The organism is Glutamicibacter sp. V16R2B1, assembly GCF_005774635.1.
Lineage (GTDB): Bacteria > Actinomycetota > Actinomycetes > Actinomycetales > Micrococcaceae > Glutamicibacter > Glutamicibacter creatinolyticus.
On the sequence record NZ_VATX01000017.1, the window covers coordinates 1 to 55855 of the forward strand.

Sequence of the window (55855 nt, forward strand, 5' to 3'; positions counted from 1 at the left end):
GCCAAGCTGAGCTACACCCCGATCAGTAGGCTTTGAGTTCCACCCAAGGCAGAACATAAAGACACTAATCACATGGTCATTTCGAACTGTGCCGCGAAGGCTGTCCGGGATTGGCCACAAGAGACAAATTTACACTGCGCGAAACTGAAAACAAAATCTGCGGCGGATTGTGATTGAGCGTGTTCATTGCCCCAATTACCGGCGAAATTCCGCGGAATCAGGGGAAATTATCCCTACCACTCCTGGCCCTTGCAGGCCTGCCGCGACTCCGGCGCTGACCGAGTGGCTGTGATAACCACGACACGCAGCGTGAAGAGACCGTGATTTGCGGGGAAACAGAAACAGGACCCCGAGTGAACGGGATCCTGTCGGTGGAGGGGATGACGGGAATCGAACCCGCGTCATTAGTTTGGAAGACTAAGGCTTTACCATTAAGCTACATCCCCAGATTCCGCAGCGGCGGTGCCGCGAACAGGAATCAGTCTAGAACACTTTTCTTGACTAGCGCAAATCCGGGGTTATCCAGTTCCGACTAGGGCTCTCATTTCCCACTGCAGGGCACGCGCGAGCCGCTGACCGCGCAGATCACCGACCAGTGGCTGGGCCGGCTGGACGCTTGCGCGGCGGTCGCTGGCAGCGAGTGCACCAATACAGTTTGCGGCCCGCGACCTCCTCGAGCCGGATGGCGGTGCCGCAGCGCCGGCAGGCCTGCCCCTGACGCTGGTAGACGTAGTAGGCGTTATCGGGCCACAGAGGTCCCGGCTCGTTGCGGTCCTCCTGCCAGGTGGTGATGATTTTCCCGTCACGCACCCCGTCCTGCATGATCTGCACAATGTCCCACCACAGCTTCTTGGCCGCCCGGGCGGAGAGCTCATTGGCCGGCAGCTGCGGGCTGATCCGGCAGCGGTAGAGCGACTCAGCGCGGTAGATGTTCCCGACGCCGGAGATCAGCGCCTGGTTCATCAGCACCAGGCCGATGGGCGTGCGGGTGGCCGACAGGTTGTGCCGGAACTGGCGGTACCCGGCCTCCAGTGCGGCCTGCGGGTCGGCGTCCAGGTCCCTGCCCTTGGACTGGTTGAACCGGATCGCGGCTCCAGCCAGGGGGTCCGGCCCGAGCTTGTCCAGTTGCACCTGGACCTGTTCCCACTCCAGCACCTCGCAGGCGCTGGGGCCGCGCAGATCCGCCCAGCCGTGCCCGCTGACGATCCGGGCGCGCACCTGGCCCACCGGCTCGGGCGGGCCCAGGTATTCCCCGTTGGCCTCGGTGGCAACTTCCCGTTCGCCAATGCGCCGGGGCGCACCGATGGAGGAGGCGCCGCGGAAGAACTCGTCCCCGCCAAAGTCGAAGGCTCCGTAGAGCCCAAGATGGATTCGCAGATACAGGTCGTTGGAGAACTGGCAGAACAGTTGCTTGCCCTTGGCCCACGCACGTTCCAGCTGCTGGCCGCTGATGCGTTCGGCGTCGGCGGCGAACCGTCCCTGCGGGGATGAAACCTGAACCGCCTGGCCGGCGAAGACGTCGTCGAATTGGCGGGCCAGGCGGTGCAGTGAATGTCCTTCCGGCACGGCTAGTCGATGACCTCGCCGGTGGTTTCATAGGTGGCGATCTTGCCGATGCGCCGGCTGTGGCGCTCGGCACCGCTGAACGGTTCGGCCAGGAAGGCCTCGATGATGGCGGTCGCTTCCTGCGTCGAGTGCTGGCGGCCGCCTACGGCGACCACGTTGGCGTCATTGTGCTGGCGCGCCAATTGAGCAGTGTCCAGGTTCCAGGCCAGGGCCGCGCGCACCCCTTCGACCTTGTTCGCGGCGATCTGCTCGCCGTTGCCCGAACCACCCAGCACGATTCCCAGCGCCTCAACCCCGGCCCGCTGGTCATTGATCACCGCGCGGGCCGCGTTGATGCAAAAGGCAGGGTAGTCATCTTCCGGGTCGTAGGAGCTCGGTCCATGGTTGACCATCTCGTAGCCCTTGGCGGTCAGGTGCTTGACCAGATGGTCGCTCAGTTCCAGGCCGGCGTGGTCGGTGGCGATGTGCACGCGCATAGGTTGTCCCTCTTCGTGTTTTTGCTTTGATGACATTTTGCCCCGGGGGCGGAGGTCTTCTGTGGCCGCTGCCGTCATTGGCGGCGGGCACCACTCCAGCTTATCCACCGGCGCTGGGGTTCGCGCATTGTGTAGCGTCTTCGCGCAGACTCCCCCGTCGGCAGCGCCTTCCCCGATCGATCGGGGCGGGGCCGGCGGAAGCGGAAATATCCGCCAAATGACTTGCGCCACCCCCTTGCCGCAGTGGCAGAATAGGGACTAGTTGTTCAATAGATATTTCAGATTTCCCTAATGCGGCGCACGAGCCGCATGGATGCGGAGCGAATGCATATGCCCGGAATGAACCTGACCCGTGACGAGGCCATCGAACGCGCCAACACGCTGCGTGTTGAAAGCTACGAGGTGGAGCTGGACCTGACCAAGGGTGAGCGGGTCTTCGGCTCACGCACCACAGTGCGCTTCACCGCTACCGCAGGCGCTTCAAGCTTCATCGACGCGGTCACCGACACCGTCCGCTCGGTCACCCTGAACGGTACCGAACTGGATCCCTCCGAGGTCAGCGACGGCGTACGCATCCAGCTGCCGCACCTGGCGGCGGAAAACACCCTGGTGATCGACGCTGATGCGCTGTACATGAACACCGGTGAGGGCCTGCACCGTTTCGTGGATCCGGTGGATGACGAGGTTTACCTGTACACCCAGTTCGAGGTGGCCGACTCACGGCGCATGTTCGCCGTCTTCGAGCAGCCGGATTTGAAGGCCAGTTTCCAGTTTTCCGTCACCGCCCCGAAGCACTGGAACGTGGTCTCCAACTCCCCCACCCCGCATCCGCAAATGCTGCAGGAGGGCAAGGCCCGGTGGGACTTCTCCCCCACCCAGCGCATTTCCTGCTACATCACCGCGCTGATCGCCGGACCGTACCAGGTGCAGCGCGATTCGCTGGTTTCCCGCGATGGGCGCACCATTGAATTGGGCGTGTTCGCCCGCTCCTCGATGATGGAATACCTGGATTTCGAGAACATCATCACCGTCACCAAGCAGGGCTTTGAGTTCTTCGAGAAGAACTTCGCCGTGCCCTACCCGTTCGTGAAATACGACCAGCTCTTCGTCCCGGAGTTCAATGCCGGAGCCATGGAAAACGCCGGGGCGGTCACGTTCCTGGAAGACTACGTCTTCCGCTCACGTCCCACCCACGCCATGGTCGAACGCCGGGCCATCACCATCCTGCACGAGCTGGCGCACATGTGGTTCGGCGACCTGGTCACCATGAAGTGGTGGAACGACTTGTGGCTGAACGAGTCCTTCGCGGAGTTCATGTCCACCCTGGCTGCGGCGGAAAACACGGAATTCACCAGCTCCTGGACCACCTTCAACATGTTGGAGAAGAACTGGGCCTACCGCCAGGATCAGCTGCCCTCCACCCACCCGGTGGTCGCCGAGATGCGGGACCTGGCCGACGTGGAGGTCAACTTCGATGGCATCACCTACGCCAAGGGCGCCTCCGTGCTGCGCCAGCTGGTCGCCTTCGTGGGCCAGGAGGAGTTCATGGCCGGGGTGCGCAGCTACTTCGCCAAGCACGCCTGGCAGAACACCGAACTGCCGGACCTGCTGCGGGAACTGGAGACAGCCTCCGGCCGCGACCTGAGCAACTGGTCCGGCCAGTGGCTGGAAACCGCCGGGGTCAACACGCTCACCGCCGCCATCGAGGCCAATGAGAACGGAACCATCACCGACTTCAGCATCCGGCAGAGCGCGGTCACCGACTACCCCACGATCCGCGACCACCGTCTGGCCGTGGGCTTCTACAGCCTGAATGACTCCGGCCAGCTGGTGCGCACCCACCGCGAGGAACTGGATGTCACCGGCGAAAGCACCCCGGTGCCCGCACTGGTGGGACTGCAGCGTCCAGACCTCGTGCTGCTCAACGACGACGACCTGACCTACGCGAAGATCCGTCTCGACGAGCGTTCCCTGGCCACCGCCACGAAGCATCTGAAGGACTTCACGGAGTCCCTGCCGCGCACCCTGGTCTGGAGTGCCGCCTGGGATGCGGTGCGCGATGCCGAGGCCCCGGCCAGCACCTATGTGCAGCTGCTGCTGAACAACATCGGCCACGAGGTGGACTCCTCGGTGATCATGGTGCTGCTGCGCCAGCTGAACACCGCATTGGACTTCTACGTGAACGAACAGGCACGCGAACAGTCGGGCATCGACGCCGCAGACCGACTGTGGGAGCTGGCCGGCAACGCCGAGCTGGGCTCCGACGCGCAACTGCAGTTCACCCTGGCCTACGCCAAGCGCGCCCGCACCGAAGCCCAGCTGGATGCCGTGGCCGCGCTGCTGGAGGGTTCAGCGAGCCTGCCGGGGCTGGAGGTGGACACCGACCTGCGCTGGTCGCTGATCAGCGCCCTGTCCGCCGGTGGACGCCAGAGCCCGCAGCAGCTGCAGGCCGCCCTGGGCAGCGACTCAACCGCCAAGGGCAAGTCCAGCTGGTACACCGCCCAGGCGGCCCGGCCCACCGCCGAGGCGAAGGCGGAGGCGTTCGAGCAGATTCTGTCCGGAACGCTGTCCAACGACAACCACGGCGCGGTGATTGCCGGCTTCAACATGGTTCATGACCCGCAGCTGATTTCCGGCTACACCGAGCGCTACTTCGCCTCGATCCTAAAGAAGTGGACCGGCCTGTCCCATGAGATGGCCAAGCAGATCGTGGTGGGGCTCTACCCGTCGCAGGAGGTCTCACAGGCCACCATCGAGCGCACCGACCAGTTCCTGCAGGAGCTGGGCGAACAGCACCCGGCCCTGCGCCGCCTGCTGCTGGAAAGCCGCGCCGACATCGTCCGCGCCCTGCAGGCCCGGCAGGCCGACCAGGCCTGATCCCCCGGGTGACGCCCATGGCGTGGTCCACGGCCGCCGGCTGTGGACCACGCCATACCCGTTTGTGGGCGAACCATGGGAGAATCGGGCCATGGACCTCTCGCGACACAACTACCAGATTTCCATGCGCTGGACTGGTAACCGCGGCGAAGGCACCACCGGGTACCGCAGCTACGGTCGCGAGCACATCATCAGCGCCGCCGGGCTGCCCGATATCGCCGGCACCGCGGATCCCACCTTCCACGGGGACGCGCAGCGCTGGAACCCGGAGCAGCTGCTGCTGGCGGCCCTGAGCCAGTGCCACATGCTCTCCTACCTGCACATGGCGGTCAAGCATTCGCTGGTGGTCACCAGCTACGCGGACCATGCCAGCGGCACCCTGAAACTGAACTACGACGGCAGCGGGCAGTTCACGGAAGTCACCCTGCGCCCCGCGGTGGGGCTGCAGGATGAATCACAGCGCGAACTGGCCGATGCCCTGCACGCGCAGGCCAACAAGGTCTGCTTCATCGCCCGCTCGGTGAACTTCACCGTGCACCACGAACCAGTCATCCCCTCATCAGGAAAGTAGACATGAGCGAAGCCAACCCGTTGACGCCCCGCGTAGTGAACAACCCGTTCAACAACCCGGTGGTGACCGGCCCGTCGTCCCAGGAGTTCCTGGACCTGGCCACCGAGCCGGTCGACGCCGCCGAATACGGTGGAACCTTCTACGAGGAGGTCGGGGGCCGCCCGGTCTTCGCCGAGCTCACCCGGCTGTTCTACGCCTCGGTGGCAGAGGACGCGGACTTCCGGCGCATGTACCCCGAACAGGACCTGTACCCGGCGCAGATCCGCCTGCAGCTGTTCCTGGAACAGTACTGGGGCGGGCCCAAGACCTATTCGGAGCACCGCGGGCACCCGCGGCTGCGGATGCGCCACGTGCCATTCCACATCGACTCGCACTACCGCGACGTGTGGCTCGAGCACATGAACAAGGCCATCGACCAGTTGGAACTGCCGATGCTGCACGCCGAAACGCTGCGCGACTACTTCGAGCGCGCCGCACATTCGCTGGTGAACCAGCCCGACTGAGTCGCCACGGTCCGGCATCAACGGCACCAAACCCAAGGCCTGCAGCGAAGTGATCGCCGCAGGCCTTTGGCCTGCTCAGGCATTGCGGCTGGGAGCCTGAGCCCCTAGAGCAGGGAGTTGCTGCGCCGCACCAGCACGTGGCCGCGCGGACCGCTGACCCGCAGCCAGCTGCCGCTGCGGTAGACCGCACTGGTGCCCGCCTCGGTGATGAAACCCAGCGAATGCATCGCAAACCCCGCCCCGAGGGGAAGCTGGAGGCCGCCGGGCAGGTTCGTCTCGGGCAACGGCGAGGACCAGATGCGCTGGCGCACCTGGGTGATGACCGGGGCTCCGGGGTTCTCCGGCAGCGCCTCGGTTACTGCGTTGATCCCGCTGCGCGCCGCTTCGGCCAGGTGCGCGTCGCTGATCTGGCCCACCGGTTCCCAGCCCGCGACCGGCACCTGGATGCCGGCCCACGCCGGGTTCTCCTCCACCGGGGGCAGGGTGAATGTCGTGGAGGTTTCACCCATGCGGGCCAGGCGGTCCTGGATGGAGGCCAGCGAGTAGCAGGCATTAAGCTGTCGCGGCGCGGCCAGGCGGTGCACCCGCATGCCCAGCACCGTAAAGTCCCCGCCGTCGACCGACCCCTTGGCCAGCACCGGAACATAGACCGCCAGGGCGGTGCCCCGGGCGACGAACTGTGCCGCGTCATCCTCGATGCTCTTGGCCCGGCTCACAAAGCTGGCCAGGTCCTTCACGGCGGAAATGTCACCCAAAATCAACGCTTCACTTGACATGTTTTCATGCTCTCACGTTTCTGCGGACCCGAGCCCGGCGATGTGATGATTTAGGCATTTGGCGCGGAATCGGGCAATATCTACTCATAAACCGACTTGTGCCGACACACTGGAAGTTACTATTTCGTAAGGATACTCTTTTCCACAGATAGCCTCTGATTCGCACGCGCACCACACCGAGGAGTACACATCGTGGCTGATGACAGTCAGAACACCCAGACCCTGCTGAAGCTGTTGGATCTGAACGGGATGGAGGCGCGCACCGACGAGGACATCTTCGTCGGCCATACCCCGCACCAGTCCCGTCCAAGGGTGTTCGGCGGACAGGTCTTGGGCCAATCGGTGATCGCCGCCACGCGCACCGTGCCGGAAGACCGGCAGATCCACTCCATGCACGGATACTTCCTGCGCCCGGGAGATACCCATGTGCCGATCACCTTCGGGGTCGAGCGGATGCGTGACGGGCGCTCCTTCTCGGCTCGCCGTGTGCACGCCTACCAGAACGGCAAACCAATCCTGTCCATGATCGCCTCCTTCCAGGAACCGGCCGAGGGCCTGGAACACCACGACCCGATGCCGCAGGGAGTCCCGGACCCCGAGACCCTGCCGACCACGGCGGACCTGCTGGGCAAGATCAATCACCCGGTCGCCCGCGAGTGGGCCTTCGAGCGCCCCTTCGACATCCGCCACGTCACCGAGCCGATCTACTTCGGCCCCACCAGCGAACGGACCGCGGAGAGCGCGGTATGGCTGCGGACCACCGGGCCGATGCCCGATGACCCGGCACTGCACCGCGCCGCCCTGGCCTACGTCAGCGACTACACACTGCTCGAACCTGTGCTGCGCCGCCACGGGATCGGCTGGACCCGGGAGGACATGAGCGTGGCGAGCCTCGATCACGCCATGTGGTGGCACCGGGACTTCCGGGTCGATGACTGGCTGCTGTACGTGCAGCGCTCCCCGTCCGCTTCCTCGGCCCGCGGGTTGGGCACCGGCAGCATCTATGACCGTTCGGGCCTGCTGGTCGCCACCGTCGCCCAGGAGGGCATGGTGCGACTGCCCGAGGGCGAACTGGACTGAACCCGCGCCCCCACGGGAGGATCGGCGCGCACGAGCGCCGGCGTCCCCGCGTGGGTCACACTAATGGGCCCGGTGTTGACCGGGCCCATTTGCCGTTGGCGCCTACTTGCGCTGTCCCTGCTCCAGGTGCAGCGCGGTGGACAGCCCCAGATAGCGGCGGTCCTGGTACAGCAGGTGTTGATCCGTCGGTCCGTGGAAGATGTCCAGGATCTCGGCCGCGATCAGCCGCGAACCGCCCACCTGCAGGGAGCTGTGCATGCGGGCGCGCATCGCGACCGGCGCCTGGTCGAAGTACGGTTCACCGTTCTCCAGGTACTGCCACTGCTGTTCGGAACTGAAACGCTCCCCATCCGGGCGGGCGAACGCGTCGGCGACGCTGCTGTGCTGCTCGCCAAGCAGGTGAATCATGAAGGTCGGCGACTGCAGAAGTGCCCCGGCCGAGCCCGAGGAACGGGTGAGGGAAAAGGACACGGCAACGGGGTCGATCGACAACGAGGCCAGGCTGGAAATAGTCAGCCCCACGGGCCGTCCATGCGGGTTCGCGGTTACCAGGGCCACTCCCGCTGGATGGGAACGGAACGCCGCACGGAAATCGTCAGCCAGGCTGCTCATGGATCGCTGCTCTCAATTCTTTGAAACCTCATCTTGTCGGCCATCCTAGACCACGGGAATGGGATGGCCGCCTGTCATGAACGATCCTAGAACCTCAAGTAGACTTGAGGTCAACGCGAAAGGTTCGGAGGTGCCCAATGTCACACTCGTCACGCCAGGAGGCCACGGCCGCCGATGAGCTGCTGACCATCGGGCAGGTGAGCGAGCGCACCGGCGTCGCCCGTTCGGCGCTTCACTACTATGAGCAGCTCGGCCTGGTTGGTTCCCTGCGCACCGCCGGGAACCAACGGCGTTATCCCCGGCATATGATTCGGCGCATTACCCTGATCTCCGTCGGAAGGAACCTGGGGATCGCGCTGGAGGACATTGCCAGTGCCCTGGAGCCGGTCCCCCTGGATCGCCGCCCGAGCGAAGCCGATTGGCAGCGCGCCTCCCAGGCCTGGATCAAAATCCTGGAACAGCGCCGCCGCGCCATCGAAGAACTGGAAACAAGGCTGACCGGCTGCATCGGCTGCGGCTGTTTGTCCATGCAGGCCTGCCAGTTGCTGAATCCACAAGACGAGCTGGCCACCGAGGGCGTGGGGCCACGTCGGCTGGCCGCCCAGGAGCCCGGCGCCTGCGATTAACGCGATCCGCCCGCCACCCTTTGACAGGGCGGCGGGCGGTACAACCAATCGGAGAAGATCAGTCGCGGGTCAGGCGGCGGTGGGTGACGCGGTGCGGCTTCGCGGCATCCGGACCCAGGCGGTCGACCTTGTTCTTCTCGTAGGAATCGAAGTTGCCCTCGAACCAGTACCAGTTTGCGGGATCCTCTTCGGTGCCCTCGTAGGCCAGGATGTGGGTGGCCACGCGGTCCAGGAACCAACGGTCGTGGGAGACGACCACGGCACAACCGGGGAAGTCCAGCAACGCGTTTTCCAGGGAGGACAGGGTCTCAACGTCCAGGTCGTTGGTCGGCTCGTCAAGCAGCAACAGGTTTCCGCCCTGCTTGAGGGTCAGCGCCAGGTTCAGGCGGTTACGCTCACCACCGGAGAGCACCCCGGCCTTCTTCTGCTGGTCCGGGCCCTTGAAGCCGAATGCCGAGACGTAGGCACGCGAGGGCATTTCGACCTGACCGACCTGGATGTAGTCCAGGCCATCCGAAACCACTTCCCACAGCGACTTTTCGGGGTCGATGTTCTCACGGTTCTGGTCCACGTAGGAGATCTTGACGCTGTCGCCAATCTTCAGCGTTCCGCCGTCCAGCTCCTCCAGACCAACAATGGTCTTGAACAGGGTCGACTTGCCAACGCCGTTGGGGCCGATCACGCCAACGATGCCGTTTCGGGGCAGGTTGAAGGACAGCCCGTCGATCAGCACGCGGTCGCCGAAGCCCTTCTTCAGGTCCTGGGCCTCGATCACCAGCTGGCCCAGACGGGGGCCCGGTGGGATCTGGATTTCTTCGAAGTCAAGCTTGCGGGTGCGCTCGGCTTCCGCGGCCATTTCCTCATAGCGAGCCAGACGTGCCTTCGACTTGGTCTGACGGCCCTTGGCGTTGGAGCGGACCCAGTCGAGTTCCTCGGCCAGGCGCTTGGCCAGCTTCGCATCCTTCTTGCCCTGAACGGCCAGACGCTCACGCTTCTTCTCCAGGTAAGTGGAGTAGTTGCCCTCGTAGGGGTGCAGACGACCACGGTCAACTTCACAGATCCATTCGGCAACGTGATCCAGGAAGTAGCGGTCGTGGGTAACGGCCAAGACGGCGCCCGGGTAGGAGGCCAAGTGCTGCTCAAGCCACAGCACCGATTCGGCATCCAAGTGGTTAGTCGGCTCATCGAGCAGCAGCAGGTCCGGCTTCTGCAGAAGCAGCTTGCACAGGGCCACGCGGCGGCGTTCACCCCCGGAAAGGTGGGTTACCGGCTCGTCGCCCGGAGGGCAGCGCAGCGCGTCCATGGCCTGCTCCAGCTGGGAATCAATATCCCATGCATCGGCAGCATCAATCGCTTCCTGCAGCTTTCCCATTTCCTCAAGAAGTGCGTCAAAGTCGGCGCCCTCCTGGGACATCTCCTCGGAGATCTGGTTGAAGCGCTGGATCTTCTCGTAGATCTCACCGACGCCTTCCTGGACGTTGCCCAGGACGGTCTTCTCTTCGTTCAGTGGTGGTTCCTGCAGCAGGATGCCCACCGAGTAGCCTGGCGAAAGACGTGCTTCGCCGTTGGACGGGGTATCGATCCCGGCCATAATCTTCAGAATTGTCGACTTACCAGCACCGTTAGGACCCACAACGCCGATCTTGGCGCCCGGGAAAAACGACATGCTGACATCGTCAAGAATGACTTTGTCACCAACGGCCTTGCGGGCCTTGGTCATCGTATAAATGAATTCCGCCATGCTCTTAAGGCTAGTCGCTACCCAGCCCCATTTCCGAATTACCGCGTCACCAATTGGCGCGGGCGGTGCGCAGGGTCACAGGAAGGTTCTGCGCACCGCCTCGGGGAAGCGAAATCACGCGGCATCCGGGTGTTCTTCGGGCCAGTGAGTGACCGTGGGCCCCTCAGGGTTCGCCCTCGTGTCCGGTTGACTGCCCCGGTGGCTGACGCGCTCCTTCTCACCGCCTTCAAAGCGCACGCGGTTGAAGCTCGAGGTACCGAACCTCAGGTCGTGTCCGACCGCATAGGCTTCGACATCGGCGCTGGTTCCCTGCGTGCCGTCAGTGCGCTCGAACTGCCGGATCTGCAGTTTGCCGAAGATGATCACCCGGTCCCCACGCTGCAGGCTTTCCATCGCGTTCTCCCCCAGCGCGCGGAAGCATGAGACCGAAAACCAGTTGGTTCCCGCATCACTCCATTCCCCGGTTTCCGGATCACGCTTCCGTTCGTGGGTAGCCGCACGGAATTTCAAAATGGTGGTTCCTTGGGGTGTGATGCTCAGCTGCGGTTCGGTACCGACCACGGCACGGATGGTTACTAGATCACTCATGGATCAACACTCCTTTGTTGGCTTCGTTCCCGGATTCCCTTACCCGGTCGTGCCACCATGTCTCAGTCATCGATCCGGCGCTGGTGGCGTCGAGCGCTTTGTGGATAGTCGAGGCGGAGGTTGTTTCGTCTTGTCGGGAGCCAATGGGCTAAACTATTTTCGGTCAAGCCTCCATAGCTCAGCTGGATAGAGCAAGAGCCTTCTAATCTCTAGGTCGCAGGTTCGAATCCTGCTGGGGGCGCATCTCACCGAAACCGCCGTCACCTGGATTCCAGGTGACGGCGGTGTTGTTTGAAGCTTCGCATTCAGATCATTGGGGTCAAGCCACTAGGACAGTGCGTTGGACAGCGATCGGCCGGCCTGCAAACCGGAGAACAAGCAGCCACCCAAGAATGTGCCTTCCAATGCGTTATACCCATGCAGGCCTCCCCCGCCGAAGCCGGCCACTTCCCCGGCCGCATAGAGCCCGGGTACGGGCGTTCCGTCGTTGGCCAACACGCGACCGTCAAGGTCAGTTTGGATCCCACCCAGGGTTTTGCGGGTGATGACTCGAAGCCGCACGGCGATTAGTGGACCGGCCTTGGGGTCCAAGATCCGGTGCACCTTCACGGCGCGGGTTGCCCGATCCCCGAGGTAGCGGCGTGCGTTGTGGATGCTCTGGATCTGCTGATCCTTGCCGAAGCGATTGCGTGTCTGCAGATCCCGGGCTTCCACCTGCCGGCGCACAAGTGCATGGTCGATGGGGGTTTGCGGTTCCAGCCGGTTCATCCCTTCCACTAGCTGTTCCAGGGTGCGGGCAACAATGAAATCCTCGCCGTGCTCCAGAAAGGCCTGGATGGGCGCCGGAGCACCACGTGCGAAAAGCCTGTCCATCACCACTCGTCGCCGATCCCCGCTGGTCAGATCCGGGTTCTGCTCTGATCCGGAAAGCGCGAACTCCTTGGCGATGATGCGCTGGTTCAAGATAAACCAGGAGTGATCGTAGCTGTCGATTCCAGGATCCGTGCGAAGGTGCTGAAGGGTACCCATGGTGTCGTGACCGGGCAGGCACGGTGCTCCCATCCGGCGTCCCAGCGCGTCGAGCCACAGGGACGAGGGACCGGGCAGTATTCGAATGCCGTGCCCGGGCCACACGGGATCCCAGTTCTTGATGCCCTCGGTGTAGTGCCACATCCGATCACGATTAACGATTCGGGCTCCGGCGGCCTCCGCCACCTGCAGGCCACTGCCGTCAACGTAGCTGGGCACCCCGGTGAGCATGTGCCGCGGCGCCCGCCCCAGCCGTTCAGACCAATGCTTGCGGATCAGGTCATGGTTGGCCCCGATCCCTCCAGTGGCGATGAGCACTGCCTCGGCCCTGAATTCGAATTCAGCGAGGACTTCACGTGAGGAGCTGACACCTCGCGCCGCACGGTCTTCCCTTAAGACCTGCCCACGCGCTCCGGTAACCGCTCCGTGTGTGGATACCAGATCGGTAACTTTGTGCCGCCCACGGAACACGAGTTTCCCTTCGTCACGAGCGCGCAGAACCTTCTCGGCAAATGGTGTCGAAACGCCGGTTCCGGTCCCCCAGGAAACGTGAAAGCGCGGGACGGAGTTCCCATGCCCCTCGGCTCTCCCGTCGCCTCGCTCTGCCCACCCGACAATGGGAGTCAGCTCGATGCCTTGGCGGCGTATCCATTCCCGCTTCTCACCGGCAGCGAATTCCACATACGCCCTGGCCCACCGCTCGGCCCATTGGTCTTCATCGTCAAGACGGTCAAATTGGGCGCTCGACGTCCAATCGCTCCAGGCAAGATCCAGCGAATCCCTGATTCCGAGCCGACGCTGTTCGGGCGAGTCAACCAGAAACAACCCGCCGAACGACCAGTGCGCCTGGCCTCCCAGGTTCGCCTCGTTTTCCTGATCAAGGACGAGGACCCGCAAACCCGCCTCGACCGCTTCACAGGCGGCCACGAGCCCGGAAAGGCCAGCACCAATGATCAGCAGGTCCGCATGCTCTGTCTGGTGCACGGTATTGACGCCTTTCCCCGATGGGCCGCGCCGCGGCGGCTTTCCTCGACCCTACTGGGTAGTTCTCCTCGTGAGAAGGGTGTGAATCAGTACTAGTCGGCCACTTTGGCAGCGGAGGCCGCGGCCTGTTCGGCGTCCAGCATCGAGTCGGTGCCGCGCCCGGTAGTGCGGGTGTGTGAGCGGAAAGCTCCACAGAGGATCATGAGCACGATGACCACGGCCGGAAGAATCCAGCCGGTCCACCCGGAGATGGTCATGCTGGTGGGGTCAAGGAATCCACCGAATGCCAGGAAAAGCACGCCGAAACCGACGCTGGCGTTGAACACTCCATGAGCCAGCGCTGCTGGCCACACCGAATTGCTGTACAGGCGCAGCCAGCCCAGCAGCGCACCGAAGACGATGCACATTCCGGACATGCAGGCGATCGCTACCGGCCCCGAGGAGTACGGGTAGTTGTACCCCAGCAGCAACAGGGGTGCATGCCAGACGCCCCAAACCACCCCGGAGATCAGAATCGCCGGAACGGACCCCAGGCGCAGCAGCCGTGGAAAGAGCCACCCGCGCCACCCGATTTCCTCCCCCAGCGCCGGTATCGCGTTGAGGAATCCTCCCATCACCGCAAAGCCCAGTTGGGTCCAGAGGAATTCGCTCGCGCCAGTGCGTCCGGCCAGAATTCGCACCGTCGTCAGGTGCTCGAAATCTGCCGGGTAGACACCCAGCAGGTCACCGACGAACAACGCCTGGAAGATTAGCGCCAGCGGGATCACGATGGCCAGCAGCACGCCGAAGAGAAAGCGGCCCAGGGGACGGACGGGCCACAATCCCACGTTCCTCGCAAAGCCGCGCAGGCGTCGCTGAAAGGCGCTGACAATCACTGCCGCCACGGCCGGAGTCCACATCATGACGACCGCGATCCAGGTGAACTGCGGGTGCTGCAGCCCCGGCCCCAGCCAGAGCGGAAGCGCAACGAGCCAGGCCAGCCCCATGCTAAGAACGACATACCAGAGCACGGGAACAAGCCAGTGTACTTGACGCTGCTTCATTTCATCTCACTTAGACAGGGGCACGAGTTCGATCTTGCACCTAGTCAACCAGATTCGGAAGCAGCAAGGAGCAACGCCACTGAAACCACGGCGCCAATCCCTGCGCTGTGCGTGCGCGCCGGAGCGCTCGTCCCGCGAAGCGAATGGATTCCATTACTCCCGCCTTCGCGTCGGTAGAGGACGCGCGCCTGCCGCGCATGCCAGAGTGCGGCAAGAGCCGCGGCTCTTTCTCGCGACCAACCACTTCGAAAAGTGATTCATATAACACCAGCGTGAGGAAATTGCGAAGTGGAGCTGTGAGTTGGGTTTGCCGCACCTCAAACATTGCCCAATTGTTGGTCTTCCCGGGAGCCGTCTGTTGATACATCAGCAATTGAGGGGATAAAATCAAAGTACTGTAGATATTTGGAGGTTTCTCTCATGGCCATCGCCGCCAAGCCAGCCAGCCGGTTTACCGGCGAACGCCTGGGCATCAGCCTGGTGTTCTTTTTGGCCGGGCTTTGGTATGCCTCCTGGGTGGGCCGACTATCGGTCATCGGCGATGTTTTTGACTTCTCCAGCAGTGGGCTCGGCGCATTCCTGGCGTGCCTGACGGCCGGCTCGCTCGTAGGGCTATCGGTCGCCCCGATGCTGATTCGCCGTTTTTCGATCCGGAACCTTTTGTTCTACCTTCCCCTGGCGCTGGCGATCGGCCTGTTGCTCATGGGGCTGTCCATTTCCACCTTCGTCGAACCGGTTCTTGCCTACGTCGTGCTGTTGGGCAGCGGAATCATCTTCGGAACTTTGGACGTGGCCATGAACGTCTACGGCGGAGGCGTCGAACGCCGTCAGGGACACAGCATCCTGCCCTCACTACACGGATTTTTCAGTCTTGGAACCCTGCTCGGCGCCGGTGCCGCCACCGCCACTATTAGTCTGCAGTGGCCAAGCCTCTGGCATTTCAGCGTCATCTCGCTGATTATCGCGGCACTGGCGGTCTGGTCCACAACCCTGGTCGCGGATGAGACCCCGACTCCCGCGCCCATGCCGGTCACCGAAGAATCCTGGTCTTCCAACGCGGCAAGCGGAAAATACACGCGATACACGCTGCTGCTGTTGGGGCTGATGGTAGCCGGCCTGAGCTTCACTGAAGGAGCGGCCAACGACTGGCTGGCGGTCGCCACCAATACCGGCCACGGGTTCTCCCACTCCCTCGGCGCGCTGGTCTTCACCCTCTTTGTCGCGGCGATGACCCTGGGGCGCTTCACCGGCGGTCAGATCGTGGACCGCCTGGGTTCGGTGCGGGCTCTGCTGCTCATGGGCGGCATCGGGCTGTTCGGCGTGGCGTTGTTCATCGCCGGAGACAGCGCCTGGAGCATCGGGATGGGCGCGCTCTTCTGGGGACTGGGCAGTTCACTGGGATTCCCGGTGGGAATGTCCATCGCCGCCTCGCATTCCAAGCACCTGGGGCCCCGGGCGGTCAGCATCGTCAGCGGCTTCGGCTACGGGGCGATGCTCAGCGGTCCACCACTAATCGGGCTGCTCGGTGACCACATCGGCATCCTGCCGGCCCTATGGCTCCCGGCCCTGGTGATGCTCGGCTCCCTGCTGCTCACCCCAATCGTCGGCAAACCTGCGCGGCGAGAAGCGAAAAAGGTTATACCGGCAGCAGAGCCCGGTCCTTGATGTTGCGCATGACAATGGTGCTGGTCAGCTTCTCCACTCCGGGAAGTTCGACCAGCACGTCGTCATAGAGTTGCTGATAGCTGGGAAGGTCAGCGGCATAAACCCGTAAGAGGAAATCCGGTTCCCCAAAGAGCCGCTGCGCTTCGACGATGAAATCCACTTCCTCCACGGCGGCTTCAAACTGCTTCATCTCCGAACGGTTCTTCAGCGTCACGAAGACCAGCGCCTCAAACCCCAGCCCCACCAACTTCGCGTCGACCACCGCCTGGTAGCCGCTGATAACTCCGCTTCGCTCCAGCTCCCTGATGCGTCGATGACACGGCGCCACGGTGAGGCCAACTTTTTCAGCCAGCGCGGTGGCGCTGAGCCTGCCGTCCCTCTGAAGCTCTGCGAGGATGGCCCGATCCAGCTGATCCATGCCGCTTTTCCTTCCTATGCGCAAATAAATTGTCAATTTCAACCTGCTTCACCTATTATCTTGCGCTAGGAGCGGGTAAAGGGAGAAACTTCGCAAGCACATTTCGGCGTTTTTTGCCTAGCGTTGAGGCAGAACGACCGAACGGAGAAACTCATGGACCCCTCGCTCCTGGCAGGCTTTGCGCTTGTCTCGCTCACCCTGGCGTGCACCCCGGGAGCCGATTGGGCCTACATCATCTCCTCGGCGATCTCCCGTCGCTCCTTCGTTCCGGCCGTGATCGGCCTGCTGGTGGGGTACCTGTTTCACACCGCACTGGTGGCAGCCGGGATCGCGGCGCTGGTGGCAGGATCCCCGCAACTACTCAGCTGGCTGACCGCCATCGGCGCGCTTTACCTGTTCTGGCTGGGGATCAGCACCCTGCGCAATTGGAAGTCGGCCGCATTCCATGACGGACCACTGGAGGAAATCGAAGCAGAAGACCGCCTCGAAATGGCTGATGCTTCCGCACCGCAGCCAACATCCGGAACCCTGACCATGATTCGCAAACCAAAGTTGCGCCGTGCCACCCCGCGCGCCGATTTTGCCAAGGGCCTGCTGACCAGCGCGACGAACCCCAAGGCCCTATTGCTGTACGTTGCCCTGATCCCGCAGTTCATCACCGAGGCCGCCGCGTGGCCACTGGCGTTGCAGACCACGCTACTGGGACTGCTGCACTTCACGGTGTCCATTGGCGTGTACTTCGCGGTGGCACTCGGAGCGCGCATCCTGTTGCGCAGTCGGCCGCTGGCCGCCCGTGTCGTGACCGTCCTTAGTGGGCTGATCATGATCTGCCTGTCCATTGGACTGATCTTCGAGCAGATCCTGCTGAAGTAGGCCCGACCGCAGATTTGTTGCAGCATCCGCCTCCAGTAGGCGCCGGGGCTTTCGGTCGACTTGCAGCCATAACGTGACGATTCTTGAACACTGATCAAGACAATTGAACAGTGATCAAGTATGCTCTTGCTTGACGGTTCCACGGAACCGGGCACAGCCGCCGCAGGACCTCAGGAAGAATCGCATGACACAGCCCCGCACCACCCCGATTCCACGCGAACTCCACTTTCAGGGTACGCCGGGGCAGGACCAGCTTTCCGCACTCCCCCAGATCCCGCAGCTGAGCATCGACCACGTGTCCGTGCAGCGGGCAGGCACACTGGTGTTGGATGACATCAACCTGACCCTCAACGAATCTCGCATTGGGGTAATTGGTCCGAACGGTGCGGGCAAGTCCACACTGGTGCGCCTGCTCAACGGCCTGGTTCTGCCCAGCACCGGTACCGTGCGAGTGGGCGAACTGAGCACCACCCGGGACGCGAAGAAGGTGCGACGCGATGTCGGGTTCGTGTTCCAGAACCCGGCCAACCAGATCATCATGCCCCTGGTCGAGGACGACATCGCCTTTGGCCTGAAGAACCTGCGCCTGCCGGCCAGCCAACGCCGCGAACGAGTCAGCGCCACCTTGCATGAACTGGGGATCAGCCACCTGGCGCACCGCGAAAGCCACACGCTCTCCGGGGGTGAACAACAGATGGTGGCGCTGGCCGCCGTCCTGGCCATGGACCCGAAGGTCATCGTCTTTGATGAACCCACCACGATGCTGGATCTGCGCAACCGTCTGCGATTCCAGCGGGAGATCGCGCGGCTGCCGCAACGCTGCCTGGTGGTCACCCACGACCTGGAGCTGCTCGAGGACTTCGACCGGGTGCTCGTGGTCACCGACGGCGGCATCGGCTTCGATGGCCCCCCGTCCGCAGCGGTGCAGTACTACCGCGACTGGAGCGCCCAATGATAACGGCCCACAATGACTCATGGCTTGGCCAGGTGCCGGCCGGCGCGAAATTCCTGGTGCTGCTTCTGGTGAGTATCGGCCTCTACCTGATCCCCAGCTGGCGCATCTTGGCGGCCGCCCTGGTCGTGGCGGTATTCCTGATGCTCTCCGCCCGGGTGCCGTTGCGCAGCCTGAGACTGCCGCTAATCACCCTGGTGGTCATCGTGGGGCTGGTCTTTGTGGTGATGGGGCTGCAGACCGACTGGAACCAGGCCGCGGTGGCGGCTCTGCGCCTGCTCACATTATGCGTCTGCGCCTATACGGTCAGTCTCACCACGACGTTCGACCAAATGCTCGAACTGTTCCAGCGCATTGTGGCGCCGCTGCGCCACGTCGGCGCGAATCCGGCGCAGATCGCCCTCGGGTTGGCCCTGGCCATCCGCTTCATCCCCGAACTCAAGCGCATTTACCTCGAAGTACGCGAGGCCCAGCACGCCCGCGGACTGGGCAACAACCCGTTGGCCGTCTCGGTCCCACTGGTCATCCGGGCCCTGCGGGTTGCCGATGAGACCGCCGAAGCCCTCGACGCCCGCGGCTATGACAGCGTCGAGGCGGGCCAGCAGGCCCGAACTCGCCCACAACGCCACGCATAGCCGGCCCGAACCACACCGGCCGGGCCTTGCTCGGCAACCAGAAATTCAGCCTCTTCCCATCCACCCTTGATCCAGGAAGCAACAATGAACCACACTCCTTCAGTCAGAGACTCCGCCAACGGCAGCTCGGCGCGACCGTCGAACCTGCCGGAAAACCCTGGCCGTTCCAACGCCACCAGGGACACCGTTCTGGTGGCCGTGTTCGCGGCCCTGATCGCCGCGATGGGCCTGGTACCGCCGATCACCTTGGGTGTGATCCCCGTTCCGATCACACTGCAGACCCTGGGTGTCATGCTTGCCGGAGCCCTGCTGGGCCCCTGGCGCGGCATGCTGGCCAATCTCACCCTGGTGGCATTGGTGGCCGCGGGGCTTCCGCTGTTGGCCGGCGGCCGTGGAGGGCTGGGCGTCTTCGCCGGTCCGACCGGCGGCTACCTGCTGGGCTGGGTTCTCGGTTCGCTGCTGATTGGCCTGTTGTTCAAGTACTGGGTGCTGCGGTGCCACAGCAAGGGCGCACAGCTGGCCGCTGGCCTGGTGTCCACCGTCATTGGCGGCATCCTGGTGATCTACGTCTGCGGCATCCCCTGGACCACCATGGTCACCGGCATCCCGATGGGCACCTCGGCCCTGGGCTCGCTTGGCTTCCTGCCCGGTGACCTCTTCAAGGCCGTCCTGACCACCGTGGTGGCCGTGACCGTGCACCGCAGCTACTCCGGACTGATGAAGTAGCACCCATGGATCTGGCCGCCACCCTTTATCAGCGTGCCCTAACGGCTCCGCAACAGCCGGCACTGATCGGCACCGAACGGACGCTGAGCTACGCCCGGCTCTACGCCGCGGCCAGCCGGGGCGCTGACCGGGTGGCGGCCGCCGCCGGCAGCAAGATTTCCGAGGACCAGCTCCCGCCCCGGGTGGGCCTGTTGGCCTTCGAACCGCTGCACGCCATCACCGGGTTCTACTCATTGGTGCTGGCGGGGATCAGCGCCGTGGTGCTGGATCCGGCCTGGCCGGAATCCCGCCTGGGGGCCGTGATCCGCCAGCTGGATCTGCGCCATGTGCTGTGTGATGCGGCAGGCGCCCAGGCGCTGCAGCAGGCAGCCGTCCCCGGCCTGATGCGGTTGCCCATTGACTTGTCCGAAGATGAGCCAGCGTCCCTGCTGGCCCCACCGCACATCGATGCGGACCGGGAATTGCTGGTCGTCTTCACCTCGGGTACCACCAGCTTGCCCAAGGCGATTTGCCGCACCCGCCACTCCTGGCAGGCCAGCGTCCGGTTGGGCAGCAAGATTCTTCACGCCACCGCCGGAGAAATCAGCCTCATTCCCGGGCCGCTGGCCCATGGACTCAGCCTCTACGCGGTCGTGGAAAGCCTCACCACCGGAGGCACGGCGCTGCTGACCGGACGCTGGATGCCACGGCAGGTACGAGAACTGCTTGAATCCCACCGGTGCACCCGCGTGGTGGCAGTTCCCTCCATCCTGCGCCGGCTACTGGAGCAGTTTGATCCACGGCTGCTGGAGGGCCTGCGCTACGCGATCAGCGGCGGGGAAAACCTGCCCGCGCCCCTGCGCCGCCGGCTGCAGCAGCTGCCCGGCCTCGAGGTCGTCGTGGAATATTACGGCACAAGCGAACACAGCCTGATCGCCTACCGCAGCACCACCACGGCGCAGCGTACTTCCTCCACCGGATTCGCCGGCACTCCATTTCCCGGCGTCCAGTTGCACATCGCCGCACCGGATCAAGAGACCGGCATCGGGGAAATCTACGTGCACAGCCCCCTGCTGGCCAGCGGATACCATCCCAGCGGTCAGGAACGCTTCCGCTGGGACGGCAACCGGCTCAGCGTCCGGGACATGGGCCGGTTTACGGACGGGACGCTGTTTGTCCTCGGGCGGGCCGGAGGAATGCTGAACCTGGGTGGCAACAATATCCACCCCAGCGAAATCAGCCAGGCCATGGCCGCCACACTGGGGCTGGCCCATGTCGAGGTTCTGCTGCATGAGGAGCCTGAAGCGGCTCCCCGGCTGATCGCGGTCATCCACCGAGACGAGCTCTGCCCCACCATGGATGCGCAGGAAATCCGCGCCCGGCTGGCGGCGGTCCTGCCGACCTACAAAATCCCGCACGAGCTGCGGTGCGTCGACGTCTGGCCGCTGACCAGCAGCGGCAAGATCGCGGTCGGGCGGCTTCCCGACGTCTGGTCGCCCGAGGGCGCGGTGCTGCTGCGGGCGCCGGCCAACAACACGGTACGGGCTTAGGTTTGCGGCGCACGCGCGCGAAGCCCGCTGAGTCCGCACCTCGTTCAGGAAGGGAAGAGTTCATGAACCAGGTCTATGTGGTTGCTGCACGGCGTACCCCGATCCTGCGCAGCGCCAGGCAGTACTCGCAGGTCGGCGCCGAACGCTTGGCCGCCACCGTGATCGATGCACTGCTACAGGAGACCGGGGCGCCGCCCGGAGAGGTGGATCAGGTGCTGCTGGGCAGCGCGGCCGGGCCCGGGGGCAACATTGCCCGGGTGGCCACCCTGGCCAGCAGCCTCGGCCCCGACGTGCCGGCCACCAGTTTTGACGCCCAATGCGCCAGCGGGCTGGAGGCAATCGCGGCCGGGGCCAGGATGATCGCCTGCGGCGAAGCCCGGGTAGTCATTGCCGGCGGTACCGAAAGCGTGAGCACCGCGCCCTGGAGGCTGAGCAACCCCCATGATCCGATGGAACCGGTCCGCCGCTATTCCCGTGCACGGTTCACCCCGGCCCCGGATCCCGACCCGGGCATGGGGGTTGCGGCAGAAAACATTGCCAGGCGCTATGGGATTTCCCGCGAACGACAAGACCGTTTCGCGCTGCGCAGCCACCATCGGGCGCTGGCGGCCGAACAGGCCGGGCACTTCACCGGCGAGCTGGTTCCGGTTGGCACGCCGCAGGGAGTGGTCACCCGCGATGGCTGCACCAGAAGCAACCTGAGCATGGAGAAGCTTTCCGCGTTGCGTCCGGCCTTCGTCGCTGGGGGCAGCGTGACGGCCGGGAACAGTTGTCCGATCAATGATGGCGCGGCGGCGGTGATGCTGGTCGATGCCGAAACCCTGGGGCGTCTACGAGTGGGTTTTGCGTTGCGGTATCTGGGCGCTGCCGCCGGCGCCTGTGATCCGCAGGTTCTGGGACTAGCGGCGGTGCCGGCCTACCGCAATCTGCAGCGGCTGTTGCCGCAGCTGCTGCAGACCCCGCCCCGGCTGCTGGAGTTCAATGAGGCCTTCGCCGTCCAGGCCCTGGCGTGCCTGGACGAACTGGATGTGGCCGAGGCCTGCGTCAACTTGGAGGGCGGCGCCCTGGCACTGGGACACCCGTATGGGGCCAGCGGCGGGATCCTGGTGTCGCGGCTCTTCTGGCAGGCCCGGCGGCGTGGGCTGCACGGGGCGAATGCCGTGGCGTTGATGGCTGCCGCCGGGGGTACGGGCAGCGCGGTCGCCTTCGAGGCCCTGGCCTTGCAAGGCCCTGCTGTGGCCTAGGACTGCTCCTACGCGTGGGCCGGGAGCTAGATGTTGAAGCCCAGTGCCCGCAATTGCTCTCGTCCCTCATCGGTGATCCGCTGCGCGCTCCAGGGCGGCAGCCAGACCCAGTTCAGGTGGTAGGTGCCGACCAGGTTCCTTAGGACCGAAGCGACCTGTTCCTCGATCACATCGGTCAGCGGGCATTCGGCGGTGGTCAGCGTCATGTCGATTTCCAGTACCCCGCGTTCGCTGAAGCGCAGCCCGTACACCAGGCCCAGATCGATGATGTTGACCCCGAGCTCGGGGTCGATCACGTCCTTCAGCGCCTCGCGGATCTCGGCCATGGGCCGGGCCAACCGGGTGGGGACGCCGTGTTCTGGGGATTCGGACATCAACTGCTCCGCAAACTCGTGTGAATAAGGCGAACCTGCATTGATTACGCCACTTGGCCATCACGTTATCATCCGGCGTGGCGGTCCCCCAGCAGATGACGCTGCACCGGGTAACTTCCACGCAGCCGCTGCTTGTGGCGGCGCGGCTGCGGCCGGCTGCTGCACCCCGCCGCGTGGGGGTTAACGCCAGCAGGCCGGCACGCCCGCCCGTGGGCGGTGTGCCGGCCTGCTGGACCGGGGTCTGTGACTAGATGTTGAACCCGAGGGCACGCATCTGGTCACGGCCGTCGTCGGTGATCCGTTCCGGACCCCATGGCGGCATCCAGACCCAGTTCAGACGGTGCTCGTCGACTATGCTCTCCAGCGTCGCTGCCACCTGCTCCTCGATCACGTCGGTGAGCGGGCAGGCCGCGGTGGTCAGGGTCATGTCGATCAGAAGCACGCCGTCCTCGGCGTACTTCAGCCCGTAGAGCAGACCCAAATCGACGATATTGACTCCCAGTTCCGGGTCAATAACATCCTTGAGCGCTTCCTCGACATCCTCCAGCGGGGTCGTGGTCGACCCCTCGTGCTGTTCAGTTGATTCGCTCATGGTTTCCACCTAACTAGGCCGTGACCTTCAGGAAACGGTCGTAGCCCTCTTCTTCCAGACGGTCGGCCAGTTCCGGGCCGCCCTGTTCGGCGATCTTGCCGTCAACGAACACGTGCACGTGGTCCGGCTTGATGTAGCGCAGGATGCGGGTGTAGTGGGTGATCAGCAGAACACCCATCTCGTTCTCGTCCTGGGCACGGTTCACGCCCTCGGAGACAACCTTCAGCGCGTCAACGTCCAGGCCCGAGTCGGTTTCATCCAGCACGGCAAACTTCGGCTTGAACAGTTCCAGCTGCAGGATTTCCACGCGCTTCTTCTCACCGCCGGAGAAGCCTTCGTTGACGTTGCGCTGGGCGAAGTCGGCGTCGATCTTCAGCTTGCCCATGGCTTCCTTGACGTCCTTGGTCCAGGTGCGCAGCTTCGGTGCTTCGCCGTCGATGGCGGTCTTGGCGGTGCGCAGGAAGTTGGTCATGGACACGCCCGGGACCTCGACCGGGTACTGCATGGCCAGGAACAGGCCGGCCTTGGCGCGCTCGTCAACGCTCATCTCCAGCACGTCCTCGCCGTCCAGCATGATCGAGCCGCTGGTGACGTTGTAGCGCGGGTGACCGGCGATGGTGGCGGCCAGGGTGGACTTGCCCGAACCGTTCGGACCCATGATCGCGTGGGTTTCGTTGGTGTTGATCACCAGCGAGACGCCCTTGAGGATTTCCTTCTCGCCCTGCTCGGTGTCGATCGAGACGTGCAGGTCCTTGATTTCCAAAGTAGACATACGTCGTTCCGTTTCTGTGTCTAAAATCTTTCGAATTACCCGGCCAACTAGTTGTTGGTGACGGCCAATTCCTTTTCGATGATGTCGGTCAGGCGCGCTTCAAGTTCCTCATCGCGGATCTGCTGCACGATTTCGTTCAGGAAGCCGCGAACCACCAGGCGGCGGGCGGACTTCTCGTCGATGCCACGGCTCATCAGGTAGAACAGGTGCTCGTCATCGAAGCGTCCGGTGGTTGAGGCGTGCCCGGCACCCTCGATCAGGCCGGTCTCGATCTCCAGGTTCGGCACCGAGTCGGCACGGGTGCCGTCGGTGAGCACCAGGTTGCGGTTGGCTTCGTAGGAGTCGGTCCCCGAGGCCTCCTTGCGGATCAGCACGTCGCCGATCCACACGGTGTGTGCCCCTTCGCCCTGCAGCGCACCCTTGTAGAGCACGTTGGAGGTGCAGTTGGGCAGGTTGTGGTCCACGAACAGGCGGTGCTCCTGGTGCTGGCCGGCGTCTGCGAAGTACAGGCCGTACAGCTCCACCTCACCGTGCTCCCCGGCGAAACGGGCCGAGGGGTTCACGCGCACCAGGTCGCCACCGAAGGAGATGGCGATGTGCTTGAAGTAGGCGTCCTTGGCCACGGCAGCCTGCTGGCTGGAGGCGTGGATCGCGTCATCGTTCCAGGCCTGCAGCGACACGACGGTCAGCTTCGCCCCGGCGCGCACCTCGAACTCGATGTTCTGCGAGAGCACGGCGGAACCGACGTGGTCCAGCACCAGGGTCGCCTCGGAGTTCTCCTGGGCGATCACGATGATGTGCTGGGCGGCGGGGTCCATGGACTCACCGGTGATGGTCAGGTGCGACTTGATGCCCTCGGCGTTGGCCGGGATCGTCAGCACGTGCGCCTCGTTGGCGTACTTCCAGCCGTTGGCCGCCACCCGGTCCTCCGGGGTGGAGACCACGCCGCGCAGCTTGTCGCTGGCCGGCACGGTGGTGATGGTGACCTTCTCGTCGCCGCTGAGCTCAACCTTCGGCGCGGCGCCGGTCAGTTCCTTCTTGTGCAGCCCGCCCAGGCGCTTGAGCGGGGTGAAGCGCCAGTCTTCCTCGCGGCCGGTCAGCGGTGCGAAGTCATCGACGTTGTAGCTGGTCAGACGGCCGGCACGGGAGGAGTCGGGAATGCCGACCCCGCCACCGTGGCTGTGGCCCTTGACCGAGTCGCCGGCCAGCGGCGAGGCGGCCTCGTTCAGCGGCGAGAGGTTCTCGCCCTCTTCGGTGAAACCCGGGATTGAGGGGGCGCCGATGCGGGCCTTCTCGTCCGGAATATGGGTAGTGGTCTCCGACATGCTTAGCCGACCGATCCTTCCATCTGCAGTTCAATGAGGCGGTTCAGTTCCAGTGCGTATTCCATCGGCAGCTCGCGGGCGATCGGCTCGACGAAGCCGCGCACGATCATTGCCATGGCCTCGTCCTCGGCCATGCCGCGGCTCATCAGGTAGAACAGCTGGTCCTCGGATACGCGCGAGACGGTCGCCTCGTGGCCCATGGTGACGTCGTCTTCACGCACGTCAATGTAGGGGTAGGTGTCCGAACGTGAGATCTGGTCGACCAGCAGCGCGTCACACACCACCGAGTTCTTGGTGCCCTTGGCGCCTTCGCGCACCTGCACCAGGCCGCGGTAGGCCGAGCGTCCGCCATTGCGGGCCACCGACTTGGCGACGATCGCGCTGGAGGTGTTCGGGGCGATGTGCACCATCTTCGAACCGGTGTCCTGGTGCTGGCCCTCGCCGGCGAAGGCGATGGACAGGGTCTCGCCCTTGGCGTGTTCGCCGACCAGGTACACGGCCGGGTACTTCATGGTGACCTTGGAGCCGATGTTGCCGTCGACCCACTCCATGGTGGCGCCCTCTTCACAGATGGCGCGCTTGGTGACCAGGTTGTAGACGTTGTTCGACCAGTTCTGGATGGTGGTGTAGCGAACGCGGGCGTTCTTCTTCACGATGATCTCCACCACGGCCGAGTGCAGCGAGTCCGACTGGTAGATCGGTGCGGTGCAGCCCTCGATGTAGTGCACGTAGGAGCCCTCATCGGCGATGATCAGCGTGCGCTCGAACTGGCCCATGTTCTCGGTGTTGATGCGGAAGTAGGCCTGCAGCGGGATTTCGACGTGAACGCCCTTGGGGACGTACACGAACGAGCCGCCGGACCATACGGCCGTGTTCAACGCGGCGAACTTGTTGTCGCCCGCCGGGATTACGGTGCCGAAGTACTCCTGGAAGATTTCCGGGTGTTCCTTCAACGCGGTGTCGGTGTCCAGGAACACCACGCCCTGCGCTTCCAGGTCCTCACGCAGCTGGTGGTAGACGACCTCGGACTCGTACTGGGCGGCCACACCGGCCACCAGGCGCTGCTTTTCAGCCTCCGGGATGCCCAGCTTGTCGTAAGTGTTCTTGATGTCCTCGGGCAGGTCCTCCCAGCTGGTGGCCTGCTTCTCGGTGGAGCGAACGAAGTACTTGATGTTGTCGAAGTCGATGCCCGACAGGTCCGCGCCCCAGGTGGGCATCGGCTTGCGGTCAAAGTACTTCAACGACTTCAAGCGGCGTTCGAGCATCCATTCCGGCTCGCTCTTCAGGTGCGAGATGTTCTCCACCACGGCCTCGCTGAGGCCACGCTGGGCGCTGGCACCTGCCTCGTCGCTGTCAGCCCAACCGTATTCGTAGTTTCCGATCCCGTGGAGTTCAGGGTTCTTCTCCAGGATCTCGGAAATCACGCCCGGGTCGGCAGACTCATGTGCAATCTGATCCGTCATCGCGGCCTCTCCTGCTTCGTGAACTGAATTCGAGTTCTCTTCTCGGCGCGTCGCGGCGCCTTTTCACGGCCCACGGGGATGTGGGTCGTGCACACGTGACCGCCGCTGGCCAGCGTGGAGAGCCGACGTACGTCGACCCCCAGCAGCCGGGCGAACATTTCCGTCTCGGTGTCACAGAACACCGGGAACTCACGTGCCAAGTCTTGGATGGGGCAATGCCCCTGGCACAACTGCACGCTGTGCATCAACGCCGTGGGCAGCTTGGTGTCCACGGTGCGCGTGTACCCGACAAATCCGTCGGCGTTCAGCAGCTCACCGAGCACCTCGGCCCGCTGCTCCAGGCCTTCGACCCCCTCAAGGGCCTTGGCGTACCGGGCCTCCATGTCCTGGAAGCGGCGGCGGGCGAACCCGCGGATGGCGTCCTCCCCGGCCGCGTCGCCCAGATCCCGCAGGGCCTGGGTGGCGATGTCCAGGTAGTCGTTGCCCAACTTCGCCTGCCCCCGGTGGGAGAGCACGTACCGGCGCGAGGGGCGTCCGGCACCAGACTTCTGGTTTGCGACCAGCTTGACCTCGACCAGCCCGGCCTTGGACAGGGCATCGAGGTGGCGTCGAACGGCTGCCGGGGTGAAACCAAGTTTCTTGCCCAACTCTGCCGCGCTGACCGGGCCGTCTTCCAAGACGGCATACAACACGCGGTCGCGCGTCCGTTCTTCGGTATCCCCAATCGCGCCCACTACCTTTGCCGGCTGATCGCCAACTGAGTTTGCTTTAGATGAATACACAACACAAGCATGACCATATTTAGCGCTAAGGTCTAGTAAGGAAGTGCTTACTAAGGTTAGCCATTGTCGGCACCTGCTCGGCACCGGCAATTTTCAACATGACCACGAAATTTATCTTAGCGTGTTTGCCCGAAAACCGCCGTGAGCAAAGCCTCATCGGACCCAACTTCGACCTAGCGTAGAATCGATGGGTGTCTTCCGATTCCCCCAGTCTCATCATCAGTGAGCTGTGCAAGGACCTTGGACCGGTGCCGGCGCTGAATAACCGGATGCTCCGGGTCCTGCACTCCGTCTCACTCAAGGCCCACCCCGGACAGGTGACCACCCTGCTTGGCTCCAACGGCGCCGGGAAGTCCACCACCCTCAGCTGCGCCCAGGGCCTGCTGCGCCCGGACAGCGGAAGCATCCAGCTGCTGGGGCAGGACCCCTACGGGGACAAGCCCGAACTGCGCTCCCGGGTGGGGGTGATGCTCCAGGATGGCGGGCTGCCCCCGTCGATGCGCCCGATCCCGCTGCTGCGCCACGTCGCTTCGCTTTACCGCAACCCCATCGACCTGGATGCGCTGATCAAACGGCTGGACATCGAATCTTTCGCCTCGCGCACCATCCGCCGGCTCTCCGGCGGACAGAAGCAGCGCGTCGCGCTGGCCGCGGCACTGGCCGGGGACCCGGAAGTCGTCTTCCTCGACGAGCCCAGCGCCGGGCTGGACCCGCAGTCGCGCCAGGTGGTGTTCGACCTGATCGGCGACCTGCGCGATGCGGGCAAGGCCATCATCCTGACCACCCACCTGATGGATGACGCCCAGAAGCTCAGTGACTACGTGTACATCATCGACCGTGGGCGCACCGTCGCCCAGGGCACGGTCAGCGAACTGACCACCCTGGCCGCCGCCGAACAGCAGACCCGCCCGGTCTCCTTCGGGGCCGGAGCCGGCCTGGCGCTGCCGGATGCCGTGCCCGCCGGACTGCACCTGAGCGAAACGGCCCCGGGCGAATACCGCCTGGACGGGGTCCGCTCCCCCGACCACCTGCTGTGGCTGACCACCTGGTGGGCCGAGGCCGGCATCCTGCCCCACCACCTGAGCCTGCAGGCCCGCAGCCTGGAGGACGTGTTCCTGGAGATCGCCCAGAAGGAGCCCGATAACGCATGAGCGCACCGACCGAGCTTCCCCGGCACCAGAGCGTGCCCAACAACGCGGTCTCCCCGTTGCGGCGCATCGCCCTGCAGGGCAAGTACGAGACCCTCGTGATGCTCAGCAACGGTGAACAGCTGGTGCTGGCCATCGTGATGCCGCTGATCGCCCTGTTCGCCCTGACCTTCACCAACCTCATCGACGGGGTGGCCGCACGCAACATCGACGCCGCCGTGCCCGGGGTGCTGGCCCTGTGCGTGGTGTCCACCGCGTTCACCGGGCAGGGCATCGGCACCGGGTTCGACCGGCGCTACGGGGTGCTGCGGATGTTCTCCACCACCCCCCTGGGGCGCACCGGGCTGATCTTCGGCAAGGTCGTGGCCGTATTGACCGTCCTGGCCATCCAGCTGGTGCTGATCGGGGCCTGCGCGCTGCTGCTGGGCTGGGAACCACGCCTGGTCGGCATCCTGCCCTCCCTGCTCTTCCTGCTGCTGGGCGCCGGCTGCTTTACCGCCCTGGGCCTACTGATCGCCGGGACCGTGCGGCCCGAGGCGACGCTGGCCATCACCAACCTGGCCTGGATCCTGCTGGCCGGCGTCGGCGGGGTGCTCTTCCCGACCTCCATGGCCCCGGCCTGGATCCACCCCATCCTCAACGCTCTGCCCTCCGCGGCATTGGGCGATTCGCTGCGCGCGGCGCTCATCGACGGCGTCTTCCACTTCCCGGCAGGCCTGCTGCTGGTGGTGTGGACCGTCGTGGGCTCATTCGCGGCCGTCAAGCTGTTCAAATGGAACTAACCGCCACACCAATCCGAGGGAGAAGTTAATGTCTTCGTCCGTTGCCCCGTCCACGAGCTGGGCGGACAGGCTGCCCACCAAGATCACCAAGACCGTGCACGGCTTGGCGATCGCCTCGCTGGTCTCCCAGGTGGGCATCATCATCAGTGGCGGCGCCGTGCGCCTGACCAAGTCCGGGCTGGGTTGCTCCCAGTGGCCGAACTGCATGCCCGGCACCATGACCCCGGTCCCGGAAATGGGCATCCACGGTTTCATTGAGTTCGGCAACCGCCTGCTGACCTTCGTGCTGATGGCCATCGCCCTGGCCTTCCTGGTGGCCATCTGGAGGATGCGCTCCACCCACCGTTCGCTGTTTGTGATCGGCTGGGTCCTGCTCATCGGCATCCCCTTCCAGGGGGTCATCGGCGGCATCACCGTCTGGTCGGGGCTGAACCCGTGGGTGGTGTCCCTGCACTTCCTGCTGTCCATGGCCCTGGTCATGCTGGCCACCGTCCTGGTCAACCGCACCGGCAGCGAATACAAGCACACCCCCGCCCCGGTGCAGGACAAGACCATCGCCCAGGTCTCCTGGGTGGCCTGGATCGCCTCCATGCTGGCCATCATCTTCGGCACCGTGGTCACCGGCACCGGTCCGCACGCCGGGGACGCCTCGGCCCCCCGCCATCTGTTCGACCCGCTGACCGTGACCCGCATGCACACCGCCCCGGTGTACCTGCTGATCGGCGCGACCATTGTCCTGCTGGTGCTCGCGGCCAAGCGCAAGGCCGGCCCGGAATTCACCCACGGGCTGTACTGGCTGGTCGGCGTGCTGCTCCTGCAGGCCGCGATCGGGTACATCCAGCACTTCACCGGCCTGCCGATCGTGCTGGTCATCCTGCACATGCTGGGCAGCGCGCTGCTGGGCATCGCCACCACCAACGTGTGGGACCGTGCGGTGCGCCTGCCCAAGTACGAGGTGCCGCAGCACAACGTCCCCCAGCTCTAGCCGGCCCCAAGACGGCCCCAGGCCGTCCCACCGTGGTGCGCAGCGACCCGGTGTCGGAACCCATTGCGATCCGGCACCGGGTCGCTGTTCTTTGTCCAGCATCACGCGCTTCCGGTGGCACTTCACTGCCCGAAACCCTGGCGCGGAGCCGCACACAGCCGGGGACGCTCGAGACCCGGGGCGAGGCTGCTGCACCCCTGCTTTCGGTCGGTGGATGGCCCTGGAAGCTAGGACAGCTCGTTGCCGGCCTCCGGCACCCGAAGCGCGCTGCGCGGGGGCAGGCGCAGCAGTCCGTACAGCCCCATCGCCAGGATGACCCCACCGCCGACCCACAGGGCGGCGACCAGGATTCCGGCATCAACAACCGCCACCCCCAGTACCAGCAGACCATAGGCCAGGGTGACCCAGTGGGCTGCACGGGAGTTCGCGGCATAACCCGCGGCAAGCAGCACACTAAAGACGGCCCAGAGCAGCAATGGGATCTGGGCCGCACCGAAGTTTCCCACCATCAAGCCGGCGAGGACCAGCACCACCGGCACCACCAACAGCAGTGCCCCGAGAATGCGCATCACCAGCGCCTCCGCCCGGGGCGCTGTCACCGTGCTGGCATACCCAATGACGGCGCCCATCCACGCGGTGACCGCCATGGGCACCAGGAACAGGCCCGCGTCGAAGGGCGCGATGAACACCAGCACGCTCAGCAAGGCCGCGATGAGCATCATCAGCCACCGCCGCGCACCGTACGGCACCAGCACCACCGCAGCGCAGGCCAACGCCGGGAGCAGGGTCAACACGGCAGCGCCCGGGCCATAGGCGTCGACCAGGGAGGATAGCGTCCCTTGCGGCACACTGGTCGCCTCTGGGCTCTGCCCCTCGGGATTGCGCAGGAAAAAGCTCACCACCACCGCAGCCAGAACACCCAGGGCGACCGTGACACCCCACAGCACCGTTGCCGGGTTGCGCACGCCGCCCAGGATCCGCGAATCCAGTTCGCTGCGGCTTGCCTCGGCGACGAGCCTGGGCTCACCCAATGCCGCCAGGATCCGTTCCGGATCACGCCCCTGGGCCAGTGCCTCGTCAATATGGTCCCGCACGTCCTGCAGAATCGATTCCCTCTCAGGTCGCGGCACATCGGCCAAGGCGCCCTTGAGCCGGCGCAAATACCGCTGGGTCGCACGATCGGTGGAAATGCTAGCCATGATGCCCTCCCAAGAGCCCGTCAACCTGCTGCTGAATCCCCCGCCACACCTCACGAAAGCTGGCCAGTTGATGTTGGCCGTGCTCGGTGATGGCATAGTACTTCCGCGAACGGGTGCCATCACCGGCCTCCCAGCGCGCATCGACGCTGCCAGCCTGCTTCATGCGCGCCAGAAGGGGGTACAAACTTCCTTCGCTGGCCGAAAGCTCGCGTTCCATGAGCTCGTTTGCGATCTCCAGGCCGTACATTTCGCGTTGATCGAGCAAGGCGAGCACACAGTACTCCAGCACGCCCTTGCGCAGGTTGGTTGCCATTTTCTCCACTGCCCGATCCATAAGTCGAAGATACCTTGTACCACAAGACTTGTACAGCAAGAGTTACCCATCGGCCGAACTTAGGAGCTGGACGAGAACGCAAAAAGCCCCCGGTGAATGCACCGGGGGCTGAAGTGTGGGGTTCTAGCCGAACAGCGGGCTGCCGACGAACGGGTCGATGGCCAGCGCCAGGAACACGATCGACAGGTAGGTGATGGAGATGTGGAAGACCTTCATCGCCTTGCGGTTCATCTCAGCGGGCTTGTGCTCGCGCTGGGCTTCGCGGTAGAGCACGTGCGACTCGTAAACGAACCAGAGACCGGCCCCGCCGGCCAGGGCGGTGTACACGATGCCGGCGTAGCCCATGGGCACCAGCAGCATCGAGCAGACGAAGGTGGCCCAGGCGTAGAGCACGACCTGCACGGAGACGCGCCGAGCGTTGGCGATCGCGCCAAACATCGGCACCGAAGCCGCGTTGTAGTCATCGGCGTACTTCATGGACAGCGGCCAGTAATGCGGCGGGGTCCACAGGAAGATCACCACGAACAGGATGAAGGCCGGCCATTCCAAGGTGTTGGTGACCGCGGCCCAGGCGATCAGCACCGGCATGCATCCGGCGATGCCGCCCCACACGATGTTCTGGGTCGTGCGGCGCTTGAGGATCAGCGTGTAGAGCACCACGTAGAACAGGATGGCCAGCAGCCCCAGCGCCGTGGTCAGCGGGTTGGTGCCGAACCAGAAGATCGCCAGGGAGGTAATGGCCAGCACCCAGGAGAAGATCAGCGCTTCGCGCGGAGTCACATCTCCGGTCACCAGCGGGCGGCCCTTGGTACGCTTCATCAGCCGGTCCATGTCCCGGTCGAAATAGCAGTTGAAGGCGCCCGAGGCGCCAGCGGCCAATGCGCCGCCAATCAGGGTCGAAGCCATCAGCCACACCGAGGGGAACCCGCCGTAGGCGAAGATCATCGTGGGCAGGGTGGTGACCAGAAGCAACTCAATGACGCGCGGCTTGGTCAATGCCACGTAGGCACTGGCCTTGCGCTTGATGAATTCGCCGGTGGTCTCATCGAGCTGACGCGAGGCCTGGGGGCTCGGCGCATCGGCGACACTAAGAGACTTCAATTAAACGCACTCAGTTCTTCACGGGTACAAGACAGACGTCCTTATTCTACGCGTAATAGAAGACTTAGGGTAGTTGAGTTGAGTCATATCCGGCCTACTCCGGCGTGATTCCGGCCATCTCCCGCACTAAATCGCCAAACGAGCGAGAACAGGGCAGGCGTGGGCGCACCGTCCCGCACTGTGGACGGCGGCACCGTCGCCCCGGCTGGCGGCCCGGCTCCGGCTACCACGTGCGCGGCTCGGCAGCGGCATGCCAGGCGCCGGACTGCTGAGAGGACCCAACGAACCGCTATCCTGCACCTAACAAGTACCCGGCTTTGTAATGTGCCAAGCGTACAACGCCAAAGACTTGTGGGCGCGTTCCGAAGACGGGTACAGGCAAGGCAGCCTCCGCACCCGCAGGGCCGGGGAGGAGGCAGGGGTGTCCGCGCCGTCGGTCCCGACGGGGAAGCAGCCCGGAATCCGCGGCGGACCACGACAAATGCGTCCGGCGTACGCCGTCAGCTAACTTGGCCCCGTCATCTTGAAACAACCCACCACAAACCGGGTGATCCGCGATAGAGTGGACACTAGTTGCGCCGTCGCCGCCTTATCCCCGAGTTCGAACGACACGGGTTCGAGGTCGACGGCGTATTGCGTGTCAGCGGGAAAACACCATTCCCCCAGCCTGAATGGAAGGAAACGCCGCAGTGGCGACTGAATCCTTAGTTGAAGAATTTTCACTCACCGAGTTGGACCAGAAGGCCATCGACACGGCTCGCGTCCTGGCCGCTGATGCCGTCGAGAAAGTCGGCAACGGCCATCCCGGTACCGCCATCAGCCTGGCCCCGGCCGCCTATCTGATCTTCCAGAAGCACCTGCGCCACGACCCGAACGACCCGAACTGGTTCGGCCGCGACCGCTTCATCCTCTCCCCCGGTCACACTTCGCTGACCCTTTACCTGCAGCTCTTCCTCTCCGGCTACGGCCTGGAGATGGAGGACCTGGCCGCGCTGCGCACCTGGGACGCCAAGACCCCGGGCCACCCGGAGTTCGGCCACACCGCGGGCGTGGAAATCACCACCGGCCCGCTCGGCCAGGGCCTGGCCTCCTCGGTGGGCTTCGCCTACGCCCAGCGTCGGATGCGCGGCATGTTCGACCCGCAGGCCCCGGCCGGCACCAGCCCCTTTGACCACACCATCTACGTCATCGCCTCCGACGGCGACATGCAGGAGGGCGTCACCTCCGAGGCCTCCTCGCTGGCCGGACACCAGCAGCTGGGCAACCTGGTGGTGATCTACGACGACAACGAGATCTCCATTGAGGACGACACCGACATCGCCTTCAGCGAGGACGTGCTTGCCCGCTACGCCGCCTACGGCTGGCACACCCAGCGGGTGGACTGGACCAAGACCGGTGACTACGTCGAGGACATGAACGAGCTGGACGCGGCGATCCGCGCGGCGAAGGCCGAAACCACCCGCCCGTCGATCATCTCGCTGCGCACCATCATCGGCTGGCCCTCGCCGACCAAGGCCAACACCGGCGGCATCCACGGCGCCAAGCTGGGCGGGGAGGAAGTCGCCGGGCTGAAGAAGGCCCTGGGCTTTGACACCGAAGCCCACTTCCACATCGCCGACGACGTGCTCGCCCACGCCCGCAAGGTCGCCGACCGCGGTGCCCAGGCGCACCGTGAGTGGGACGAGAAGTTCTCCACCTGGGCCAAGTCCAACCCGCAGGACGCGGCCCTGCTCGAACGCCTGCGCGCCGGCGAGCTGCCCGAGGGCTGGGAGCAGAAGCTGCCGGTGTTCGAGGTCGGCACCTCCCTGGCCACCCGCGCGGCCTCCGGCAAGGTCATCAACTCCATCGCCGAGGTGCTGCCCGAACTCTGGGGCGGCTCTGCCGACCTGGCCGGTTCGAACAACACCACCATCAACGACGCCGCGTCCTTCGCCCCGGCCGAGCGCTCCACCGACGCCTGGGCGGCCAACCCGTACGGGCGCGTGCTGCACTTTGGCATCCGTGAGCATGCAGCCGCGGCGATCACCAACGGCATCGTGCTCGGCTCCCCGACCCGCGCCTTCAACGGTACGTTCCTGATCTTCTCGGACTACCAGCGCCCGGCCATCCGCCTGGCAGCGCTGATGGGCGTGCCCTCGATCTTCGTGTGGACCCACGACTCGATCGGCCTGGGCGAGGACGGCCCGACCCACCAGCCGGTGGAGCACCTGGCCAGCCTGCGCGCCATCCCGAACCTGGACGTGGTGCGCCCCGGCGACGCGAACGAGGTCTCCTACGCCTGGCAGGGCATGCTGCAGCTGAAGACCAACCCGGCCGGCATCGTGCTCTCCCGCCAGAACCTCGCCGTCTTCGACCGCACCGCCCCGGGCTTCCGCGGCGCCGAAGGCACCCTGAAGGGCGGCTACATCCTGGCCGAGGCCATGCGCGGGGGCGCCGAGGTCACCCCGGACGTCATCCTGATCGCCACCGGCTCCGAGGTGGAGCTGGCGGTGCAGGCCCGTGAGGAACTGGCCCAGAAGGACATTGCCGCCCGCGTGGTCTCCCTGCCGAGCAAGGAATGGTTCGCCAAGCAGGACGCCGCCTACCGCGAAGAGGTGCTGCCTGCCGCCGTCACCGCCCGCGTCTCCGTGGAGGCCGGGGTGGCCATGGGCTGGCGCGAATTCGTTGGCGCGCAGGGCGAGATCATCTCGCTGGACCACTTCGGCGCCAGCGCCGACTACAAGACGCTCTACCGCGAATTCGGGATCACCACCGAGGCCGTGGTGGCCGCCGCGGAAAAAGTTGCGAAGTAAGGAAACCATTTACCCATGAGTAATCCAAACACCCAGGCACTATCCGACGCCGGTGTCTCCATCTGGCTCGATGACCTCTCCCGTGAACGGCTCACCAGCGGTTCGCTGGCCAAGCTGATTGAGGAGAAGAACGTCACCGGCGTGACCACCAACCCCTCGATCTTCGCCGCCGCCCTGTCCAACGCCGAGGTCTACGGCACCGCGATCGCCGAACACCGCGAGAAGTCGGTGGATGCGGCCATCCTGGAAATCACCAGCGATGACGTGGCCCGCGCCTGCGACCTGTTCCGCCCGGTCTACGACGCCACCGGCGGGGTGGACGGACGCGTGTCCATCGAGGTGGACCCGCGCCTGGCGCACACCACTGCGGAGACCATCGCCCAGGCCAAGGCGCTGCATGAGCGCGTGGGCCGGGAGAACGTGCTGATCAAGATCCCCGCCACCCTGGCCGGGCTGGAGGCCATCAGCGAGACCATCGCCGAGGGCATCAGCGTGAACGTCACCCTGATCTTCTCCCTGGAGCGCTACCGCGAGGTCATCAACGCGTACCTGATCGGCCTGGAGAAGGCCCACGCCAAGGGCCTGGACCTGTCCAAGATCCATTCGGTCGCCTCCTTCTTCGTCTCCCGCGTGGACACCGAGATCGACAAGCGCCTGGATGCGCTGGGCACCGATGAGGCCGCCGCCGTGCGCGGGCAGGCCGGGGTGGCCAACGCCCGCCTGGCCTACCAGATCTTCGAGGAGCAGTTCTCCACCGCCCGCTTCGAGGTGCTGGCCGCCGCCGGCGCCAACGTGCAGCGTCCGCTGTGGGCCTCCACCGGCGTGAAGGACCCGGCCTACCCGGCCACCTTGTACGTCACCGAGCTGGTTGCCCCGCAGACCGTGAACACCATGCCGGAAAAGACGCTGGACGCCACCGCCGCCGAGGCCCAGGTGCGCCCCAACGCGATCGCCGGCAGCTACGATGCCGCCAACCGCGTGCTGGACAAGCTGGCGGCCCTGGGCATCGACTACAACCAGGTCGTGGAGCAGCTGGAGACCGAGGGCGTGAAGAAGTTCGAGGACTCCTGGAACGAACTGCTGCAGGACATGGCCGTCGCGCTCAAGGAGGCCAAGTAAATGGAACTGGGTCTGGTGACCTCCGGGGCCGCCCTGGCCTCGGTCGAGAAAAACCTGCCGCGGCTGCTGGAGGATAAGGTCGGCAGCCGCATCGCGGCCCAGGACCCCACCCTGTGGGGGCCCGAGGCCGAGTCCGAGGCCGCCATCCGGCTGGGCTGGACCAACCCCTTCGACACCGCCGAGGAACTGGTGCCGGCAATCCTGAACCTGCGCGATGAGCTGGTGGCCGAGGGCCTGACCCGCATCGTGCTGTGCGGGATGGGCGGCTCCTCGCTGGCCCCGGAGGTGATCACCGCGAACGACGGCGTGGACCTGGTGGTGTGCGACACCACCGACCCGCAGATGGTCTCCGCGATCCTCAACGAGGACCTGGAGCACACGGTGGTGGTCATCGCCTCCAAGTCCGGCTCCACCGTGGAAACCGATTCGCAGCGCCGCGCCTTCACCGCCGCCTTCCAGGCCGCCGGCATCGACCCGGCCACCCGGCTGGTGCTGGTCACCGACCCGGGCTCGCCGATGGACGACCCTAGCGGGGTGCGGGCGGTGTTCACCGCCGACCCGAACGTGGGCGGACGCTACTCGGCGCTGACCGCGTTCGGCCTGGTGCCCTCGGGGCTGGCCGGGGCGGACATCGACGCGCTGCTGGAGGAGGCCGGGCTGGTCTCGGACCTGCTGGCCGAGGACGACGAGGACAACCTGGCCCTGCACCTGGGGGCCGCGCTGGCCACCACCGGGCGGGACAAGCTGGTCTTCGCCTCCGACGCCCAGGCGCTGGGCGGGTTCGGGGACTGGGCCGAGCAGCTCATCGCCGAATCCACCGGCAAGCTGGGCAAGGGGATCCTGCCGGTGGTCGCCCACCTCAACGCCCCGGAGCTGCGTGACCCGGCCGGCGATGTGATGCCGCTCTACCTGTACGGGCAGCTGCCCGACGAGGTGGCCGAGGACACCACCGCCATCCACTTCTCCGCCCCGCTGGGCGCCGCGTTCCTGATCTTCGAGTACGCCACCGCGGTGGCCGGCTACCTGCTTCAGCTGAACCCGTTTGACCAGCCCGACGTGGAGGCCGCCAAGGCCGCCGCCCGCACCCTGCTGGACGCCCCGTCCGCCGGGGAACCGGACGCGGTGTTCGGTGCCATCGAGGTCTACGGTTCCACCGCCGACAGCCTGGCCGATGCGCTGGAGCAGCTCACCGCCCAGCTGCCGGAGAACGGCTACCTGGCCATCCAGGCCTACCTGGACCGGCACGGGGATGCGAAGCTGCAGTCGCTGCGCGACGTGCTGGCCGAACGCACCGGACGCCCGGTGACCTTCGGCTGGGGTCCGCGCTTCCTGCACTCCACCGGGCAGTACCACAAGGGCGGGCCGCGCACCGGGGTCTACCTGCAGCTGACCACCCAGTCGCAGCGGGACGTGCAGATCCCCGGGCGCAGCTTCGGCTTCGCCGGGCTGATCGCCGCGCAGGCCTCCGGGGACGCGAACGTCCTGTGCGATGAGGAGCACGCCCGCCCGGTGCTGCGCCTGCACTTCACCGACCGCGCCGCGGGCACCGCCCAGCTGCTGACCGCGCTCGGCCTCGAGGACGGCGCGCAGTAGCCGCGCCGGTGCCCCGCCCGGCTTCCGGGTCCGGGTAGGCGGGCACCAAAGGATTTTTGACCATCAGCCAGCCGCTGATCGGTGAGCTTAAGGACGAGTGAGCTAAGGAACAGATGAGCAACCCACTACGCGATCCCCGGGACCGGCGGCTGAACCGCATCGCCGGTCCCGGAGCGCTGGTGTTCTTCGGGATCACCGGCGACCTGGCCCGCAAGAAACTCATGCCCGCGGTCTACGACCTGGCCAGCCGCGGCCTGCTGCCGCCGAACTTCGCGATCGTCGGGTTCGGGCGGCGTGACTGGTCCGCCCAGGACTTCGCCGCCCAGGCCCGTGAATGGATCCTGGCCAGCGCCCGCACCCCGTTCAACGAGACCGTGTTCGAGCAGCTGGCCTCCGGGATGCGCTTCATCTCCGGCGCCTTCGACGACGACGCCGCCTATGAGCAGCTGGCCGCCACCCTGGATGAGCTGGCCGAAACCCGCAACACCGGGCGCAACCACGCCTTCTACCTCTCCATCCCGCCCAGCTGGTTCGAGGTCGTCTGCCAGAAGCTCTCCGAGCACCACCTGGCCAACGACAACAACCCGGGCTGGGAACGGGTGGTCATCGAAAAGCCGTTCGGCCACGACCTGGCCAGCGCCCGGGAACTGAACAGCATCGTCGAATCGGTCTTCCCGCCCGACGCCGTGTTCCGCATCGACCACTACCTGGGCAAGGAGACCGTGCAGAACCTGCTGGCCTTCCGCTTCGGCAACCAGCTGTTCGAACCGCTGTGGAACAACAAGTACGTGGACCACGTGCAGATCACCATGGCCGAGGACATCGGCATCGGCGGACGCGCCAGCTACTACGACGGGGTCGGCGCGGCCCGCGACGTCATCCAGAACCACCTGCTGCAGCTGCTGGCGCTGACGGCCATGGAGGAGCCGATCTCCTTCAACGCCGACCACCTGCGCGCCGAAAAGGAGAAGGTGCTCACCGCCGTCACCCTGCCCGAGGACCTGGACGCGGCCAGCGCCCGCGGACAGTACACCTCCGGTTGGCAGGGCGGGGAGAAGGTCGTCGGATTCCTGGACGAGGAAGGCTTCAACCCCAAGTCCAAGACGGAAACCTACGCGGCGATCCGGCTGAACATCAACACCCGGCGCTGGCACGGGGTCCCGTTCTACCTGCGCGCCGGCAAGCGCCTGGGCCGGCGCGTCACCGAGATCGCGGTGGTGTTCAAGCGCGCCCCCAACCTGCTGTTCACCGACCACAAGGATGACGAGTTCGGGCAGAACGCGATCGTTATCCGGGTGCAGCCCGACGAGGGCGCCACCATGCGCTTCTCCTCCAAGGTGCCCGGCACCCAGATGGAGATCCGCGACGTGACCATGGACTTCGGGTACGGCAACGCGTTCACCGAATCCTCCCCCGAAGCCTATGAACGGCTCATCCTGGACGTGCTGCTGGGCGAGCCGCCGCTCTTCCCGCGCCACGAGGAAGTCGAACAGTCCTGGCGGATCCTGGACCCGTTCGAGGAACACTGGGCCGCGCTGGACTGCCAGCCCGAGCCCTACCACCCCGGGTCCTGGGGCCCGTCCAGCAGCGATGAGCTGATGGCCCGAGACGGAAGGACGTGGCGCCGGCCATGATGATCGATCTTCCCAACACCACCACCAGCCAGGTGGCCAAGAAACTGATCACCGCGCGGCGCACCCACGGCGCCTCCGCGCTCTCCCGGGTGCTGACCCTGGTGGTCATCACCCGTGAGGGGTTCGCCGAGAAGGCGATCGACGCCGCCGACCTGGCCAGCCGCGAACACCCCTGCCGGGTGATCGTGGTGGTGCGCGGGCCGGTGACCGGCAAGAACTGCCTGGACGTGCAGATCCGCGTGGGCGGGGACGCCGGGGCCTCCGAGGTCATCGTGATGCGCACCCGCGGCCCGAACATCATCGCCGACGAGGCGCTGATCTCCGCCCTGCTGCTGCCCGATGCGCCGATCGTGGCGTGGTGGCCGCACGGGGTGCCGGACGACCCGGCCAACACGCCGCTGGGCAAGCTCGCCCACCGGCGGATCACCGACTCCGGGCAGGCCCCGGACCCGGAGGCCGCCCTGTTCCAGCGCGCCAAGACCTACCAGGCCGGGGACTCGGACCTGGCCTGGACCCGCATCACCCTGTGGCGCGCCCAGCTGGCCAGCATCATCGACCTGATCGGCACCAAGGGGCTGAAGAACATCACGGTGAAGGGCTCGGCGAACTCGCCGTCCACCACCCTGCTGGCCGCCTGGCTGACCATGTGCCTGAACGTGCCGGTCACGATCGCGGCGGACAAGTCCACCGGCGGGCTATCCAGTGTGCGCCTGAGCCGCAAGGCCGGGGACGTGGAACTCTCCCGCCCCACCGGGGAGGTCGCCCACCTGTACCTGCCCGGCAGCGCGCCGCAGCGGATCTCCCTGCCGCGCCGCCCGATCGCCGACTGCCTGGCCGAGGAGATGCGCCGCCTGGACGCCGACGACGTGTTCGGCGAGGTGGTCACCCGCGGACTGCACCTGACCAACCTGAGGAGTATTGAGCCCAGTGATCGCTAGACAGATCGTCATCCACCCGGACGCGGACACCACGGCCCAGGCGGTGGCCGGCCGGCTGATCACCGCCGTGCAGGACGCCATCGCCGCCCGCGGGGTCGCCCACGTGGTGGTCACCGGCGGCAGCCTGGGCATCGCCGCGCTGCAGGCCGTGGCCGGCAACCCGGCCCGGCACGCCGTGAACTGGTCGCTGGTGCACTTCTGGTGGGGCGATGAGCGCTTCGTCGCCGCCGATTCACCGGAGCGCAACATCGGCCAGGCCGCGGAGCTGTTCACCGAACTCGACGCGCTGGGCCTGGACCGGCAGACCGTGCACCCGATGGGTTCCAGCGACGAATACGACACCGCGGAGGCCGCGGCCGAGGCGTACACCGCGCTGCTGGCCGCCGAGGCCCCCGAGGGGCAGGCCAGCCCGGCCTTCGACGTGCTGATGCTGGGCATGGGGCCCGACGCCCACGTCGCCTCCCTGTTCCCGCACCACACCAGCTCACAGGACACCGGGGCGATCGCCGTCCACGAGTCCCCCAAGCCGCCAGCCAACAGGGTGTCGCTGACCATGCCCACCATCAACGCGGCCCGCGAGGTCTGGCTGCTGGTGGCCGGCTCCGAGAAGGCCCCGGCGTTGGCCGCGGCCCAGCACGAGGTCAACGAGGCTGCGGTCCCGGCCAGCGCCGTGCACGGCACCACCGCCACGCGATGGCTGGTGGACCGCGCCGCTGCGTCCCTGCTCTAGGCGCCACCGGTTAAAAGCCCCGCTCGCCGCCTCCCTGTCCTCCGGGACGGGCGCCGGCGGCCGGGGCTTTTGGCTGCGCCCACGCCCACCGGGCGCCGGGTCTAGCCGGGAAGGCTGAACAGCCAGAACGCGACCCCCAGCAGAAAGGCGGCAACTCCCCCGATCACGCAGGCGTGCCCCAAGCCCAGACGGTGGACGGCGGCCTCCGCCAGGCTCCTCTCGTAGCGGCTGCGGTTGGGGAAGCGCCAGAGGAACCCGGCGCGGCGCACCGCCTGCTGCGGTGGAGCCTCGGCGCGGGTGACAAACCACAGCCCGGTGAGCATCAGGCCCAGCCCGAGCAGCAACAGCACGATGATCAGGCTCCGCCAGGGTTCGGCCACCAGGTCCAGTGAATCCCCGCTGACCACCACCGCCGAGACCAGCAGGGTCAGCAGGCCCGTGTAGCCGGCACCCCACACCTTGGCCGTGGCCGCCGTGCGCGGCAGCATCCCCTGCACGATGTCATCCCACAGCTCCTTGCGTTCCAACGCATCAGCGCCCGGGAACGTGCTGGGCCGGCTGGGCACCCAGACCCCCGCATTTTGCTCCTTGAGCGCAACACGGAACACCGCCCCGCACCCCAGGGGTTCCTGCGGCGGATGCCCGGAATGGGAGTAGGTGCAGCGACAAAACACATCCACCTCGATCCCCGGGGTCTGCGCGGCCTGCGCCGGAGCCGGGGTGTCCGTTTCGGTGCGTATTGAGATTCCGGGTTCCGCTGCGGACCGGCCGGGTACGGCCGCGACGCCTCGTTCAACGATGCGGTACGTCATCTCATCCGTACAGCGCGGGCACGCCCCAAGGACCGTGATCTCACTTGCCGCGGCGTCCGCGGCGGTCACTGACAACCGCCCGTCGTTGATCGATTCCCAGGCCAGCTCCGTCCACAGCGGGTCCAGGCGCCGGCGTGACTCCAGATCGGGTATCCGCCCCTTTGGCACTCGTGTCCCCATCGCCTGCTCCTCCCCCACGCCCGATCCAACGGCGGACGCCGCTGCCCCGTCCCCGGTGCCTCCACCGTACCGCCGCGCCGCCACGGCGTCCATGCACCCTCGGCCCGGCTCAATAGCCGTGGAGAAGCACAGCCGCCGCGTTGCGGTTAACCCGCAGGCTGGGCCGCACCCCCTGGCGTTTCACCGGAGCTGGCCTAGGCTGGGGTTAAAGCTCGATCCCCCGGGAAAGGAGCCCGACATGGAACCGTTCATCTCGCAATGGGTGCGTTCGCTCATCATGGTCATTGGTATTTTCTGCCTCCTCAGCGGCCGGGCGGAACTTGGGGTGCTGTGCCTGGTGTTGGGTGTGGGCCTAAACCTGGTGGACCGGTTCATTGCGCCCCAGGCCGGTGAAACCGAGGGACGCACCCGGCACCCTTAGCAGGAGGAGCGCGCAGTTCACCTGCCCGTCGCCATGATGCCACCGGTTCCTCTTCCCTTTGCCATCGCCGCAGCCTACGGTGTTAGAAAGCGTGGGACCTGACGGGGTAAAGATGGCAGATGCAACGCAGTCGCTGACATGGCTCAAGGTGCTGTTGGGCGCCATGGGGACCGCATGCCTGCTCACCGGACCGGTGGAGCTGGGCCTGTTGTACCTGGTGCTGGGGATGAGCGCCGAACCGCTGCGCTGCCTGCTGAGCACCCCCGCGGCGTTGCGTTGCCAAAGGCCCCCGGACTGACCTGGGCACTGATCCCGCCGGGCCAGCCCGCCGCTGTGCGCAGTGCTGCTCCCCTTGCCAATCCTTTGGATCGGACGCTGTCCCTGTTGACAAAACCTTCCGTCCGGTACCCTGAAAGACCAGGGTCCTCGACAGGGGGTGAACCGCAGATGAGTCCTCGGAGCATGACGCTGCTGCAGGGTTTCATTACGCTGGTCGGCATTATCAGTTTACTCAGCGGAGCCACTGGCTTCGGAGTGTTCTGTCTCCTCGTGGCCATGGCGCCCAGTATTTATGACCACTACCGCAGACAGAATCGCACCACCAGGCATCACCAGGGCAGTGACGCCCGCTGAGCGTCAGGGTGCGTTAAAAAGCGGTGGGGACTTCCCTCTTGGAAAGTCCCCACTGCTTTTTTGGTGGTCTAGAGTTCGACGCTGAAGCGCATGATCAGCGCCAGCCCGATGATCACCGCGGCCCACACCAGGCCGAGCACGACGGTGATCCGGTTCAGGTTCCTCTCGGCGACTCCGGAGGAGCCGAGCGAAGAGGTGACCCCGCCGCCGAACATGTCCGACATACCACCGCCACGGCCCTTGTGCAGCAGGATCAGCATGGTCAGCAGAACACTGGTGATGCCCAGCAGTACCTGCAGGACGATCTTGATGATATCCACTACGTCGGTTCCTTACCTAGGGTTCAGTCGGTCACGAGGTGATGCTCGAACCTAACAATGTTAGCAAACTCTTCGGTATCCAGGCTGGCGCCGCCGACGAGCACGCCGTCCACATCGCGTTCGCGCATGATCGCCGCCGTGTTGGCGGCCTTCACGCTGCCGCCGTAGAGCAGGCGGATCGACTGTGCGACCTCGTCGCCGAAACGTTCGGCCAGGGCGGCACGGATGGCGGCGCACATTTCCTGTGCGTCGGCCGGTCCGGCCACCTCGCCGGTGCCGATGGCCCACACCGGTTCGTAGGCGATGACCAGGCTGGCGGCCTGTTCTGCGGTGAGCCCCGCAATGGAGCCCTCCAGCTGGTTGAGCGTGTAGTCCACGTGCTCGCCGGCCTGGCGCTTGTCCAGTCCCTCGCCGATGCACAGCACCGGGGTCAGCTCGTGGCGGTACGCTGCGGCCAGCTTGGCGGCGACGACCTCGTCGGTCTCGTTGTGGTACTGGCGACGCTCGGAGTGCCCGACCAGCACATAGCTGCAGCCCAGCTTGTTCAGGAACTGGCCGGAGATTTCCCCGGTGTAGGCTCCCGAATCCTGGGTGGACAGGTCCTGGGCGCCGTAGACGATGTCCAGCTTGTCACCCAGGGTCAGGGTCTGCACCCCGCGGATGTCGGTGAACGGCGGGAATACGGCCACTTCGGCGCGGTCGTAGTCATGCTGGTGGTCCTTCAGGGTCCAGGCCAGCTTCTGCACCAGGGTGATGCCCTGGATGTGGTCCATGTTCATCTTCCAGTTGCCGGCGATCAACGGCGTTCGGACGAACTTTCCATCTTTTGAAATAGTCATTGACTAGCCTTCCAGAGCGGCCAGACCCGGCAGGGTCTTGCCCTCAAGGTATTCCAGCGAAGCTCCGCCGCCGGTTGAAATGTGACCGAAGTCGTCTTCATCAAAGCCCAGGGTGCGTACCGCGGCCGCGGAGTCTCCGCCGCCCACCACGCTGAAGGCCTCCGATTCGGCCAGGGCACCGGCCACCCGGCGGGTGCCCTCGGCGAATGCCGGGATTTCGAAGACGCCCATTGGCCCGTTCCAGAAAATGGTGTTGGCGCTGGTGATGTAGCTGGCGAACAGTTCAGCGGTCTTCGGGCCGATGTCAAGGCCCAGCCCGTTGGCCCCAAAGCTGGCCTGCTCGATCTTGTCGGCGTCCAACACTTCGTGCGCGGCCTGGGCGTCGAACTTCTCCGCCACCACAACGTCGGTCGGGATGATGATGTCGCAGCCAAGCTTCTCGGCGCGGCTCAGGTACTCCTGGCAGGTCGCGACCTGGTCCTCTTCCAACAGGGAGCCGCCGACGGCGTGCCCCTGGGCCTTGAGGAAGGTGAAGGCCATGCCGCCGCCGATCAGCAGTTGGTCGGCCTTGCCCAGCAGGTTGTCGATGACCGCCAGCTTGTCCGAAACCTTCGAGCCGCCCAGCACGACCACGTAGGGGCGCTTCGGGGCTTCGGTGAGGGTCTTGAGCACCTTCACCTCGGTGGCCACCAGGTCTCCCTGGTAGGAGGGAAGCAGTGAAGCGATGTCGTAGACCGAGGCGTGCTTGCGGTGCACTGCACCGAAGGCGTCGTTGACATACGCGCCGTTCTGGCCGGTCAGCTCCGCCAGTTCCCGGGCGAACTGGCCACGCTCGGCGTCGTCCTTGGAGGTCTCGCGCGCATCGAAGCGCACGTTTTCCAACACCAGCACCTGCCCCTCGGCCAGTGCGGCGGCGGACTGCTGGGCGGAGGGGCCCACCACGTCCTCGGCCACGATGACCTCGAAGTCGGACAGTTCATTGAGCCGGTGGGCGGCCGGGGCGATGGAGTACTTGGGATCCACGGTGCCCTTGGGGCGCCCCAGGTGGGCCATCACGATCACCTTGGCGCCGGCCTCGGTGAGTTTGGTGAGCACGGGCAGGGACGCGCGCACGCGTCCGTCGTCGGTGACAGTGCTACCGTCCAGCGGCACGTTCAGGTCGCTGCGGACCAGAACGTGCCGCCCACGGACACCGTCGGCGAGCAATTCGTCGAGAGTGTGTGCAGACATGTCTCTAGATTATCTGACTAGAGCTGCGATCCCACGAATTGAGTTAGGTCAACGAGTCGGGAGGAGTAGCCCCACTCGTTGTCGTACCAGGCCAGGACCTTCACGCTCTTGCCCATGACGGTGGTCAGCTCGGAGTCGAAGATCGCCGAATGCGGGTTGGTCACGATGTCCGAGGAGACCAACGGATCGGTGGAGTACTGCAGGTACGGGGCCAGGCTGCCTTCGGAGGCGGCCTTCTCGAAGGCTGCGTTGACTTCCTCCACGGTGACCTCGCGCGGCAGGTTCACGGTCAGGTCGGTGGCCGAACCGGTTGGGACCGGCACGCGCATGGCGTAGCCGTGCAGCTTGCCCTTCAGCTCCGGCAGCACCGAACCGATGGCCTTGGCGGCACCGGTGGTGGTGGGGATGATGTTCAGGGCGGCAGCGCGGGCACGACGCGGATCCTTGTGCGGGGCATCCTGCAGGCGCTGGTCGGCGGTGTAGGCGTGGATGGTGGTCATCAGGCCGTCAACGATCCCGAATTCATCGTTGAGCACCTTGGCCATCGGGGCCAGGCAGTTGGTGGTGCACGAGGCGTTCGAGATGATGTGGTGGTTGGCCGGATCGTACTGGTCGTCGTTTACGCCCATCACGATGGTGATGTCGTTGTTCTTCGCCGGGGCGGAGATGATGACCTTCTTGGCGCCGGCGTCCAGGTGCTTCTGGGCGTCCTTGGCCTTGGTGAAACGTCCGGTGGATTCCACGACGATGTCGACGTTCAGTTCGCCCCAGGGCAGGTTTTCGGGGTTCTTCTCCGAGAGCACCTTGATGCGCTTCTCGCCGACGACGATGACGTCCTCTTCCACGCTGACCTCTACGGGCAGAACACCCAGAACGGAGTCGAACTTCACCAGGTGGGCCAGGGAGTCGATTGAACCAAGGTCGTTGACGGCGACAATCTCAATGTCTGCGTTCTTGGCCAGGGCCGCGCGCAGGTAATTGCGTCCGATTCGTCCGAAACCATTGATTCCAACACGGGTTGTCACGTGACTATCTCCTCTAAATGGGGATGTTGGTGCCACTACCGCGTGCTAACGGAAGCGGCCTTTCGTTGAAGGACACTCCGTTGTGTCGTGTCTTCGGGCCCCGATGGTTCGGGGCCCGAATCACTGATTACATTCTACGCCATCACTGGCGAGATGTGTGAGACAGCTAACTGTCTCTTTCGTTACTTGCCCGGAACGACGAGCGAGGTTGCACCCTGGCGGGCGGCCGCGAAACGAGCCTGAACGTCAGCCCAGTTCACGATGTTCCAGAACGCCTTGACGTAATCGCCCTTGACGTTGACGTAGTCCAGGTAGAAGGCGTGCTCCCACATGTCCAGCATCAGCAGCGGGATGGTCGCGACGGGGACGTTGCCCTGCTGATCGTAGAGCTGCTCGATGACCAGCTGGCCCCCGATCGGCTCGTAGGCCAGCACGGCCCAGCCCGAACCCTGCAGCGAAGTCGCAGCAGCGTTGAACTGGCCGCGGAAGGCGTCGAACGAGCCGAAGAACTCGTCGATGGCAGCTGCCAGTTCGCCCTCGGGCTTGTCGCCGCCCTCTGGGGAGAGGTTGTTCCAGAAGATCGAGTGGTTGGTGTGGCCACCGAGGTGGAAGGCCAGGTCCTTGGACAGCTTCGGGATGTTGCCGAATTCACCCTTTTCGCGGGCTTCGGCCATCTGCTCCAAAGCGGTGTTGGCCCCGGCCACGTAGGTGGCGTGGTGCTTCGAGTGGTGCAGCTCCATGATGCGAGCCGAGATATGCGGCTCCAGAGCGGCGTAGTCGTACTGCAGTTCAGGCAGCGAATAAACAGCCATGATTCTCCTCAATCTTCTCAATCGGATGAATCTCCGCGAACTGTTGTCCGCGGGGACACTTACTGTTCCAGTGCATCTACTGGAACGCTGGACTCAGTCCCAGGTATTCCCAGTTCGCCCGCCTTTTTGTCGGCCATGGCCAAAAGGCGGCGGATCCGGCCTGCGATGGCGTCCTTCGTCATTGGCGGTTCGGCCATGCGACCAAGCTCGTCCAATGAAGCTTGTTTGTGTTCCAGTCGCAGTAACCCGGCGTAACGCAGGTGCTCGGGCACCTCGTCGCCCAGGATCTGCAGGGCACGTTCCACGCGCGCTCCGGCGGCCACCGCCGCCTGGGCGCTGCGTCGCAGATTGGCGTCGTCGAAGTTGGCCAGCCGGTTCGCGGTGGCCCGCACTTCCTTGCGCATCCTGCGTTCTTCCCACACCATCAGCGCATCATGTGCGCCCATGCGTGTCAACAGCTGGGCAATGGCGTCTCCGTCACGGATGACCACGCGGTCCACCCCGCGCACTTCACGGGCCTTGGCGGTGATGTCCAGCCGGCGGGCGGCACCGACCAGGGCCAGGGCGGCTTCCGGGCCGGGGCAGGTGATTTCCAGGGCGGAGCTGCGCCCGGGTTCGGTCAGTGAGCCATGGGAGAGGAAGGCGCCGCGCCACACCGCTTCGGCGTCGGCAGTGGACCCGTTGACGATCACCGAGGGCAGCCCGCGCACCGGACGCCCGCGGGCATCCAGCAGCCCGGTCTGCCGGGCCAGCACCTCACCGTCGCGGGCGACCCGCACGATGTAGCGGCTGCCCTTGCGGATGCCGGAACCGGTGACCATGACGATCTCGGCCTCGTGCCCGTACAGTTCGGAGATCGCGACCTTCAGTCGGCGGGCGGTCGCGGCCAGGTCGACCTCGGCCTCGATGACGATGCGTCCGGAGACAATGTGCAAGCCGCCGCTGAAGCGCAGCATGGTTGAAACCTCGGCCTTGCGGACCGAGGGCTTGCGGATCTCTACCCGTGACAGCTCGTCTTTGACGGAAGCCGTCAATGCCATGAATCAAACTCCCTTACATGGTTCTTCGTACTACGAGCCGATGGCGGTGAACACTTCGTGGTAGGCCGCCGCGAGTCGCAACGGGTCGTGAACAGCACGACCGTCAGATACCCCTACTGTACCGAAAAAGACCCGGGCCCCGAGCTTTTGTGCTGCCAGCTCAAAGCGCTCCCGGTTCCCCACCTTGGATTCTTCGGCGATAATGGCGTCGAACTTCACCTCCGGCGCGTAGCGGGCAATCACCTCCAGGTGCGCGGTGCCATCCATCCCGCCGGTCTCGGCGGTGTTCGTGGACAGGTTCATGGTCAGCAGCTTCTTGGCCGTCGTCGAGGCGATCGCCGAACGCATTTCGGGCAGCAGCAGGTGCGGCAGCACCGAGGTGTACCAGGAGCCCGGACCCAGCACCACCCAGTCGGCCAGGTCGATGGCTTCCAGCGCCTCGATGCACGCCGGGGCGCCTTCCGGCTCCAGGTTGACGTTGGTGACTAGGGCGTTGTTCCCGGCGGCGGCCAGGTCCGCTTGCCCGTCGATACGCCCGCGCACCAGGTTTCCGTCCTGCCCGGCCTGCAGCACCTCACCGTGGATGGTCAGCGGCACGGTGCTCATCGGCAGCACCTGTCCGCGCGCGCCGAGCAGCGCCCCGGCCCAGCGCAGCCCGGCCACCGGGTCCTCCAGCAGTTCCCACAGCGCCAGGATCAGCAGGTTGCCCACCGCGTGCCCGTTCAGCGGCTCGGTCTCATTCGTCTTCGCCTCGAAACGGTGCTGCATGACGTCCCGCCACGTGCGCCCCCAGTCGTTATCGTCACATAGTGCGGCCAGCGCCATGCGCAGATCCCCGGGAGGCAGGACCGGGAAGGATTCGCGCAGCCGCCCGGAGCTTCCCCCGTCATCGGCGACGGTGACCACCGCGGTCAGCGACGTGGTCAGTCGGCGCAGTGCCGAGAGCGACGCCGACAGCCCGTGCCCGCCGCCCAGGGCCACGACGGAGGGGTTGTAGGAGTTGTCTCTGCTCAACCCCTGGATGGGGATGGGCCCGGTTGCAAATGCCACGGTTTACCGCCGCCTATTCCCGGCCCAGGTCACGGTGGGTGACGTTGACGCGCACGTTGGGCAGCTGGGCCAGGCGGCGGCCCAGCTCGATGGCGGTGGCGACCGAACGGTGCTTGCCGCCGGTGCAGCCCACGGCAATGGTGGCGTAGTGTTTGTTTTCACGCCGGTAGCCTTCGAAGACCGGTTCCAGGGCCTTGAGGTAGCTGACAATGAACTCCTCGGTGCCCGGGTGCTCCAGCACGTACTCGGCGACCTCGGCGTCCCGCCCGGTTTTCGGGCGCAGCTCGGGCACCCAGTGTGGGTTGGGGATGAAGCGCACGTCCGCGACGTAGTTCGCGTCGGTGGGCAGGCCGTACTTGAACCCGAAGCTCATCACGTTCACGCGCAGGATGATCGGTCCGGAGTCGCTGAACAGCTCGTTGACCGCGCGGGCCAGGTCGTGCACCGACATGTCCGAGGAGTCCAGGACCACCTCGGCGGCCTCGCGCAGCTGCGCGGTGACGTCGCGTTCCCGGCGGATGCCGTCCAGGATGCGCCCGTCGGCCTGCAGCGGGTGGGGGCGGCGGCCCTGCTCGAAGCGGCGGACCAGCACGTCGTCGTGGGCGTCCAGGTAGAACAGCCGGTAGCCCACTCCCCCGGCGGTCAGTGCGGAGAGCGCCTCACGGATTTCGGGGAACAGGTCCTTGGAGCGCACGTCCATGACCACCGCGAGCTTGGGCAGCCCGCCCTGGGAGCGGCTCATCAGTTCGGTGAGCATGCCCAGCATGGCGGGGGGAAGGTTCTCCACCACGTACCAACCGAGGTCCTCCAGGGCGTGGGCGACGGTGGTGCGCCCGGCTCCGGACATGCCGGTGACGATTACCAGTTCTGACTCGGGGGGCTTTACTGTCTCATACTCGACGGTCATACCTCAAGGCTAGTCGAGAATTTCGCCGGTCGTCATGTTGACGGCGCCGGATGACTGACCTTCCAAGGATTCTTTGATCGTTTGCGCCAGCTTTTCACCTACGCCCTTGACCTGTGTTAACTCCTCGATGCTGGCGGCGCGGATCTTCTTCATGGAACCGAAGTGCTTGCGCAGCACGGCCTGCTTGGCTGCGCCCAGTCCGGGGATCTTGTCCAGCTCGGATTCGATCATCGACTTCGAGCGCTTCTGCCGGTGGAAGGTGATCGCGAAGCGGTGCGCCTCATCGCGCAGGCGCTGCACCAGGTACAGGGCGGCCGAGGCGCGCGGCAGGATCACCGGGAACGGGTCATCGGGCAGCCACAGCTCCTCCAGGCGCTTGGCCAATCCCACCACCGGAATGTCATCGATCCCCAAATCGTCCAGGGCCCGCTGCGCGGCGGCCACCTGCGGCGGTCCGCCGTCAACGATCACCAGTGAGGGCGGGTAGGCGAACTTGCGGGTTTCCGGCTCGCTGCCGTCGATCACCCCGCTGGTGAACTTCTTGGCGTCCACCTTGTCCTTCAGGTACCGGCTGAAGCGGCGGTGGATGACGTCGTACATGCTGGCGGTGTCATCGCGGGCCGCTTCCCCGGTGATGGCGAACTTGCGGTATTCGCTCTTCTTCGGCAGTCCGTCCTCGAACACCACCATGGAGGCGACCACGTTGGTGCCCTGCGTGTGGGAGGCGTCGTAGCATTCGATGCGCAGCAGCGCATCCTCGGTGCCCAGCGCCTCCTGCAGTTCCTGCAGCGCCGCCGAGCGGGTGGAGATGTCCCCGGCCCGCTTGGACTTGTGCAGCCGCAGCGCCTGTTCGGCGTTGTCCACCACGGTCTTGGCCAGCGCCGCCTTGTCCCCGCGGCGCGCCACGCGCAGCGAGACCCGCGACCCGCGCAGTTCGCTGAGCCAGGTGGTCAGATCGTTGATGTCCTCGGGCAGTTCGGGAACCAGGATTTCGCGCGGGATCCGGTCCGGGTGGTCCGCGTACACCTGGGTGAGCAGGTGCTCAACGAATTCGGCCATCGTGGTGTCGACGACCTTCTCCACCACCCAGCCGCGCTGGGAGCGGATGCGCCCGTCGCGCACGTGGAAGACCTGCACGGCGGCTTCCAGCTCATCCTCGTGCACCCCGAAGATGTCGGCCTCGGTGTTTTCGGCCAGCACCACCGCGTTGCGTTCAAACACCCGCTTCAGCGCGGCAATGTCGTCACGGTAGCGGGCCGCCTGCTCGTACTCCAGCTCGGCGACGGCCTCGTTCATCTTCGTTTCCAGCTGGCGGACGAACTTGGTCGCCTCCCCGCCCATGAACGTGCACAGGTCATCGGCCAGCTGGCGGTGGTCCTCCACGCTGATCCGCCCGACGCAGGGGGCGGCGCACTTGTCGATGTACCCCAGCAGGCAGGGGCGCCCGGAGGCCTGGGCGCGGTTGAAGACCCCGGGTGAGCAGCTGCGTACCGGGAAGACGCGCAGCAGGGTGTCCAGGGTTTCGCGGATGGCCTTGGCCGGGTAGAACGGGCCGAAGTACTTCACGCCCTTGCGCTTGTCCCCGCGCATCACCAGGGCGCGCGGGAACTTCTCGTTCATCGTCACCGCCAGGTACGGGTAGGACTTGTCGTCCCGGAAAACGATGTTGAAGCGCGGGTTGTACTCCTTGATCCAGGTGTACTCCAGCTGCAGTGCCTCCAGTTCGGAGGCCACCACGGTCCATTCCACGCTGGCGGCGGTGAACACCATCGCATGGGTTTTCGGGGTCAGCCGGGCCGGGTTGACGAAGTAGGAGGCCAACCGGTTGCGCAGCACCCGGGCCTTGCCCACATAGATGACCCGCCCGTGTTCGTCGCGGAAGCGGTACACCCCTGGGCGGGTGGGGATGTCCGAGGACTTGGGTCGGTAACTGGCCGGATCTGCCATGGCTACTTCGCGTCCGGGGGCAGCTGGTTGTAGGACTCCACCCGCTCCTGGCCGCTTAGTTCGGCGATCGCGTCCACGATCCGGTCGGTGGCCCGGCGCCGTTCGGGCAGCGGGTGCTTGCGCCCCATCTGCTCGAAGTACAGCGGTTCACCGTAGTGGATGGAGAACTTGGTGGGGCGGATGCCCTTCTTGTCGGCTGGCTGCAGCTTTTCGGTGCCGATCAGCCCGACCGGGACCACCGGCGCACCGGTGGTCAACGCCAGCCAGCCCACCCCGGTGCGTCCGCGGTAGAGCCGGCCGTCCCGCGACCGGGTGCCCTCCGGGTAGATGCCGATGCCGCTGCCGGAGTCCAGCACGTCGATCAGCGAATCCAGCGCGGCCACGCTGGCGGCCTGCTCCCCGCGCTGCACCGGGATGGAGCCGACCGATTCGAAGAAGTTCTTCATCAGCTTGCCCTTCACCCCGGGGGTGGTGAAGTACTCGGCCTTGGCGAAGAACGCGACGTCACGGGGGGTCAGGGCCTGGATGATGATTGAGTCGAGGAAGGAGAGGTGGTTGGAGGCCACAATGAACGAACCCTCGGTGGGCACGTTGGACAGCCCGGTGATCTCGGGGCGGCACAGGGTGTGCAACGCCGCCCGGATCGATGAACGGGTCATCGTGTACAAGCTCATGGCCTGGTGCCTTCCTGTTCCAGTTCCTCATCGGCGGTGGCCGCCGGCTCCGCCCCGTCGGCCGCCGGCAGCAGCAGCGCCGCCAGCTGCTCGACGCTTTCCACTACGTGGTCGGCGGCCTCAAGTTCGGCGCCCTGGGCGAAGCCCCACCGCACGCCGATGCTGCGCACCGCGTTCTCGCGGGCGGCATCCAAGTCATAATAGCGGTCCCCGACCACGACGCTGCCGGCCGCGTCCAGGTCCGCCTCACGCAGCGCGGCGGCCACGATGTGCGCCTTGCTGGAACCGTGGTTCCCGCCCTCGCCGAGGTTCCCGTGCACGGCATCGAGCAGGGGGCTCAGTTCCTGGACGTCCAGCAGCTGCCGGGCGATCGGCTCGGGTTTGGCGGTGGTGACCGCCACGTGGATCCGCGCTTCGCGCAGCCGGTGCAGCAGCTCGCGGATTCCGGGGTAGACGCGGGATTCGGCCATGCCCGATTCGGCGTAGCGCTGCCGGTAGCTGGCGATCACCGCGTCAATGTTGTGCTCCCCGACCCCGTCCAGGGTGCGCAGCCCAATCTGCAGCGGCGGGCCGACCAGCGCGGCGACCCGCGCCTCCCCCGGATCCGGCAGGCCGTGGCGCACCAGCGCATGGCGGATGCCAGAGGTTATGGCTCCGGCCGGGTCCACCAGGGTCCCGTCCAGATCGAAAAGAACACTTGAAACCGACAACATCACCTAGTCATTCTCGCATGCCCGCGCCCCGGCCCCCGCCATCCATGCCCGCGGGGGCATACGCGGGGGCGCAGGCGGGCCGGGCGCCGGCTACGGAAGGATCTCGGCCAGGAAGCGTCCGGTGTGCGATTCGGGCACCTTTGCCACCGCCTCGGGGGTGCCGGTGGCCATCAGCTGCCCGCCCCCGGAACCGCCCTCCGGGCCCAGGTCGATGACCCAGTCGGTGGACTTGATGACATCCAGGTTGTGCTCGATGGTCAGCACCGTGTTGCCCTTGTCGACCAGGCCCTGCAGCACCTTCAGCAGCTTGCGGATGTCCTCGAAGTGCAGCCCGGTGGTCGGCTCGTCCAGCACGTAGATGGACCGGCCGTTGGAGCGCTTCTGCAGTTCCGCGGCCAGCTTCACGCGCTGGGCCTCACCGCCGGAAAGGGTGGTGGCCGGCTGGCCCAGGCGCACATAGCCCAGCCCGACGTCCACCAGGGTGTTCAGGTGTCGGGCAATCGGGGTGAAGGCGCTGAAGAACTCGGCGGCCTCGCTGATTGGCATGTCCAGCACGTCGGCGATGTTCTTGCCCTTGTAGAGCACCTGCAGGGTTTCGCGGTTGTAGCGCGCCCCATGGCAGACCTCGCACGGCACGTACACGTCGGGCAGGAAGTTCATCTCGATTTTCAAGGTGCCGTCACCCGAGCAGGCCTCGCAGCGTCCGCCCTTGACGTTGAAGGAGAAGCGCCCGGGCATGTAGCCGCGCAGCTTGGCCTCATTGGTTTCGGCGAACAGCTTGCGGATGTGGTCGAACACGCCGGTGTAGGTGGCCGGGTTCGAGCGCGGGGTGCGCCCGATCGGCGACTGGTCCACGTGCACCACCTTGTCCAGGTGCTCCAGGCCCTGCACCCGGGTGTGCCGGCCGGGCACCTGCTTGGCGCCGTTGAGCTTGTTCGCCAGCACCTTGTACAGGATGTCGTTGACCAGGGTCGACTTGCCCGAGCCGGACACGCCGGTGACGGCGGTGAACACGCCCAGCGGGAAGTCCACGGTCAGGTCCTGCAGGTTGTTCTCCTTGGCGCCGACGACCTTC

The 55855-nt window shown here is 65.5% G+C and carries 55 protein-coding genes and 2 tRNA genes (1 of these 57 cut by a window edge); 25 read left to right on the forward strand and 32 right to left on the reverse strand.

From position 1 onward, the window contains the following. Positions 1-372: 372 nt before the first annotated feature. The 3 genes from FDN03_RS12865 to FDN03_RS12875 all read right to left on the reverse strand — a co-directional run bounded on the left by FDN03_RS12865 (position 373) and on the right by FDN03_RS12875 (position 2042). Positions 373-446, reverse strand: a tRNA-Gly gene (locus tag FDN03_RS12865). Between the two features lie 139 nt (positions 447-585). Further along, the gene (locus tag FDN03_RS12870; RefSeq protein ID WP_138177732.1) at positions 586-1566 is read right to left on the reverse strand and encodes a zinc finger domain-containing protein; all 981 of its coding nucleotides are present in this window, start codon (positions 1564-1566) and stop codon (positions 586-588) included. A gap of 2 nt (positions 1567-1568) precedes the next feature. Next, a complete protein-coding gene (locus FDN03_RS12875; protein ID WP_138177734.1) occupies positions 1569-2042 on the reverse strand; it encodes a ribose-5-phosphate isomerase in 474 nt (157 codons plus the stop codon). 330 nt (positions 2043-2372) lie between these two features. On the opposite strand from FDN03_RS12875, the gene pepN reads away from it, so the two are divergent. The 3 genes from pepN (at position 2373) to FDN03_RS12890 (ending at position 5993) form a co-directional block, all read left to right on the forward strand. Next, positions 2373-4919 (forward strand): aminopeptidase N, encoded by a 2547-nt coding sequence (pepN, locus tag FDN03_RS12880; protein ID WP_138178083.1) that lies wholly within the window; start codon positions 2373-2375, stop codon positions 4917-4919. A 91-nt stretch (positions 4920-5010) separates the two neighbouring features. Continuing rightward, positions 5011-5490 carry an OsmC family protein gene (locus FDN03_RS12885; protein WP_138177736.1) on the forward strand — a complete coding sequence of 160 codons (480 nt, stop codon included), beginning with the start codon at positions 5011-5013 and terminating at the stop codon, positions 5488-5490. Between the two features lie 2 nt (positions 5491-5492). Next, a complete protein-coding gene (locus FDN03_RS12890) occupies positions 5493-5993 on the forward strand; it encodes a globin (protein ID WP_138177737.1) in 501 nt (166 codons plus the stop codon). A gap of 104 nt (positions 5994-6097) precedes the next feature. Here the strand turns inward: FDN03_RS12890 and FDN03_RS12895 are convergent, their stop codons facing one another. Beyond that, positions 6098-6769 (reverse strand): hypothetical protein, encoded by a 672-nt coding sequence (locus tag FDN03_RS12895; protein ID WP_138177739.1) that lies wholly within the window; start codon positions 6767-6769, stop codon positions 6098-6100. Between the two features lie 249 nt (positions 6770-7018). On the opposite strand from FDN03_RS12895, the gene FDN03_RS12900 reads away from it, so the two are divergent. Beyond that, positions 7019-7849, forward strand: coding sequence for an acyl-CoA thioesterase II (locus FDN03_RS12900; RefSeq protein WP_138178085.1), 831 nt, complete (start codon positions 7019-7021; stop codon positions 7847-7849). Positions 7850-7951: 102 nt separating this feature from the next. Here the strand turns inward: FDN03_RS12900 and FDN03_RS12905 are convergent, their stop codons facing one another. Continuing rightward, a complete protein-coding gene (locus tag FDN03_RS12905; protein WP_054820713.1) occupies positions 7952-8461 on the reverse strand; it encodes a flavin reductase family protein in 510 nt (169 codons plus the stop codon). 137 nt (positions 8462-8598) lie between these two features. Here FDN03_RS12905 and soxR point away from each other — a divergent pair, with 137 nt between their 5' ends. Further along, a complete protein-coding gene (soxR, locus tag FDN03_RS12910; protein WP_138177741.1) occupies positions 8599-9087 on the forward strand; it encodes a redox-sensitive transcriptional activator SoxR in 489 nt (162 codons plus the stop codon). Positions 9088-9145: 58 nt separating this feature from the next. Here soxR and ettA read toward each other — a convergent pair whose 3' ends face one another. Then, positions 9146-10828, reverse strand: a complete 1683-nt coding sequence (ettA, locus tag FDN03_RS12915; protein ID WP_138177744.1) for an energy-dependent translational throttle protein EttA — start codon at positions 10826-10828, stop codon at positions 9146-9148. Positions 10829-10942: 114 nt separating this feature from the next. Then, positions 10943-11416: a single-stranded DNA-binding protein gene (locus FDN03_RS12920; RefSeq protein ID WP_054820712.1), complete on the reverse strand. Its 474-nt coding sequence runs from the start codon at positions 11414-11416 to the stop codon at positions 10943-10945. 167 nt (positions 11417-11583) lie between these two features. Here FDN03_RS12920 and FDN03_RS12925 point away from each other — a divergent pair. Beyond that, a tRNA-Arg gene (locus FDN03_RS12925) sits at positions 11584-11657 on the forward strand. A gap of 86 nt (positions 11658-11743) precedes the next feature. On the opposite strand, the gene FDN03_RS12930 is transcribed toward FDN03_RS12925, so the two are convergent. Further along, positions 11744-13429, reverse strand: coding sequence for an FAD-binding dehydrogenase (locus tag FDN03_RS12930; RefSeq protein ID WP_138177746.1), 1686 nt, complete (start codon positions 13427-13429; stop codon positions 11744-11746). Between the two features lie 92 nt (positions 13430-13521). Next, positions 13522-14415, reverse strand: coding sequence for a CPBP family intramembrane glutamic endopeptidase (locus tag FDN03_RS12935; RefSeq protein WP_249354566.1), 894 nt, complete (start codon positions 14413-14415; stop codon positions 13522-13524). A gap of 477 nt (positions 14416-14892) precedes the next feature. Between FDN03_RS12935 and FDN03_RS12940 the strand changes: the two genes are divergently transcribed. Next, on the forward strand, positions 14893-16137 hold the full coding sequence (locus FDN03_RS12940) for an MFS transporter (protein WP_138177750.1): 1245 nt from the start codon (positions 14893-14895) through the stop codon (positions 16135-16137). On the opposite strand, the gene FDN03_RS12945 is transcribed toward FDN03_RS12940, so the two are convergent. Beyond that, a complete protein-coding gene (locus FDN03_RS12945) occupies positions 16109-16555 on the reverse strand; it encodes an Lrp/AsnC family transcriptional regulator (protein ID WP_054820708.1) in 447 nt (148 codons plus the stop codon). The genes FDN03_RS12940 and FDN03_RS12945 overlap by 29 nt on opposite strands. A 153-nt stretch (positions 16556-16708) precedes the next feature. On the opposite strand from FDN03_RS12945, the gene FDN03_RS12950 reads away from it, so the two are divergent. The 6 genes from FDN03_RS12950 to FDN03_RS12975 all read left to right on the forward strand — a co-directional run bounded on the left by FDN03_RS12950 (position 16709) and on the right by FDN03_RS12975 (position 22514). After that, complete coding sequence (locus tag FDN03_RS12950) at positions 16709-17428, forward strand: LysE family translocator (RefSeq protein ID WP_138177752.1); 720 nt, start codon at positions 16709-16711, stop codon at positions 17426-17428. Between the two features lie 184 nt (positions 17429-17612). Further along, entirely contained in the window at positions 17613-18383 is a 771-nt protein-coding gene (locus FDN03_RS12955) for an ABC transporter ATP-binding protein (RefSeq protein WP_138177754.1), read from the forward strand. Next, the gene (locus tag FDN03_RS12960) at positions 18380-19015 is read left to right on the forward strand and encodes an energy-coupling factor transporter transmembrane component T (RefSeq protein WP_138177756.1); all 636 of its coding nucleotides are present in this window, start codon (positions 18380-18382) and stop codon (positions 19013-19015) included. Before FDN03_RS12955 ends, FDN03_RS12960 begins: the two co-directional genes overlap by 4 nt. A gap of 84 nt (positions 19016-19099) precedes the next feature. After that, the gene (locus tag FDN03_RS12965; protein ID WP_138177758.1) at positions 19100-19741 is read left to right on the forward strand and encodes a biotin transporter BioY; all 642 of its coding nucleotides are present in this window, start codon (positions 19100-19102) and stop codon (positions 19739-19741) included. 5 nt (positions 19742-19746) lie between these two features. Further along, on the forward strand, positions 19747-21270 hold the full coding sequence (locus FDN03_RS12970) for a class I adenylate-forming enzyme family protein (RefSeq protein ID WP_138177760.1): 1524 nt from the start codon (positions 19747-19749) through the stop codon (positions 21268-21270). A gap of 62 nt (positions 21271-21332) precedes the next feature. Continuing rightward, positions 21333-22514: a thiolase family protein gene (locus FDN03_RS12975; protein WP_138177762.1), complete on the forward strand. Its 1182-nt coding sequence runs from the start codon at positions 21333-21335 to the stop codon at positions 22512-22514. Positions 22515-22540: 26 nt separating this feature from the next. On the opposite strand, the gene FDN03_RS12980 is transcribed toward FDN03_RS12975, so the two are convergent. From FDN03_RS12980 to FDN03_RS13005, 6 genes are all read right to left on the reverse strand, one after another. Then, entirely contained in the window at positions 22541-22888 is a 348-nt protein-coding gene (locus tag FDN03_RS12980; protein WP_138177764.1) for a metal-sulfur cluster assembly factor, read from the reverse strand. Positions 22889-23135: 247 nt separating this feature from the next. Further along, positions 23136-23480, reverse strand: coding sequence for a metal-sulfur cluster assembly factor (locus tag FDN03_RS12985; RefSeq protein WP_138177766.1), 345 nt, complete (start codon positions 23478-23480; stop codon positions 23136-23138). 13 nt (positions 23481-23493) lie between these two features. Continuing rightward, positions 23494-24252 carry a Fe-S cluster assembly ATPase SufC gene (sufC, locus tag FDN03_RS12990; protein ID WP_054820772.1) on the reverse strand — a complete coding sequence of 253 codons (759 nt, stop codon included), beginning with the start codon at positions 24250-24252 and terminating at the stop codon, positions 23494-23496. A gap of 47 nt (positions 24253-24299) precedes the next feature. Further along, on the reverse strand, positions 24300-25577 hold the full coding sequence (gene sufD, locus FDN03_RS12995; RefSeq protein WP_138177768.1) for a Fe-S cluster assembly protein SufD: 1278 nt from the start codon (positions 25575-25577) through the stop codon (positions 24300-24302). A 2-nt stretch (positions 25578-25579) separates the two neighbouring features. Then, on the reverse strand, positions 25580-27040 hold the full coding sequence (sufB, locus tag FDN03_RS13000) for a Fe-S cluster assembly protein SufB (RefSeq protein ID WP_138177770.1): 1461 nt from the start codon (positions 27038-27040) through the stop codon (positions 25580-25582). After that, positions 27037-27774, reverse strand: a complete 738-nt coding sequence (locus FDN03_RS13005; RefSeq protein ID WP_246049488.1) for a metalloregulator ArsR/SmtB family transcription factor — start codon at positions 27772-27774, stop codon at positions 27037-27039. The genes sufB and FDN03_RS13005 overlap by 4 nt, the downstream gene beginning before the upstream one ends. Positions 27775-28013: 239 nt before the next feature. Here FDN03_RS13005 and FDN03_RS13010 point away from each other — a divergent pair, with 239 nt between their 5' ends. From FDN03_RS13010 to FDN03_RS13020, 3 genes are read left to right on the forward strand one after another with little or no spacing between them, the layout of a single operon-like run. Further along, entirely contained in the window at positions 28014-28973 is a 960-nt protein-coding gene (locus tag FDN03_RS13010; protein WP_138177774.1) for an ABC transporter ATP-binding protein, read from the forward strand. Continuing rightward, positions 28970-29752 (forward strand): ABC transporter permease, encoded by a 783-nt coding sequence (locus FDN03_RS13015; RefSeq protein ID WP_138177776.1) that lies wholly within the window; start codon positions 28970-28972, stop codon positions 29750-29752. Before FDN03_RS13010 ends, FDN03_RS13015 begins: the two co-directional genes overlap by 4 nt. Before the next feature lie 28 nt (positions 29753-29780). Beyond that, positions 29781-30737, forward strand: coding sequence for a COX15/CtaA family protein (locus FDN03_RS13020; protein WP_138177778.1), 957 nt, complete (start codon positions 29781-29783; stop codon positions 30735-30737). A gap of 227 nt (positions 30738-30964) precedes the next feature. On the opposite strand, the gene FDN03_RS13025 is transcribed toward FDN03_RS13020, so the two are convergent. The 3 genes from FDN03_RS13025 to FDN03_RS13035 form a co-directional block, all read right to left on the reverse strand. Continuing rightward, positions 30965-31936 (reverse strand): DUF1700 domain-containing protein, encoded by a 972-nt coding sequence (locus tag FDN03_RS13025; RefSeq protein ID WP_171021253.1) that lies wholly within the window; start codon positions 31934-31936, stop codon positions 30965-30967. Continuing rightward, complete coding sequence (locus tag FDN03_RS13030) at positions 31929-32249, reverse strand: PadR family transcriptional regulator (protein WP_249354568.1); 321 nt, start codon at positions 32247-32249, stop codon at positions 31929-31931. The genes FDN03_RS13025 and FDN03_RS13030 overlap by 8 nt, the downstream gene beginning before the upstream one ends. Positions 32250-32393: 144 nt before the next feature. Next, positions 32394-33371: a heme o synthase gene (locus FDN03_RS13035; protein ID WP_138177784.1), complete on the reverse strand. Its 978-nt coding sequence runs from the start codon at positions 33369-33371 to the stop codon at positions 32394-32396. A 689-nt stretch (positions 33372-34060) separates the two neighbouring features. On the opposite strand from FDN03_RS13035, the gene tkt reads away from it, so the two are divergent. The 6 genes from tkt (at position 34061) to pgl (ending at position 42177) form a co-directional block, all read left to right on the forward strand. Beyond that, the gene (gene tkt / locus FDN03_RS13040) at positions 34061-36163 is read left to right on the forward strand and encodes a transketolase (protein WP_249354570.1); all 2103 of its coding nucleotides are present in this window, start codon (positions 34061-34063) and stop codon (positions 36161-36163) included. 15 nt (positions 36164-36178) lie between these two features. Next, positions 36179-37282, forward strand: a complete 1104-nt coding sequence (gene tal / locus FDN03_RS13045; RefSeq protein WP_138177788.1) for a transaldolase — start codon at positions 36179-36181, stop codon at positions 37280-37282. After that, positions 37283-38875 carry a glucose-6-phosphate isomerase gene (locus FDN03_RS13050; RefSeq protein ID WP_138177790.1) on the forward strand — a complete coding sequence of 531 codons (1593 nt, stop codon included), beginning with the start codon at positions 37283-37285 and terminating at the stop codon, positions 38873-38875. It abuts the gene before it with no gap. Positions 38876-38988: 113 nt separating this feature from the next. Then, complete coding sequence (gene zwf, locus FDN03_RS13055) at positions 38989-40509, forward strand: glucose-6-phosphate dehydrogenase (RefSeq protein ID WP_138177791.1); 1521 nt, start codon at positions 38989-38991, stop codon at positions 40507-40509. Next, the gene (locus FDN03_RS13060; protein ID WP_138177793.1) at positions 40506-41447 is read left to right on the forward strand and encodes a glucose-6-phosphate dehydrogenase assembly protein OpcA; all 942 of its coding nucleotides are present in this window, start codon (positions 40506-40508) and stop codon (positions 41445-41447) included. The genes zwf and FDN03_RS13060 overlap by 4 nt, the downstream gene beginning before the upstream one ends. Continuing rightward, positions 41437-42177, forward strand: a complete 741-nt coding sequence (gene pgl / locus FDN03_RS13065) for a 6-phosphogluconolactonase (RefSeq protein WP_138177795.1) — start codon at positions 41437-41439, stop codon at positions 42175-42177. Before FDN03_RS13060 ends, pgl begins: the two co-directional genes overlap by 11 nt. 101 nt (positions 42178-42278) lie before the next feature. Here pgl and FDN03_RS13070 read toward each other — a convergent pair whose 3' ends face one another. After that, positions 42279-43169 carry a hypothetical protein gene (locus FDN03_RS13070; protein ID WP_138177797.1) on the reverse strand — a complete coding sequence of 297 codons (891 nt, stop codon included), beginning with the start codon at positions 43167-43169 and terminating at the stop codon, positions 42279-42281. Between the two features lie 238 nt (positions 43170-43407). Between FDN03_RS13070 and FDN03_RS13075 the strand changes: the two genes are divergently transcribed. From FDN03_RS13075 to FDN03_RS16450, 3 genes are all read left to right on the forward strand, one after another. Then, the gene (locus FDN03_RS13075; RefSeq protein ID WP_138177799.1) at positions 43408-43590 is read left to right on the forward strand and encodes a hypothetical protein; all 183 of its coding nucleotides are present in this window, start codon (positions 43408-43410) and stop codon (positions 43588-43590) included. 112 nt (positions 43591-43702) lie between these two features. Continuing rightward, positions 43703-43888, forward strand: a complete 186-nt coding sequence (locus FDN03_RS13080) for a hypothetical protein (RefSeq protein ID WP_138177801.1) — start codon at positions 43703-43705, stop codon at positions 43886-43888. Between the two features lie 164 nt (positions 43889-44052). Next, positions 44053-44223: a hypothetical protein gene (locus tag FDN03_RS16450; RefSeq protein WP_171021254.1), complete on the forward strand. Its 171-nt coding sequence runs from the start codon at positions 44053-44055 to the stop codon at positions 44221-44223. Between the two features lie 68 nt (positions 44224-44291). Here FDN03_RS16450 and secG read toward each other — a convergent pair whose 3' ends face one another. From secG to uvrA, 12 genes are all read right to left on the reverse strand, one after another. Beyond that, positions 44292-44543, reverse strand: coding sequence for a preprotein translocase subunit SecG (gene secG / locus FDN03_RS13085; protein WP_054821883.1), 252 nt, complete (start codon positions 44541-44543; stop codon positions 44292-44294). Positions 44544-44566: 23 nt separating this feature from the next. Beyond that, positions 44567-45382 (reverse strand): triose-phosphate isomerase, encoded by an 816-nt coding sequence (gene tpiA, locus FDN03_RS13090; protein WP_138177803.1) that lies wholly within the window; start codon positions 45380-45382, stop codon positions 44567-44569. A 3-nt stretch (positions 45383-45385) separates the two neighbouring features. Further along, positions 45386-46612, reverse strand: a complete 1227-nt coding sequence (locus FDN03_RS13095) for a phosphoglycerate kinase (RefSeq protein ID WP_138177805.1) — start codon at positions 46610-46612, stop codon at positions 45386-45388. Between the two features lie 17 nt (positions 46613-46629). After that, on the reverse strand, positions 46630-47637 hold the full coding sequence (gene gap, locus FDN03_RS13100) for a type I glyceraldehyde-3-phosphate dehydrogenase (RefSeq protein WP_138177807.1): 1008 nt from the start codon (positions 47635-47637) through the stop codon (positions 46630-46632). A 182-nt stretch (positions 47638-47819) separates the two neighbouring features. Beyond that, complete coding sequence (locus FDN03_RS13105) at positions 47820-48449, reverse strand: superoxide dismutase (RefSeq protein WP_138177809.1); 630 nt, start codon at positions 48447-48449, stop codon at positions 47820-47822. A gap of 59 nt (positions 48450-48508) precedes the next feature. After that, the gene (gene whiA, locus FDN03_RS13110) at positions 48509-49489 is read right to left on the reverse strand and encodes a DNA-binding protein WhiA (protein ID WP_138177811.1); all 981 of its coding nucleotides are present in this window, start codon (positions 49487-49489) and stop codon (positions 48509-48511) included. 30 nt (positions 49490-49519) lie between these two features. Next, positions 49520-50539, reverse strand: a complete 1020-nt coding sequence (gene yvcK / locus FDN03_RS13115) for a uridine diphosphate-N-acetylglucosamine-binding protein YvcK (protein ID WP_138177813.1) — start codon at positions 50537-50539, stop codon at positions 49520-49522. A 13-nt stretch (positions 50540-50552) separates the two neighbouring features. Beyond that, positions 50553-51446 (reverse strand): RNase adapter RapZ, encoded by an 894-nt coding sequence (gene rapZ / locus FDN03_RS13120; protein WP_138177815.1) that lies wholly within the window; start codon positions 51444-51446, stop codon positions 50553-50555. Between the two features lie 9 nt (positions 51447-51455). Continuing rightward, positions 51456-53393: an excinuclease ABC subunit UvrC gene (uvrC, locus tag FDN03_RS13125; protein ID WP_138177817.1), complete on the reverse strand. Its 1938-nt coding sequence runs from the start codon at positions 53391-53393 to the stop codon at positions 51456-51458. Positions 53394-53395: 2 nt separating this feature from the next. Next, complete coding sequence (locus tag FDN03_RS13130; RefSeq protein WP_138177819.1) at positions 53396-54067, reverse strand: lysophospholipid acyltransferase family protein; 672 nt, start codon at positions 54065-54067, stop codon at positions 53396-53398. Continuing rightward, a complete protein-coding gene (locus tag FDN03_RS13135) occupies positions 54064-54780 on the reverse strand; it encodes an HAD hydrolase-like protein (RefSeq protein ID WP_138178087.1) in 717 nt (238 codons plus the stop codon). The genes FDN03_RS13130 and FDN03_RS13135 overlap by 4 nt, the downstream gene beginning before the upstream one ends. Before the next feature lie 90 nt (positions 54781-54870). Then, a protein-coding gene (gene uvrA, locus FDN03_RS13140) for an excinuclease ABC subunit UvrA (protein ID WP_249354571.1) crosses the window boundary here: on the reverse strand, positions 54871-55855 show its 3' end. The gene runs 1889 nt beyond the window's last position; only the last 985 of its 2874 coding nucleotides appear in the window; its start codon lies beyond the right edge, outside the window; the stop codon is at positions 54871-54873.

Bases quoted from the DNA above. Each gene is read 5' to 3' on its own strand.
- FDN03_RS12875 (WP_138177734.1), bottom strand. From the start codon at position 2,042: ATGCGCGTGCACATCGCCACCGACCACGCCGGCCTGGAACTGAGCGAC.
- pepN (WP_138178083.1), top strand. From the start codon at position 2,373: ATGCCCGGAATGAACCTGACCCGTGACGAGGCCATCGAACGCGCCAAC.
- FDN03_RS12885 (WP_138177736.1), top strand. From the start codon at position 5,011: ATGGACCTCTCGCGACACAACTACCAGATTTCCATGCGCTGGACTGGT.
- FDN03_RS12890 (WP_138177737.1), top strand. From the start codon at position 5,493: ATGAGCGAAGCCAACCCGTTGACGCCCCGCGTAGTGAACAACCCGTTC.
- FDN03_RS12895 (WP_138177739.1), bottom strand. From the start codon at position 6,769: ATGTCAAGTGAAGCGTTGATTTTGGGTGACATTTCCGCCGTGAAGGAC.
- FDN03_RS12900 (WP_138178085.1), top strand. From the start codon at position 7,019: ATGGAGGCGCGCACCGACGAGGACATCTTCGTCGGCCATACCCCGCAC.
- FDN03_RS12905 (WP_054820713.1), bottom strand. From the start codon at position 8,461: ATGAGCAGCCTGGCTGACGATTTCCGTGCGGCGTTCCGTTCCCATCCA.
- soxR (WP_138177741.1), top strand. From the start codon at position 8,599: ATGTCACACTCGTCACGCCAGGAGGCCACGGCCGCCGATGAGCTGCTG.
- ettA (WP_138177744.1), bottom strand. From the start codon at position 10,828: ATGGCGGAATTCATTTATACGATGACCAAGGCCCGCAAGGCCGTTGGT.
- FDN03_RS12920 (WP_054820712.1), bottom strand. From the start codon at position 11,416: ATGAGTGATCTAGTAACCATCCGTGCCGTGGTCGGTACCGAACCGCAG.
- FDN03_RS12935 (WP_249354566.1), bottom strand. From the start codon at position 14,415: ATGGGGCTGGCCTGGCTCGTTGCGCTTCCGCTCTGGCTGGGGCCGGGG.
- FDN03_RS12940 (WP_138177750.1), top strand. From the start codon at position 14,893: ATGGCCATCGCCGCCAAGCCAGCCAGCCGGTTTACCGGCGAACGCCTG.
- FDN03_RS12945 (WP_054820708.1), bottom strand. From the start codon at position 16,555: ATGGATCAGCTGGATCGGGCCATCCTCGCAGAGCTTCAGAGGGACGGC.
- FDN03_RS12950 (WP_138177752.1), top strand. From the start codon at position 16,709: ATGGACCCCTCGCTCCTGGCAGGCTTTGCGCTTGTCTCGCTCACCCTG.
- FDN03_RS12955 (WP_138177754.1), top strand. From the start codon at position 17,613: ATGACACAGCCCCGCACCACCCCGATTCCACGCGAACTCCACTTTCAG.
- FDN03_RS12960 (WP_138177756.1), top strand. From the start codon at position 18,380: ATGATAACGGCCCACAATGACTCATGGCTTGGCCAGGTGCCGGCCGGC.
- FDN03_RS12965 (WP_138177758.1), top strand. From the start codon at position 19,100: ATGAACCACACTCCTTCAGTCAGAGACTCCGCCAACGGCAGCTCGGCG.
- FDN03_RS12970 (WP_138177760.1), top strand. From the start codon at position 19,747: ATGGATCTGGCCGCCACCCTTTATCAGCGTGCCCTAACGGCTCCGCAA.
- FDN03_RS12975 (WP_138177762.1), top strand. From the start codon at position 21,333: ATGAACCAGGTCTATGTGGTTGCTGCACGGCGTACCCCGATCCTGCGC.
- FDN03_RS12980 (WP_138177764.1), bottom strand. From the start codon at position 22,888: ATGTCCGAATCCCCAGAACACGGCGTCCCCACCCGGTTGGCCCGGCCC.
- FDN03_RS12985 (WP_138177766.1), bottom strand. From the start codon at position 23,480: ATGAGCGAATCAACTGAACAGCACGAGGGGTCGACCACGACCCCGCTG.
- sufC (WP_054820772.1), bottom strand. From the start codon at position 24,252: ATGTCTACTTTGGAAATCAAGGACCTGCACGTCTCGATCGACACCGAG.
- sufD (WP_138177768.1), bottom strand. From the start codon at position 25,577: ATGTCGGAGACCACTACCCATATTCCGGACGAGAAGGCCCGCATCGGC.
- sufB (WP_138177770.1), bottom strand. From the start codon at position 27,040: ATGACGGATCAGATTGCACATGAGTCTGCCGACCCGGGCGTGATTTCC.
- FDN03_RS13015 (WP_138177776.1), top strand. From the start codon at position 28,970: ATGAGCGCACCGACCGAGCTTCCCCGGCACCAGAGCGTGCCCAACAAC.
- FDN03_RS13020 (WP_138177778.1), top strand. From the start codon at position 29,781: ATGTCTTCGTCCGTTGCCCCGTCCACGAGCTGGGCGGACAGGCTGCCC.
- FDN03_RS13025 (WP_171021253.1), bottom strand. From the start codon at position 31,936: ATGGCTAGCATTTCCACCGATCGTGCGACCCAGCGGTATTTGCGCCGG.
- FDN03_RS13030 (WP_249354568.1), bottom strand. From the start codon at position 32,249: ATGGCAACCAACCTGCGCAAGGGCGTGCTGGAGTACTGTGTGCTCGCC.
- tal (WP_138177788.1), top strand. From the start codon at position 36,179: ATGAGTAATCCAAACACCCAGGCACTATCCGACGCCGGTGTCTCCATC.
- FDN03_RS13050 (WP_138177790.1), top strand. From the start codon at position 37,283: ATGGAACTGGGTCTGGTGACCTCCGGGGCCGCCCTGGCCTCGGTCGAG.
- zwf (WP_138177791.1), top strand. From the start codon at position 38,989: ATGAGCAACCCACTACGCGATCCCCGGGACCGGCGGCTGAACCGCATC.
- FDN03_RS13060 (WP_138177793.1), top strand. From the start codon at position 40,506: ATGATGATCGATCTTCCCAACACCACCACCAGCCAGGTGGCCAAGAAA.
- FDN03_RS13070 (WP_138177797.1), bottom strand. From the start codon at position 43,169: ATGGGGACACGAGTGCCAAAGGGGCGGATACCCGATCTGGAGTCACGC.
- FDN03_RS13075 (WP_138177799.1), top strand. From the start codon at position 43,408: ATGGAACCGTTCATCTCGCAATGGGTGCGTTCGCTCATCATGGTCATT.
- FDN03_RS13080 (WP_138177801.1), top strand. From the start codon at position 43,703: ATGGCAGATGCAACGCAGTCGCTGACATGGCTCAAGGTGCTGTTGGGC.
- FDN03_RS16450 (WP_171021254.1), top strand. From the start codon at position 44,053: ATGACGCTGCTGCAGGGTTTCATTACGCTGGTCGGCATTATCAGTTTA.
- tpiA (WP_138177803.1), bottom strand. From the start codon at position 45,382: ATGACTATTTCAAAAGATGGAAAGTTCGTCCGAACGCCGTTGATCGCC.
- FDN03_RS13095 (WP_138177805.1), bottom strand. From the start codon at position 46,612: ATGTCTGCACACACTCTCGACGAATTGCTCGCCGACGGTGTCCGTGGG.
- FDN03_RS13105 (WP_138177809.1), bottom strand. From the start codon at position 48,449: ATGGCTGTTTATTCGCTGCCTGAACTGCAGTACGACTACGCCGCTCTG.
- whiA (WP_138177811.1), bottom strand. From the start codon at position 49,489: ATGGCATTGACGGCTTCCGTCAAAGACGAGCTGTCACGGGTAGAGATC.
- rapZ (WP_138177815.1), bottom strand. From the start codon at position 51,446: ATGACCGTCGAGTATGAGACAGTAAAGCCCCCCGAGTCAGAACTGGTA.
- uvrC (WP_138177817.1), bottom strand. From the start codon at position 53,393: ATGGCAGATCCGGCCAGTTACCGACCCAAGTCCTCGGACATCCCCACC.
- FDN03_RS13130 (WP_138177819.1), bottom strand. From the start codon at position 54,067: ATGAGCTTGTACACGATGACCCGTTCATCGATCCGGGCGGCGTTGCAC.
- FDN03_RS13135 (WP_138178087.1), bottom strand. From the start codon at position 54,780: ATGTTGTCGGTTTCAAGTGTTCTTTTCGATCTGGACGGGACCCTGGTG.